This window comes from Ensifer sp. LC163 (assembly GCF_001695855.1).
In the GTDB taxonomy this organism is placed as follows: domain Bacteria; phylum Pseudomonadota; class Alphaproteobacteria; order Rhizobiales; family Rhizobiaceae; genus Ensifer.
Genome location: NZ_MBSS01000023.1, coordinates 230,687 through 287,203, shown reverse-complemented (window position 1 = coordinate 287,203; position 56,517 = coordinate 230,687). Strand labels below are relative to the sequence as shown.

The following is a 56,517-nucleotide window of genomic DNA, read 5'->3' as shown; positions in this document are numbered from 1 at the left end:
AAGCCCGCCTGCGAGAAGCGGCAGGTGCTTGTTAACCATTTGTTAACCATCCGTCGCCTAGATCCTGGCAACGAAAAATTAACGAAGATGATCAAAGTGCTAACAGACGCTCGTTCGATCCGTATCAAGGGCCGCTCGTTCCTGAGCCTCGCGCTGTCGCCGGAGCTACCGCTCGATTCGTGGCTGACGCGGCTTGACGACCTGGCCGCACGCTCGGCGGGCTTCTTTCTCGGCCGGCCGGTGGTGCTCGACATCGTCGATCTCGAAATCGACCGGCCACAGTTGAAGGGCCTGCTCGACGAACTCGCCAAGAGGAATGTCCGGGTCCTGGGCATTGAGGGCGGGCGTCCCTCCTTGTTCGAGCCGGGCATGCCGCCATCGATGAGAGGCGGCCGACCGGCGCCGGATTTCGAGGCAGCGGCAGGCGAATTGATCGCCGGAGAGCCAAAGGCACCTGAGGCTGTCTCCGTCGTCGGCCAGGAAACGCCGGCGGCCAGAGCGACAGCTTCGATCATCGTCAGGGAACCCGTTCGCTCCGGACAATCGGTGATCTTTCCGGAAGGCGATGTCACCGTGATCGGGTCGGTCGCATCCGGTGCGGAAATTATCGCCGGCGGTTCGATCCATATCTACGGAGCGCTCAGGGGGCGGGCGCTGGCGGGGTCGGTGGGCAACACTTCGGCGCGCATCTTCTGCCGCCGGCTCGAGGCGGAACTGCTGGCCATCGATGGTGTCTACAAGACCGCCGACGACATGGCGGCCGAGCTTCGCGGACAATCGGTGCAGCTTTGGCTCGAAGACGACTCGATCATGGCAGAGAGACTTAACTGAGCCGGCTGCCGGCCAGGAAACAGGAGCGGAAGATGGCGAAAGTAGTTGTTGTTACATCGGGCAAAGGCGGCGTCGGCAAGACGACGTCGACCGCTGCTCTCGGCGCGGCGCTCGCGCAGCGCAACGAGAAGACCGTCGTCGTCGATTTCGATGTCGGCCTGCGCAATCTCGACCTCGTCATGGGTGCCGAGCGCCGGGTCGTCTATGACATGGTCAACGTCATTCAGGGCGACGCCAAGCTGCCGCAGGCGCTGATCCGCGACAAGCGCCTGGACACGCTCTTCCTGTTGCCGGCATCGCAGACCCGTGACAAGGACAGCTTGACGCCGGAAGGCGTCGAGCGTGTCATCAACGATCTGAAGAAGCATTTCGACTGGATCATCTGCGATAGCCCGGCCGGGATCGAGCGCGGCGCCACGCTTGCCATGCGCCATGCCGACATGGCCGTCATCGTGACCAATCCGGAAGTCTCCTCGGTCCGCGACTCCGACCGGATCATCGGCCTGCTCGACGCCAAGACGGAGAAGGCGGAGCGGGGAGAACGGGTCGAGAAACACCTGCTGCTGACCCGCTACGACGCCCTGCGCGCGGAGCGCGGCGACATGCTGAAGGTCGACGATGTCCTGGAGATCCTGTCTATCCCGCTGCTCGGCATCGTTCCCGAGAGCATGGACGTGCTCAAGGCATCCAACATCGGCGCTCCGGTGACGCTCGCCGACAGCAAGTCCGCCCCGGCGCTCGCCTATCTCGACGCAGCCCGCCGGCTTGCGGGCGAAACCGTGCCGATGACCATTCCGGGCGAAAAGCGCGGTCTGTTCGGCAAGATCTTCGGACGGAGGGCAGCATGAGCATTTTCCGTTTCTTCAAAAAGCAGAGTTCGGCCCCGACGGCGCGCGAGCGACTGCAGGTCCTTTTGGCGCATGAGCGGGCCTCCGTCGGTCAATCGGATCTCGTGGCGCTGCTGCGCGAAGAGATCCTTGCGGTCATCTCCAAGCACGTTCAGATCGACGACGACAAGGTCACGGTCAAGATGGACCGGGGCGAACACGTGACGACGCTGGAAGTCGATATTGAAATCCCGATCGCCGCAGGCGCTCGGGCGGCCTGATAACTGGCCCCAGTGTGATATCGGGCAGCGGGGGGGTATTGATCGATTGGATCAGCTTGCCCTGCTGCCTGACGCATCCCGCCATCCTGTGCTACTGCATGATTTTACAGCGTCGGTAGCGCGTCATATTCGGCGCGCGGCACTGTAGGGCTCCGCCATGTCTCTTGAGCAAGTGGACTGTATTGTCGCGGGAGCCGGCGTTATCGGGCTTGCTGTCGCGCGCGCGCTTGCACAGGCGGGCCGCGAGGTGATCATTGTCGAAGCGGCTGACCGCATCGGCAGCGAAACCTCATCCCGCAACAGCGAAGTCATCCACGCCGGGATCTATTATCCGGCGGGCAGCCTGATGGCACGTTTGTGCGTCGAGGGCCGGACATTGCTTTACGCCTATTGCCGGGAACGCGGCATCCCCCACCGGCAGTGCGGAAAGCTGATCGTGGCGACCTCGGTGTGCGAACTTGAGCAACTGCCTGATATCGCGGCCCGGGCGGCAAGGAATGGTGTGCCGGATCTCCGGCAAATCTCGGCCGCGGATGCCCGCATCCTCGAACCGGCGCTTGCCACGACCGGCGCCCTCCTGTCGCCGGCGACCGGCATCATCGACAGCCACGCCTACATGATGTCGCTGCTCGGCGACGCCGAGAATGCCGGTGCGGTTCTCGCGCTCAACAGTCCCGTCGAGCGGGGCAAAGTGGCCGATAGCGGTATCGTCGTCGATGTCGGCGGCGCCGAACCGGTGAGCCTTGCTTGCCGCCTGTTCGTGAACGCCGCCGGCCTCGCCGCACCGAAGCTGGCGCGCCGACTTGAGGGCATGCCTCTCGCGCTGGTGCCGAAGGAATACTATGCCAAGGGCGATTATTTCTCGCATGTCGGCAAAGTGCCGTTCTCGCGATTGATCTACCCCGTGCCGGTCAAGGGCGGCCTCGGGATCCATCTGACGGTCGACATGGCCGGCCAGGCGCGCTTCGGCCCCGATATCGAGTGGGTCGACGCATTGAATTATGACGTCGATCCGGCGAAGGCTGCATCGTTCTACGCCGGTGTCCGTCGCTATTTTCCTGACCTGAAGGACGGCGCGCTCGTGCCAGCCTATTCCGGTATTCGCCCGAAGATCGTGCCGCCCGAAGTGGCGAGCCAGGATTTCGTCGTTCAGGGGCCAAGCGTGCACGGCGTACCCGGACTGATAAATCTGTTCGGCATCGAGTCACCCGGCCTGACCGCATCTCTGGCGTTGGCGAAGCTTGTCGCAGAAATCTAGGGTCAGGGCCCTAGCCCCGGCCGCAGCTCAGCCGTCGCTTGAGTTGCAAGAGAACGCGGCAAGGCTTGAATGGCCGATGCCAGCCATTCTGTTCCCCCGCGCAGTGCGGCTGGGGTAAGCGCCGCATAGCCAAGGACCATGCCGGCCAGGTCCGGCTTGCGTTCGAGATAGAGCGGCGACACGGGGTAGATGCCAATCCCCGCAGCCGTGGCGGTCTCGATCAGCCGCGCCTCATGCTGCGCGCCGATCTCACGAAACCAGACGACGACATGCAGCCCGGCCGATGTGCCGACGATTTCTATCCGTTCGCCAAAGGATGATTTCAGTGCCCCAATCAGGGCGGCACGACGCTCGGCATTGGACCGACGCATCTTGCGGACGTGTCGCTCGTATGAGCCGGCTTCCAGCAGGATGGCGAGCGCCTCCTGCTCGAGGCTGGGGCTATGACGATCGGCGAGCTGCTTGCATCGGGTGAAGAGGTCGATCAACGGCCTGGGAACGACGAGATAGCCCAATCTGAGGGCAGGTGAGAGCGTCTTCGAAACCGTGCCGACATAAATGACTCGATCCTGATCCGATTGGAACAACGGCGGTATCGGCTTCACGTCGTAGCGGTACTCGCCATCGTAGTCGTCCTCGATGATATACGCTCCGACGGCATAGGCCCATTGCAGCAGCGCATCCCGCCTGTTCTGCGGCAAGACGCCGCCGAGCGGGAACTGGTGGCTCGGCGTGACATAGGCGAGAGCTGATTTTCCGTGGTGCGGCAGGTCCTGCACGAGAAGGCCGGCATTGTCGCAGGAAACAGCAACGATTTCAGCGCCGGCGGCGGCCAGAACATTGCGTGCCATGGCATAACACGGCTCCTCCACGATGACGCGATCGCCGATATCGACGAGTGCGCGGGTGCAAAGATCCAGCGCTTGCTGCGAACCGGAAACGACGACGATCTGATCGGCATCGCAGCGGATGCCGCGTACGCGCCAGAGATAGCCCTGGAGTTGCTGCCTCAGGACGGCGGAGCCTGCCGGATGTTCATAGGAAAGGCTGTCGCGGCGGCGCAGTAGCGCCGCATTCATCGCCCGCCGCCATAGCAGCGTCGGAAAGTCGGCAGCCGCAATGTCGCCGTAGCGGAAATCGAACTCCAGTGCCGGCCGGCTCTCCGGATAATGGATCGGAAGCTGCATCAGTCGGGCAGCATAATCGGACATCGGCCATTCCAGGCGATCCTCAGCTGGTCGCCCATGCCGTGTTCCTGGCGCGGCCATATCCGAGACGATCGACGCTGAGCCCTGGTGGCTGGTCACGTATCCCTCGGAGACGAGTTGATCAAAAGCCGAGGTCACTGTCGTGCGTGACACGCCCAATTCTTCGGCGAGCGCGCGGCTCGATGGCAGTCTGTCACCGGGCGCATAGACACCGGCGCCGATCTGCTCGCGCAGATCGAGGTAAATGCGGCGGGCAGCGCCCGTACGTCTTGATTTCGTGCTATCCAGCTGGCCCAATGAAAATCTCCGTAACTGGATATTTATTTTGTGCCAGTTAACGCCGATGCTGTGCCGAGTTCAAGGAGAGTTCGATGTACACGCCGCCAGCTTTTGTGGTCGACGACACCAGCGAAATCCACGCTATGATGCGGGCGTGCCGTATCGCCAACTTCATCACCGCGACGGCGGAGGGACCAGTCGCGACACCGCTCCCCATGCTTCTGGACGCAGAGGAAGGGGAAAGGGGTACGCTTTATGCCCATCTCGCCCGCCCCAATCCGCAGTGGCAAACGCCCGTGATCGGCGATGCTCTCGCTGTCTTCATGGGTCCAGACGCCTACATCACCCCGGCCTGGTATGCCGCGAAATCCGAGCATGGAAAGGTGGTTCCGACATGGAACTACACCACCGTCCAGGCAAGGGGCCCGGTCGAATTCTTCGATGATCCGGCTCGGCTGCTCGATATCGTCAAGCGGCTGACCGACCTCCATGAGCGGACAGCCGCGAAACCGTGGGCCGTCAGCGATGCGCCCGCGGCGTATATCGCAGCGCAATTGCGTGGCATCGTCGGAATTCGAATGCCGATCACGCTGTTGGCAGGCAAACGCAAGTTGAGCCAGAACCGCCCCGAACCGGACAGAGTGGGCGTCAAGAACGGCCTTTCGGAAAGTTCTCGCGACTTTGACCGCGCCATCGCGGACATGATCCCCGTTCCATCCCCGTTATCGTGAGACAAAAGCATGTTCAGGCATGACTTCGATCCACAGCCGGCACTGAGCGGCGAGGCCATTCTCCTCAGGCCCTTGCGGCCGAACGACCTCGAGGGACTGTATTCTGCAGCAGGCCATCCTGATGTCTGGGCGGGTCACCCGGCAACGGACCGCTACAAGCGGGAAAAGTTCGAGCCTTACTTCTCACTGCTGCTCGAAAGCGGGGCGACGCTTGTGGCTGTCGATCGGCAGACCGAAGAGATCATCGGATGCTCCCGCTATTACGTCGCCCCTGACATGCCGGACAGCATCTCGATCGGCTTCACTTTCCTCAGCAACGCCTATTGGGGCGGCGGCACCAATTTTGAGCTGAAACGGCTGATGCTCGGTCATGCCTTTCGCGCCTATCCCGATGTCTGGTTTCATATCGCGCCCACGAACATTCGTTCGCAAAAGGCAACCGCCAAGCTCGGTGCGACACATGTCTATGATGCAACGCTGGACCTGTCGGGTTCGCCGTCACCATGGATGTGCTTCCGCCTGCGGCAGGACGATTGGGACCGTGTCGTCGAGAGCAAGGCGGGGCGGCTTGATCCTTCGCAGGGCCCCCGGAGGCGTAGCAGTTACTCTTCCTTGAAACCCAATGACGTGCCGGGAAGGTAGAGCGAAATCGGCCGGATTTCATAGGTTGCCGTCGGGTTGGCCCGACGCAATTCGCGGGCTGCCGCCACCGCTGCCTCCAGCGTTGGAAAATCCACGACGTAGAAGCCGAGCAGTTGCTCCTTGGTTTCGGCAAAGGGGCCATCGATGACCGTGCCCTCGCCTTTGCCTCTCAGCGTCACCGCGCCTTGGGTTGGGCCAAGCCGTGCTGCGGGCCCTAAGGATTTTTCTTGCACGAGGCGATCGTTGACCTTGAGCAGGTCGGTCATCAACGCGGCGTCCTCCTCCTCCGTCCAGGATTCGACCACTCCCTCTTCGTGATAGGCGAGGATGGCGTAATACATGAAGCATCTCCCTTGCGCGTCTTTGGTTTTCGCCCGGCCAAGCAAGCGTCGAAAGCGTGCCGGATGAGCCTCGCCGCGACTATATGGCCGGATCGGCGCGCAGACTACGGGCGTGCAGGTTTCAGTTGACGCGAGGATTCGAGACTTTCGACAAACTGGGCAAGAAGCTCTCGGTCGAAATGGCCCTTCGATCCGAACATCATTTGAACTGTCTCGGCCGGACAAGGGCAGTCTCCCAGTGGAAGGCGCTCACGGCTTCAACAAACTGTCGCACAGGGAGCGTATCGGAGACGGCAAAGCAATCTTGATGTCCGCGCCACGTGTGGCGGCGCCGACGTTTGGTGGGTATGGCATGCGCACGTCTCGAATACTGGCCGGACTGATCGAACGGCACGACGAACTGGAGCTCAAGCTCGATTTTCTCGAGTGCACCAGCACCGCTCTGAGCGATGATGGCACACTCACCGAGTTGCGACACACGCTCAAGGAGATCAGACGAGACATCGCCCGCAGCAGGGCCCGTTCCCGCTGAAGCCTGTCGGCGTCAACGGCATCGTTGGCGCGCGCCTGGCTACTTCTTCGCCGCCAACCAATGGCGGCACGCAGCGCCTGTTATCAGCCCTGCCTGCTTCAATGCGGATACCGCGACGTCGGGATGCGGACGCTTCCTATTCCGTGTGCCTGACGATGGCTGGGACGATCGTGCCCCAGTCCTGCCGGTGCAACTCATGGCCGCCGCCCTCAATCGGAAGGAATTCGGAACCGGGCACAGCATCGGCAATCGCCATCCCGTGCCCGACCGAAAAGATCGGGTCGCTGGTGCCATGGATCACCAGAAGTGGCGCTTCGAGCGATTTGAGCTTGCCTTTGACGGTGTCGCCACCCTGCAGCATGAAGTGGTTCGTGGCGGAGAGGAAGCCGCCCGAGCGATCATAGTCCTCCTCGATGAAGGCGCGGATCCGGTCCGCGTCGTGGGGATGCGCGGTGCTCGCGATCATGCGGGCATCCCTGACCATGAGATCGATCACCTGGCCGCGATCCGACCAGTCAAGGCTTTCGCCCGTTGCAGCGTTGCCCTGCCGCCCAGGTTGACCGTGTCCGGGGCGACGGGCAAGTTGCGTTTGTCATAGCTTACGAAGCGGATGGATTCCGATAGCCTCTCTGAGCCATGAACCGAAATCTTCAGGCCGGCTGGTGTCGGCAAAAACATGATTGGAACTGTTATGCCTCAACTGACCCTTGATCTCGCCAACGGCATCATCGACGGCGCATTCGGCGCGGCGGCAAAAGCCCGGCTGAAGCCGCTTTCGGTGGCCGTGCTCGATGCCGGCGGCCACCTCGTCGCCTTCCAGAAACAGGACGGATCCTCGATGCTGCGTTTCGAGATCGCGTCGGGAAAAGCCTATGGCGCGCTCGCCGTCGGCATGGGCTCGCGGTGGCTGAACAACACCGCGATCGAGCGGCCGCACTTCATGCAAGGCCTCTCGGCCGTCTCCGGCGGCCGCATCGTGCCGGTGCCCGGCGGTGTCCTGGTGCGCACGACCGATGGCGATCTGCTCGGCGCGGTCGGCATCACGGGGGATACGTCTGACAATGATGAGGCCTGTGCCATCGCCGGCATCGAGGCCGTCGGCTTCTTGGCCGACGCCGGATAACAGGCACTTAGTCGACAACCGCTTGACGGTCAAATCGATCGCTGTGCGCTTGCGGCAGTCCCGTGCTTATCGTCGGCAAGCGACCAAGGCACCCGATCGATTGTCTTTCTGCGCTCACGCGCAGGCGCGTCGCGGCCTAGTCGACCAGGCTGCAGCCCAGCCGCTGCAACTCGCGATCAACCCAGGACCTGTCGGTCGTGCCCGACAGCGTCGCCGTCATCTGCTTCGCCTCGGCGTCGTGTTTGGCCTGGGTCGCCTTCAGAACCGCCTCGGCATCCGCCTTCGGAACGCAGACAACGCCATCGATGTCGCCAAGCATCAGGTCGCCCGGATTGATGACCATGCCGGCGATGGAAACCTGGAAGCCGATTTCGCCTGGGCCGGTGCGGTAAGGGCCGCGATGTGTGACGCCAAGCGCGTAGAGCGGCAAGTTCTGGGCGCGGATGGCCTCGGCGTCCCGGATCGCGCCGTTGAGGACGAAACCGGCGACGCCGCGCTTGACTGCGTGCGCCAGCATCAGTTCGCCCATCAGCGCATTGGTGGTGTCACCGCCGGCATCGACGACGATCACGTCACCCGGTGCCGCCATGTCGATCGCCTTGTGCAACATCAGATTGTCGCCCGGGCAGGTCTTGACCGTTAGCGCCGGACCGGCAAGCACGCCGCCACTATGCATCGGGCGCAGCCGGTCACCGCCGGCGACGAGCCGCGACATGCTGTCGGACACGTTGGCGACCGGCAGGACGCGGAATGCCTCGACATAGGAGGCGTCGACGCGTTCCATGCTGTTCTTCACTCTGAAACCGATGGGCATATCTTCTTTCCTTCTGGAGCTCCAGAGCGTTTCCGTTTCAAACGGAGTCGCGGAAACGCTCTATCTCATTGTTTCTACGCATTTCCTGACGGAAAGCCGCTTGGCACTTTTCCTGGAAAAGCTTCAGGCGATCGCCTTGCGCAGGCCAAGGCTCTGCGGTGTCGCAAGGCTGAAAGCGTCCGGCGCTTGGCCGTTGAGGACGCTGATGATGTGGCGCGCGGCAATCTCGGCCATCGCTTTCGACGAACCGTGCGTGACACCACCGATGTGTGGCGTCGCCAGCACCAGCGGCGAGGCCCATAGCGGGTTGTCGGCGGCCGGCGGTTCGGCGGCGAAGCTGTCAAGCGCCGCGCCCGCCAGACGCCTGTCGCGCAGGGCGTCGGCGAGCGCCGTCTCGTCGATGATGCCGCCGCGTGCAGTGTTGACGATGAAAGACGTCGGCTTCATCAGCGCCAGACGACGGGCATCGATCAGGTGGTGCGTCTCTACCGTCAAAGGGCAATGCAGGCTGACGATGTCGGCGCGGCGGACAAGCTCGTCGACGTCGTCGATGGCGGCAATGTTTTCCTGTGCGAGCGTGGCTACGGCATGGGGATCGTAGACAATCACGTCCATGCCGAGTGCGCGCGCCATAGCGGCGGTTTCGCGGCCGATCGAACCATAGCCGATGAGGCCCATGAGCGTGCCGGCGATGTCGCGTCCCATGAAGGTCGGCTTCGGCCATTGGCCGCCTTTCACCGCCGCGGTCAACGGTCCGATCTCCTTGATCAGCGCCAGCGAAAGCGCGATCGTGTGTTCGGCGACGGCGCGCGCGTTCGAACCCATCGAGCGCAGCACCGGTATGCCGCGATCGGCTGCTGCCTGGATGTCGACATTGTCGACGCCGACGCCATGCTTGACGATGACCTTCAGCTTCGGCGATGCGGTAATGACGGCCTCGTTGATCTGGCCCTGCCGGACCATGATCGCGTCGACGCCGAGATCGGCCGCGCGTGCGGCGACCACATCCGAGGCGTCGTAGGGCGGAGAAAAGAAGACGTCGCAGTCATGGGCGTTGAGCAGCTCGACGGCACTCTCGGCAATCCTGTTGTGGGTGACGAGGACGCGCCATTTTCGGTCCGTATGTCTCTCGGCGGTGGGAAAGTCTGACACTCTGTTCTCCAGGATAGATGCGGGGACGTCGGGCGAGCGGATCAGCCCGTGGACCGCGCCAGCAATGCGCGGGCGCGCGTCACGATCGGCAGATCGACGAACTTGCCCTCAAAGGTGAAGGCGCCGATCCCGGCCTGCGCGGCGTCATCGGCAGCAGTGATCAGGCGGCGGGCACGGTCGAGTTCTTCTTCGGACGGTGAAAAGCCGTCGTTCAGCAGGGGAACGACACTCGGATGAATGCAGGTGGCGCCGTCGAAGCCGAAATCCTTGGCTTCTCTGATCGCCGCGGAAAGGGCCGCCTTGTCGGCATAGTCGGCGGTGCTGCGCAGCAGCCCGAAGGATAAAACGCCGGCCGCTTTCGCGGCGTAGTGGATCATCAGTTTCGGCACGCGCAGAACTTCGGGTGTCGGCTGGGCGCCCATGGAGGTCGCAAGGTCTTCGCCGCCGGCGGAGAGGGCAAACACCCGCGGACCTGCGGCGATCGAAGTGGCGTTCAACAGCCCGGCCGGATCCTCGATCAGCGGTGCAAACCACGTCCGTGACCGGTTCGCGGCCGCTTCCAACGGTTGGAGATGCCTGTCGAGCCTGTGGAGAATTTCGGGCGACGATACCTTGGGGATGTAGAGCGCCCGCGCGCCCGCCTCGCAGGCGGCGCTGGCGTCGGCCAGCATCGTCATCTCGTCATGGGTGTTGATGCGGACGATCACCTGAGCGCCGCCTCGCCCAACCATCGGCACCGTTCGAGCAAGTGCTGCCCTTGCCGCGTCCTTTTCGTTGACCGCGACCGCGTCCTCAAGGTCGATGATGATGGCGTCGGCCCCGCGTTGGTGGGCCTTTTCCAGAAAACGGGGCGAGCTGCCGGGAACATAGAGTAGCGAGCGCAGCATCATTCGGTTCGGCCTCCCATGATCAGGTCGATTTCGTCGGCCGACAGGCCGACTTCGTTGAGCACGTCGCGGGTGTTTTCACCAAGCGCCGGCGCCGGGTTGCGCCAGACGCCCGGCGTCGCCGACATTCGCGGCAGGATGTTGTGCATCGGCAGCGAGCCGTGCTCGCGGTCCTCCACTTCGGTGAAGACCTCACGCTCGATGAAATGCGCGTCGCTGAAGGCATCGGCGATGTTGTAGACCGGCCCGACCGTCGCGCCGGCCCGGCGCATGACGTCGAGTGCGTCGTCGCGCCCCCTTGTCGCAAACCAGGCGCCGACAGCCTCATCGACCAGCGGCCGGTTGCGAACCCGGTCGGTATTGGTGGCGAACCGCGGATCGGCGATCATTTCGGGGCGACCGATGATCTCGAAGATGCGCTTGGCGACCGCCTGGGTGGAGCCGGAAAGGGCGACATATTTGCCGTCGGCGCATCGGTAGACGTTGCGCGGCGATGTCGTGTTGGAGCCGCTGCCAACCCGTTCCTTGATCTTGCCGGTTGTCTTGTAGATCGCGGCCTCGGGCCCGAGCACCGAGAACATCGGCTCCAGCAGCGACAGGTCGATCACTTGCCCGCGTGCGATGCCGCGCTGACGCGCCAAAAGCGCCATGCTGACGGCCGAAGATCCGTAGATGCCGGCGATCATGTCGGCGAGCGCCAGCGGCGGTAGCACCGGCTCGCGATCGGCAAATCCGGTGCGGGCGGCAAAACCACTCATCGCTTCCACCAGCGTGCCGAACCCGGGCAGGGTTGCGTAAGGGCCGGTTTGGCCGAAGCCGGAAATGCGCACGATGATCAGGTCGGGATTGCGGGCAAGCAGTGTCTCCGGCGCCATGCCCATCTCTTCGAGTGTCCCGGGGCGGAAGTTCTCGATGAAGACATCTGCCGTATCGAGCAGCTTCAGCATGGCATCCATTGCCGCCGGTTCGCGAAGGTTGAGCATGACCGAACGCTTGTTGCGGCCGTAGGTCTTCCAGTAGAGCGAGCTTCCGCCGTCGCGCCAGTCGCGCAAGGGATCGCCGACTGGCGGCTCGACCTTGATCACGTCGGCGCCGAAATCGCCGAGCTGCAGCGACAACATGTTGCCGGCGACCAGGCGCGACAGATCGACGACGCGAATGCCGTCAAGCGGCCCTTTCGCGTCAGTGTCGAAGCTTTTGGGTTTACTGGTCATGGGGTGCTCCGCATTCACGGGCTCAGGCCTGCGGCCGGGATTGTGCGGCAAACAGCGTCGAGGCTTCCGGCGGCACATAGACGAAGACATGTTTGTCGGCGACCTCACGCGCGGTCTGGACGCGGAAGGTGCTGCCGGCGCCCGTCAGCTCGTACTGATAGACGGAGCCGAGATAGGAGCCGCCCTGGACGGTCGCCTGGACGACGTTCTCGCCGGCGCTGCCGACGATCTGCAGCCGTTCGGGACGCACGGCAATCACGACTTTTTCGTCCGCGCCGTTCCTGCCCGTATTCGCCTTGATCACCGTTCCGTCATCGAGGCGGACATTGGCGGTGCCAGCGGCGCGATTGACCACGGTGCCCGTCAGGAAGTTCGAGGAGCCGATGAAGTCGGCGACGAAGGCATCGGCCGGCGTTTCATAGATCTCCTTTGGCGTGCCGAGCTGGCGGATGCGGCCGGTGTCCATCACCGCGATGCGGTCGGAAACCGCCAGCGCTTCGGCCTGATCGTGCGTCACGTAAACGGTCGTGACGCCGAGCCGCTCCTGAAGTTCGCGCAACCAGACGCGGGCGCGTTCGCGCAGCTTCGCATCCAGATTGGACAGCGGTTCGTCGAGCAAAAGCAGGCTCGGACGATAGACGAGTGCCCGGGCGAGCGCCACGCGCTGCTGCTGGCCGCCGGAAAGCTCGAAAGGATAACGCTCCGCAAACTTTGCCATCTCGACCAGCTCAAGCGCTTCCTTGATGCGCTTGTCCTGCTCGGCGCGGCCGATCTTGCGCAGTTTCAGCGGGAAGGCGAGGTTTTCCGCCACCGACATATGCGGCCAAAGCGCGTAGCTTTGAAAGACGAGCCCGATGTTGCGCTGTTCCGGCGGCACCACCGTTCCGGTCTTGCCGTCGAAGAGCACGCGGTCGCCCATGCGGATTGCACCCGACGTCGCGTGGTTGAGCCCGGAGATCGCAAAAAGCGTCGTCGACTTGCCGCAGCCGGAGGGGCCGAGCAGCGTCAGGAATTCACCCTTCGGAATGGTGAGCGAGACCTCGCTGACGGCCTTGTAGGAACCGTAGTTGATGGAGAGATTGTCGAGGATGAGATCAGCCATAGATCTTGGCTCCCAGCAGACGGCGCGCCATGAAGACGAACAAGGCCGTGATGATGACTTGGATGGTTGCAAGGGCGGAGACGGGACCGTTGTCGCCCTGCGCATAGAGCTGCAGCATGGTCGAGCCGATGATTTCGGATCCCGGCTGGTAGAGGAAGACTGCCGTCACATACTCCTTGAAGAAGTGGATGAAGAGCAGCGCGAAGCTTGAAAACAGCGCCGGTTTCAAGAGCGGCAGGACGATGCGGGTCACCGTCGTCCACCAGTCGGCGCCGGAAATGCGCGAGGCGCGGTCAAGTTCTTCGCCGATCTGCGACAGCGCTGGCGCGATGGCGCCGAAACCGATCGGAATGTAGCGCACGACAAAGGCGGCGATCAGGATCCAGATCGTTCCGCGGATCATGTCGAGGCCCGGGATCCAGACGACGGCATAGAAGAAGCCGAGGCCGGCAATGATGCCGGGCAGCGAGCGCGGGAACAGGGCGACATATTCCAGCGCACGACGGAAGCGGAATTCGGAGCGCTTGGCGACGAGCGCGATGAGCACGACACAGGCAGTTCCGATGATGCCGCCGAGGAAGGAGATGATCACGGAATTGAGGATGGCTCTGACATAGCCCGGCTGATTGAAGATCAGCTCGAAGTTGGCAAAGGTCAAAAGTTTCCAGAAAGGAACCAACGGCGTCAGGAAGCTGACGCTGGCGCGCATGAAGATGCCGGCAAAGACGGCGACGATGGTGAAGAGCACATAGGCTGTGACGGCGGCGAATGCGACCCAGCGCCAGTGTCCGAGATCGACGAGCGAGGGACGGGAGGCCTTGCCGCGCACCGTCACGAAGCGACCGCTGTCCTTCATCAGCCGGCCCTGCAGCCAGACGAGCAGACCGACGATGACAAGCAGCATGACCGCGCCGGCGCCGACGATGCCGTAGTCGGATTGCACTGCGGCATTGATGCCCTGGTCGTAGAGGAAGGTTGTCACCGTATGGATGCCGCTCGGGCCGCCGAAGACCAGGGGGATCGCCAGCATCTCGATACCGATCACGAAGTTCAGCACCGCGGAATAGACCATCGCCGGCCGCATCATCGGAACGGTAATGCTGATCAGCGCCCGCATGGGGCTGGCTCCGGCCGAGCGGGCGGCGTCCTCGAGCTGGGCGTCGGCCTTGGTGACGGCGCCGATGCACATGAGGTAGGCGAGCGGCGCCTGGCTAAGCCCGGCGACGATGCTCATGCCGGTCAGGCTATAGAGGTTCCATGGGCTGAGCCCGGTGCTCGCCTTGAAAGCGAGGGTGATGTAACCCGACGGGCCGTACATGGTGAACCAGCCGAAGGCCATGACGAGGTTGCTGACGAACAGCGGCCAGATCAGGATCTCGCCGATCCATTTGCGCCCGGGCAGATTGGTGCGGCCGACGATAACGGCCATGACCGAGCCGAAGAGCTGGGCGACGACCATGGTGACGACGGCGAAAAAGAGCGTGTTGAGCACGATCTTGCCCATGCCCGCCTCCGTAAACAGGCGAACGAAATTGCCGGCGGTGACGACGGCGTCGGGCTTGTAGAGCGGCCGGTCGAGAAAGGCCTGGAGAATGATGGGTGCGATCGGTCCGATGACCAGGATCGTCGTCAGGATGCTTACGGCCCAGAAGGTGATGGTCGACCGGTCACGCGTGGCGCTCGGTGCCGACCCTGCTGAGAGCTCGGTCATGGCAATAGTCCTCGAAAGCCGTCCGCAAGCGCGAAAAAGACGGTCGCCAGGCTTCGTAGAGTTGACAATGAGGGCAGAGGAACCGCCGGCCGACCGTGTCGCGGCCGGCGCTCCCCAAGCCGGGGCCGGATAGGGCGTTTCCGATACATACGGAATCGCGGAAACGCTCTATCCCTTTGTTTTTACGCAATTGCGGACGCAAGACCGCTTCGCACTGGTGCTGGAATTGCTCTAGTTACCGGCCATCGCGGCGGTCCACTTGGTGGCAAAGCCCGCAGCGTCGTCGATGAGCGCCTTGTCGAAGCCGACGGCGATCAGGTTTTCCATGCCGACCTTGGCGGCGATCGCCTGATAGGTGTAGCGCACCTGGGCTTCGTCGACATCTTCGCGGTAAGGGGTCAATCCGCCCTTGCCGACCTGGGTCTGGCCCTTCTGGCTGAGCAGGTAGTCGACGAACAGCTTGGCCGAGTTCGGGTTGGCCGCCTCGCTCGGGATGCCGAGGCCGCGAAGCATGACCGGGGTGCCGTCATCGGGGAAGGCAAAGCCGAGAATCTCGCCGCCGGGTTGCTCCAGGCGCGGGAAGATGGTGATGCCGGAGACGGCGATGCCGACGAGATATTCGCCGGTGGCGATCTTTTCGTTCATCGGGCCGCCGGAGACTTCGCCACGGATCATCGGACCGATTTCGCGCAGGCCCTTCCAGCCGTCGTCACCCTTGACCTGCAGGGTCTTCCACCAGGCAGCCAGCCCGAAGGAATTGCGGGCGGCGTCATAGGTGGTGATCTTGCCGTCGAATGTCGCCTTGTCGGCCGCGGCCGCCTTGACCAGCGAGGCGAAACCGGTCGGGCGCTGGCCCTCCGGCAGCAGGGCTGCATTATAGGTGATGACGAGCGGGTCCGCCGACATCACATAGATGCCGGGGTAGGGATTGGCGAAGCCCGGCAGGCGTTCGGTTTCCGGGCTCGGATAGTCGAGCATGCGCGCTTCGCTGCCATAACGTGCCCAGCGGTCGTTTGCGCCCGAGACCAGGACATCGGCGGTTCGGGCACCGCTGCCGGCTTCCGCCTCCCAGCGGGTGTGCACGGTGCCGGAACCGAGGTCGAGCGTTTCGATCTTGATCCAGGGATAGAGTTCGTTGAAGCCCTTGATCACCGGCTGCCAGTTGTTGTCGGCCATGTTGGAGTAGACGACGAGGCCGGCCTCCTTGCGCGACGCTTCGACGATCTGGCCGTAGTCGGCCGGATAGTAATCGGGCAGCTTCGGCTCCTGGGCAAAGGCGCTGGTCGAGAGCGTGGCCGATGTGGCCAACAGCCAACCGGCAAGCTCCCTTTTCAAATAGGACATCAATTCCTCCCGTGGGTTTTCCCATTTTTGAAGATGCGCCGCGAAAGCTCCTCACTTGCGCGACGCGCGGCCTCGACCGTCGCCTCGGTGACGCGATCGAGATTGTTGGCGATCCGCTCGCGCGGACCGGAGATGTTGACAACGGCGACAATGCGGCCGTCGGGGTCGCGGATGGGTGCCGCGACGCCGGCAGCGCCCTCGACCCGGCCGTAGAGATTGGCGACATAGCCTTCTCGGCGCCCGGCGCTGACGCGCTCGGCAATGGCTTCGGGGTCGTCCTCATCAGGGACGGAGCGCCGCAGATAGGCCTCGAGATCCTGATCCGAGAGGCCGGAAAGCAGCATCAGTCCGCTTGCCACATAGTGGGCAACACGCTGCGTGGCGATGTCCCGGTCATAGCGGATCTCGCGTATGGGCAGGATCTTGTTGAGATAGCGGACCTGCCGGTCATCCGTCAGCACGGCAATGAAACCGGTCTCCTCGACCGCCGCAACTGTTTCACGAAGGATCGGCTCCGCGACCCTCAGGATCGTGCCCCAGCCGCTGTTTGCCTCCGACGGCTCGCCGGGCAGCCGGATCAGCAGATAGCGCCCGTCCGTTTGGCGGACCACATATCGGGCATCAACCAGGGTGCGCAGGAGAAGCAGGGTGCTGCTCTTCGGCAGAGCAAGGGCCTGCACGACGTCGGCGAGCGCGACGGCTTCGCTACGTGACGCCAGCCACTCGATCAGGTCCAAAATTCTTTCCGCGCCGCGGCCGCTCATTGCTGATTTTCCCTTGTTCAATATATTGAACGCGTGCTATATAGTGAACTTACCGAGCGCGACCGCCCTTGTCAAGGTGCGGTCCTTATTGTCGTTTCGAGTGGCATTCGCCGTGCGCTAGCGCGCGCCGGCGGGCAGATGACACGTTCCTGCTTCTTTGCGTGGTTCGGGATAAATGAAGCTCTGGTTCATCTCATCGGACCGAGGCGTCATTTCAGACCGCAACAAATCTTGAAAAACCTCATCAAACGCTTGCCTGCATTGGCAGGCACGCTCCCTCCGTGCCCGGTCTCGATCACACCTGCCGATATGCAGGTGCGAACGGGCCAAGGTTCGAATGAGGAGTGAACATATGCGTAAGCCCAAGCTTGACTCGACAGCCCTTCCCGTAACCGAGCCCGGCTACAAGCCGGTAGCACTGCCGGCGGTGCGTGCCGCCCACCTGATGCTGACAAGCAAACGCGATGCCGAGCTGCGCCACGCGCAGCGGAAGACCGCCATGCGCATCGTCAACCAGTTCGATCGCGACACTGACTGACGAGCTGTCGCCCGCGTCGGAAGGACGTCTCCTGAATTGCACTCAGGCGCGAGCGCGATGGGTGGCCACATCCCACGGGCGGGGTGGCGTGGATGCGATGTCGCCGTTCAGCGAAGGCGGCTGCTCAATTCGCGGAATCGGGCGAGACCACCTGCCACTTTCCAAACAGCGTCAAGCCCGCTGCCTTCGCCAGCGCTCCGGACGCCTGATTGTCGAGCTGGCATCGATACTGGGGTTCGAGGCCCTGTTCGTAGGCATATCGGCTGATTGCGCGGACGACGTTACGCGCATGACCCTTGCCCCTGAAGGCTGGGAGCGTCAGGACGCCGGTGTCGGCGATCGGGGCATCCTCCCAGGGGTACATGCTGGCTGCACAGACAAGGCGACCCTGCTCGAAGGCGCCAAACACCGCCCAGTGGTCCAATTCCACATAGGCGTCGTCCAGATCCTGCTTCGACGCGGCATCTTCGAAGGCGCCAAAGACTGCTTCATCTCGCGCTGTCAGCTGGCGCAAGTCGCCCGTCACTTTATCTCGCAACAGCGAATTCCTGCAGGCTTCAGGGAAATAGAACAGATAGTCGGCGCCATTCAGAGTGACCGATGCTTCGGCAAGTATCCGACGAAAGCCCGGCTCGCTGAGGTCCGGTCGTTGTGCGAGGTCCAGGCGATCGGCGAGTGCGGGCGTCAGCACCGCCATCGCCTGGCCGTCGATGGCTTCCAGCACCATCACCCTGTTTTCATCGCTCAAATCGGGGTTCACCGAGACAATAAAGCCGTCATCGCGGCGAAGCACATCGCCGCTCAGGAAGGTTCTCCGCCAGAACTCGGTTATCTCTCGTGCAAACACAGACATAAGTCACCTCAATTTGGTTGGCCAATGCCGACACGAACCGTGTCGTTCGGGTGAGGTCAGGGCCCCGCTTGACGGCAGAAATAGCATGTGCAAATAATAGATCAAGTAGTCGATTAATTATATCTAACAATTCGATCCCCCGGCCCAGCGCAATCCCCCGTCCTCCAACACCAACTGTGATCCGATGTTCGCCCCTGTCAGGCAATTCCGATGCTGTTTCCGCCCGATGGCCTGCCCATGATGCACTGTTCCATTCGCATCCGGCGGCGGCTGTCGGTGCTGGGCAGCGTCATGGCAGGCGCATTCTCGACGCTTGGAAATGCGGTCGCCATGGTGGCGCTGCCGTGGTTTGTGCTGGAGTTGACGGGAAGCCCGCTGTGGACCGGTATTGCCGCTGCCGCAGGCGTGCTGCCCATGATCGCCGGCTCGCTGTTCGGCGGCGGCCTTGTCGATCGCTTCGGCCGGCGCTGGATCGCGTTTGCCGGCGATTTCACAAGCGCGCTGGCGGTGGCGGCCGTACCGCTTCTCTACCACCTTGATATGCTCGGGATCGGCACGCTCGTGGTGCTGATTGCCGTCGGCGTCGCAATGGACGGTCCTGCGTCCATCGCCGCCGAAAGCCGCCATCCGGAACTGGCGCGTCTTGCCGGGTTCCGGCTGGAACGGGTCAAGGCCGTCGATGAGTTGATCGAGAGTGCCGGCGTTCTGGTCGGGCCCGCGCTTGCCGGCGTGATGATCGCGCTGGTCGGTGTCGAAGACACGTTGTGGCTGACCGCCGGCTGTTCGCTTGCCGCGGCAGTGCTCGACGTCGTCTCGCTGCCGACGCGCCGTAAATCCGATGGTGCGAAACAGGTCGCGATCGGCATTGCGGGAGCAATGGAAGCCATTCGGTTCCTGCTGCGCGATCCGCTGCTACGCAGCCTCATCATGCTCGGGACGCTGTTCGGCATAATCTTCGGTGCGCTGGAAGCCGTCGTCATGCCGGCTTTCTTCAAGGCAACGGGGCAAAGTGCCATGAGCCTGGGCCTGTTCCTGTCGGCAACCGGCGGCGGCGCGATTGTCGGCACGCTTGCCTATGCCGCCTGGGGGCATCGGCTTTCCGGGCGCGGCATCCTCATGTTCGGCTGCGCCGTCGAGGCGCTGGCGATCCTCGCGCTCGCGTTCGCGCCACCGGTTTCGGTGCTAATCGCGGCCGGCGCCGTGGCCGGGTTCGCAACGGGCCCGATCGGGCCGATCGTCGCCACGGCCGCACTTCGCCGGGTGCCGGTCAAGCTGCGCGGGCGCGTCCTGGGTGCGGCGGATGCGTTAGAACTGTCGGCGATCCCCTTGGCCATTGTTCTCGCCGGTGGCGCCGTCGAAATTTTTGGGGCGCAGCGGCTGCTTTTTGGCTGCGCCGCAGCTCTGGCCGCCACCACGCTGCTTGCCGTGTTTCTGCCTGGCCTGAGGCAACTGGACATCCGGCGAACCGGGATTGCGGCAAGCTCTTCGGCCGGCGACGATGTTGTCAGTGCGAAAGAGCAAGCACCCGGAAGAGCGCCTTGCGCCGAGCCGCAGTGAATGGGTCGGCGGTCTTGCTGTGTCCTGGCAGCGACGGTGATCAAACCTGCCGGGCGCACCGTCGCGCCCGGCAGAGCCTTGGGAGGCTATCTCGTAGCTGAACCGCCGGGCGCTTAGCCTGCGACCGCCTCGACGATCCGGCGGCTGGCCGAAACGATGTCCGTGTCCTGCAGCAACGCACCGCCGATCAGGTACATCACGTTGTTGCCATAGGCTTCGCGCATCTCCGGCACGCGGCCGAGATTCATGCCGCCGCCGGGGGCCGGCACGATCGCCTTCGGGCCACCCATGTCGTCGGCGCAGGCGGCAGCGATCGACTGGCATTCCTCGCGGGTAAAGCCGAAACGTCCGCCGAAATTGGGATAGATCGCCGCATCGGCGCCCATCAGCCGCTGCAAGGCGCCGTAGAAGCAGCGATGCGAAAAGCCGGTATCCGGCGACACGACGTTGGCGCCGGAAAACGCCGGATGCGAAACGATCGGCAGGCTGAAGTCCGGATCGGACGCCAGCGTGTGGATCGCGTCATAGCCGGCAAGCGCCGGGGAAATCATGACGCCGCCGGCGCCGGCCTCCTGCGCCATCATCGCCCGCTCGAACAGGTCTTTGGCGGACGCGGTGATATTCGGCACAAAACTCGCCCGCCCGCCGCTCTTGGCATTGGCTTCGCCGACGGCGTCGACGCAGGCCGCCAGCCGCTCGGCAAATGGCGACGTTCTTTGATCGACCAGCCCATGGTCATCCTTGACGTAGTGCATGCCGCCGAGCGCGAAATCATGCGCGCGGCGCGCGAGTTCGGATGAGGACAGCCCGACCGGCTTGATGGCGGACATCAACAGCGGCTGAGCCCCGATGCCGGCCCTTTGCCGCAGCCCGGCAATGCCATGCCGCGGGCCCGGGCAAAGCGCGAGGGTGCCCGGCGACAGGCCGATGTCCTCGACCTTCAATCCCGGCTTGATCGAGCTGTTGCCGAAGACGATGTTGAGAAACTGCAGGAAGTCGCCACCGACATCGTCCTCGCTATAGGAGATCGTTGCGAGATAGCCGGGACGGCCGCTGGGATCCCGCTCGAGGGTTTCAAGTTTGCCGAGGATTTCATCCTCGACATAGCCCTTGGGCACGACGTCGCGCGGGATCTCGACTGTCTGTTCGAGAGCGATGTCCAGCGCCCGTGCGCGCGCCTCGGCCTCGTCGGCGGCCCTGACGTAATAGCTGACGGTGAACCGTGGGGCCATCAGAGCGCCTCCGCCTTCTGCGCCGAATGCACATGATCGAGACGAACCTCGGTCAGCTCGTCCTCGCCGATCCCGAGCGTCTTGCCGGTCAGTTCCTCGATCGCCGACACCAGCGCGCCGGCGTCCAGGCCATACTTCTTCATCAGGTACGGCTTCGAGGCGCCATGAGCGAAAGTGTCCTTCAGGCCGAGGCGCCTCAGGCGGACGCCAAGCCCCTCTTCGGCGATGATCTCGGCCACCAGCGAACCAAGCCCACCGACGATGGTGTGGTTTTCCAGCGTGACGACGCCCTTCTTGCCGCGCGCTGCCTTGATCAGCCCGTCGCGGTCGAACGGTTTCAGCGTCGAGGCGTGCAGATGATGAAGCCCGATGCCGCGTGCTTCGATCGGCCGGGTGGCCCGCAAGGCCTCCTCGGTGCAGACCCCGGAACTGACGATGAGGATGTCGTCACCTTCCGAAAGGGTGCGCAGTTTGTTGAACGTGAACGGCGTCGAGAAGAGCCGGGGGACTTCGCCGCGAAGGATGCGGACATAGACCGGCCCATCGATCGCATCGGCAACCTCGAGCACGGTTTCGACCTCGGTTGCGTCGCCGGTTTCCAGAATGGTCATGTTCGGCACGGCACGCATGACGGCGATGTCCTCGATCGCCTGATGGGTGATGCCGCCGGGCGTGGTGATCCCCGGCAGGAAGCCCATCAGACGCACCCTGCGATTGGAATAGGCGATCGAATTGATCAGCTGATCGTAGGGGCGCCGGTAGAGGAAGACCGAGAAGGTGTGGATGAAGGGCCGGTAACCCTGCATCGCAAGCCCGCCGGCGAAGGAGAGCATGTTCTGCTCGGCCATCCCCAGCGACAGGAACTGCTCCGGATGCCGATCGCGGAAGCCGTCGACCTCACAGGAGGAGGTCAGGTCGGCCGAAAGGCAAAGCACTTCCGGACGGGCCGCAGCGAAAGCCTCGAAAGCTTTGGCATAAGGGCGGTTGACGATTTCGACCATGGTCAGGCCCCTTCCATTTCGTTCGGGCTCACGCCCAGTTCGACAGCAAGTGCTGCCTGCATTTCAAGCCTCTCCTCGGCGCTCTTGAAGCGCACGTAATGAAGGCGCGGGAAGCGCTTCTGGAGAAAGTTCATTCCCTGGAAGGGCGAGGTGTTGGCGAGGATGATCAGCGGCTTGCCCGGTTCGGCGCTGTTGGCAGCATTGCGCAGGGCTTGCAGATCGTGGCCGTCGATCGAGCGGCAGGTGGCCCCAAAGGCTTCGACCCTGCCGGCAAGGTCGCCGAGATCGAGAACCGAGGACATGGCGCCATCGCATTGCTGGCGGTTGACGTCGACGACGACACGGATGTTGTCGATCCGGTGGTGGGCCATGGCGGCTAGGCACTCCCAGGTCTGGCCTTCCTGGAATTCGCCATCGGACATGTAGACCCAGACCTTGCCCGGCTCGTTCTGCTTCTGCCGTGCGAAGGCGACGCCGGAGGCCATGGAAAGCCCCTGCGCCAATGAGCCCGTCGTTACCTCCATGCCCGGACTGTGCTCGGCGCCGATCATCTCGACGGAGCTGCCATCCTTGTTGAAGTGGTCGAGCGCACCATCGTCCATGCGGTCGACCTCGATCAGCGCGCAGTAGATCACCAGCGCATAGTGCGCCGGCGAGATGAAGAAGCGGTCGTATTCGGGTGCGGCCGGGCCGTGATAACCGGCGCCGGTGAAGGCATCGGGATTGTCGGCGGAAGGCACGCCGCGAAACGGCAGCGGCACCTTCGGCAAGGTCGGTTCACCCAGCTTCAGGATCTCATTGTAGAGCAAGGCGAGACTTTCGGCGGCCGAGCAGGCCTGGCTCAGATAGCCGCCATTGTTCTTCATCGTGTGGAAGAAGACGCGGCGGCGGATGCCGAGCGCGATCTCTTCGGTCGTCTTGTGGTTTGTAAGGTTCATCGGTCAGCTCCTTTCCGGAAACAGCGCTTTGAGGCCTTCGGGTGAAGGCACGGCCACGCCGCGTTCGGTGATTAGGCCGGTGATGAGCCGCGCCGGCGTCACGTCGAAGGCCGGGTTCGCCGAAGGGCTACCTTCGGGCGAGACGCGAACCGAGATGATCGAGCCATCGGGGCCGCGCCCCTGGACGAAGCTCACCTCGTCGCCAGTGCGCTCCTCGATCGGGATTTCCTTGACGCCGTCCTTGACGGTCCAGTCGATGGTCGGAGAGGGGAGTGCGACATAGAAGGGAACGTCGTTGTCGCTGGCGGCAAGCGCCTTCAGGTAGGTGCCGATCTTGTTGCAGACATCGCCGTTCGCGGTAGTGCGGTCCGTGCCGACGATCACCATGTCGACGGCGCCGTGCTGCATCAGGTGGCCGCCGGCATTGTCGACGATCAGTGTGTGCGGCACGCCGTGACCGTTCAATTCCCAGGCCGTCAGCTGCGCACCCTGGTTGCGCGGCCGGGTCTCGTCGACATAGACATGGACGGGGATGCCCGCCTCGGTCGCCATGTAGATCGGCGCTGTCGCGGTTCCATAGTCGACGGTTGCCAGCCAGCCGGCATTGCAATGGGTCAGGATGTTGACCGGCTCGCCGGGCTTCTTGCTTGCCGCGATCTCGCGGATGATCTTCAGGCCATTGGCGCCGATCGCCCGATTGAGCTGGACGTCTTCCTCGGCGATTTCGGCGGCGCGTCGATAGGCGGCGTCTGCACGGTCTTCGACCGAAAGCGGACGCAGGAACTGCCGCATGGCCTCAAGCGCCCAGCGCAGGTTGATCGCCGTCGGCCGCGTCTCGTTGAGCTCCTCCCAGACCGCGTCGAGGTGGCGGTCGGAGGGATCGTCCGCCATGGCGATGGCAATGCCGTAGGCGGCGGTGACGCCGATCAGCGGTGCGCCGCGCACCCACATGTCGCGGATCGCAACGGCGACATCGGCGACCGTCTTCAGCGTGACGATCCGGAACTCGTGTGGTAGCCAGCGCTGGTCGATGATGTCGACCGAGCGGCCGTCGGCGTTGAGCCAGATCGTATGGTAGTGCTTTTCTCCGACTTTCACGAAAGTGTCTCCTGCTGAAGCCGTTGCGCGGTGGCGCGAATGTCCCTGAGGCTCGCAATGCGATCCCGGTTGACGGCAAGATGACGCCCGAGCTTCAGCGCCTTGCTTTCGCATGCGGCGCGGCGGCTGAGGTCGCCGATGGTTTCGAAATCGGCATTGTGGGCAAGGCCGAGGATGCGGCGCAGGATCTCGACCCCGGCAAAGCCGAGCATCTCGCGGTAGATCTCATCGAGAACGATGGTCAGCGCCTGCTCTGAGCCGAACGGGTCGTCACCGTCTTCGAAAAGGCTCGCCTGATAGAGGATGCCCTTGCGCTCGCTGCGCCAGAGCGTCGAAAACTCGTCGCAGAAGGTTTCCCAGATCGTATCGACGGTATCCAGGAGGTAGGCGCGCATCTGGTCGCGTTCGCCGGCAGCGCTCTCATGGCCTCCTTGCGAGAAGTAGCTCATCCAGAAATTGGCGAGCAGCATGCCGACATCGAAGCTGATCGGCCCGTAGAAGGCGAATTCCGGGTCGATGACGCGTGTCTCGTCGTCGGTGACCATGACCGAGCCGGTGTGCAGGTCGCCGTGGCAGAGCGTCTCGGCCTTGGCGGAGAAGATGTGTTTCAGCCGCTGGGCCTCGACCTTCAGGTCACGGTCGCGGCGCAATTCCCCGACGAGACCGTCGAGGTGCGGTGTCGTGTGGCGGTTCATCTCCGCCTCGAAGTAAGGATCTGAGAAGACCAGGTTTTCGGTGATGTCGCAGAGCTCGACATTGTCGGCGAAAAGGGCGAGATCGGCCTTCTTGTCGCGCGTCGGCATCGCAAGATCCGAGCCGCGGAAAAGCGTGCGGGCGGCGAAAAGCCCGAGATCGCGGCCGATCTTCGGCAGCGCGCGCCCCTCGATCAGCGCACGACGCAGGATCACGTGCGGCGCCAGGTATTCCATGATGATCATCGCCTGCTCGGCGTCGAAAAACAGGATCTCCGGCACCATGCCCGGGTCGCGCGCCGCTTGGCGAATGAGGGCGTGGTACTCGAAGAACGAGCGCTTCAGGGGCAAGGGCCAGCGCTCGCCGACGAGCCTGACATAGGGGAGCGCCTGCTTGACGATCGCTGCACCCTTCTCGCCCGTGACGATGAAGACGAGATTGAGGTTGCCGTCGCCGACCTCCTTGACCTGCCAGCGGCCATGATCGCCACCGATCCTGTCGCAAAGTGCTGAGTTGCCGCTCAGCCTTGATGGCAGCGTTTCGGCGCTGAGCGCCTCGAAAACGTGCTTGTCCATATGGTCCTCCTTGTCGGCATGACCGGCCTCGGCCGCTCCTCGTCATGCTGTCATGGGCCATAGGTAATTCGCCATTCTGTCAAATGTCAATCGCCTTGACATTTGATGGATAGCCATCCTAACCTGCCTTCATTGGGAGGAGAGCATGAGCGAACAAGCAGTGTTTCGCATCGAGGGCGTGCGCAAATCCTTCGGGCCGATACCGGTCCTGAAGGGTGTCGATCTCGAATTGCGCAAGGGTGCCGTCACGGTGCTGATGGGGGCCAACGGCGCTGGAAAGTCGACACTGGTGCGCATCCTCAGCGGCGTCTACGTCAGCGATGCCGGGGATATGCGGCTGGACGACCTCCCTTTCGCGCCGGCAACGCCGGCGGAAGCGATCCGGGCCGGCGTGGTGACAGTCCATCAAAACATCAATGACGGCGTCGTCGCCGATCTCGACGTCGCGACCAATCTGACGCTCGATCGCCTGAACGGCAGCGGTGCGCGCCTTTTCTTCAATCCTCGCCGGGTAAGGCGCGAGGCCGCCGTCGTCGCTGCCCGCATGGGCCTGGCCATCGATCTTTCCGCCGATATCAACGACCTGACGCTCGCCGACCGGCAGATGGTCGCCATCGCCCGCGCCATGGCGCATGAACCGCAGGTGCTGATCCTCGATGAGCCGACCTCGTCGCTGTCGAGTGCTGAGGCCGATCGCCTGTTCGAGCTCATCGACCGGCTGAAAGCCCGCGGTGTGGCGATCCTCTATATCTCGCACCGAATGTCCGACATCCGCAGGCTCGCCGACAGCATTGTCACGCTGCGCGACGGGCGCATCACCGGCCGCTTCGAGGGGGCGGATCTGGATTACGAAGGTGCTGTCAACGCGATGCTCGGGCAAAAGGTCTCGGCAGGTGCGGTCAGCGTGCGGGAGGCCCATGGAGCGGTCTTTTCGGTCAAGGGCCTGCGGCTGACGGAGACGTCGCGACCGTTCGATCTTGAGCTGGGCGATGGCGAAATCGTCGCCGTCACCGGTCTCGTCGGCGTCGGCAAGACGGCGCTGGCCGAGACGCTTTTCGGGGCTCGGTCGGCAGCGGCCGGCCGGATGACGCTCGACGGCGCGCCCTACCGTCCGCAGAGCACCGGTCAGGCGATTGCCAAGGGCGTGTTTCTGGTCGCCAAGGATCGAGCCGACAGCGGCATCGTTCCCGATTTCAACATCTACGAGAATATCAGCCTGCCGTTCCTCACGCGGCTGTCGCGCTTCGGCATATCGAACCGCCGGGCCGAACGGGCGAAATCGCGAGCGCAGATCGCCGCGCTTAGCGTCGTCTGCCGCAGCGAGCGCGACGAGATGCAGACGCTTTCCGGCGGCAATCAGCAGAAGGTAATGGTCGGACGCTGGCTTTCCGAGCCCTCGCGCCTCCTGATTCTCGACGAGCCCTTCCAGGGCGTCGACATTGCCGCGCGCCGCGATATCGGCGCCAAGCTGCGCGCCTCGGCCTCCGGCCGCGCAACCATCGTTTTCCTGACCGAGCTCGACGAAGCCTTCGAGATCGCCGACCGCATTCTCGTGATGTCGGAACATACGATCGTCGGCGAGCATCGCAACGCCGCGGTCGACGTCGAGCGCCTCCTCCAGGAGATCGCCGGTCAACATCATCAGCAGGTACAGCCTCATGAGCAGTGAACAGATGAAACCCGCGCCGCCCGCCGCTTCGGTGCTGTCGGCGCCGCCGCCAAGTCCCATGGTCAGCCTGCGCGACATCGCGATCAAATACGGCTTCCTCGCCCTTCTGGCCGGACTGGTTGTCTATTTCTCGCTGGTGACGAACGGGTTTTCCTCGCCGCAGAGCGCCGTCTTCATCCTGCAATCCGTATCGATCACCGGCATCCTGGCGCTCGGCGTCACGGCCACGCTCGTCGTCGGCGGCTTCGACCTGTCGATCGGCTCGGTCGCGACCACGGCGATGATGGCGTCATCCTATGTGATGGTGGTGATGGGCGGAGACGCGCTGACGGCAACGCTCGTCTGCCTGGCGATCGGCGTCCTCGTCGGGCTGATCAACGGCGTCATCATCGTCTATATGCGCGTGCCGGACCTTTTGGCGACGCTCGGCATGATGTTCCTGCTACTCGGCCTGCAGCGCATACCGACCGAGGGCCGATCGATTGCCGCCGGCATGACGCTTCCCGACGGCTCGGTGGCCACAGGCGCTTTCAGCCCCGCCTTCCTGGCGCTCGGGCGCCATCGCTTCGATCTGATCCTGCCGAACCTCGTGCCCGTGGCCGTCGTGGTGCTGATCGTGCTGGCGGTGCTGATCTGGTTCTTCCTCGAATACACCCGCTTCGGACGCATGATGTATGCGGTCGGCTCCAACGAGCGTGCCGCCGGCCTGGCGGGCGCCCCGGTCAATGCCTACAAAATCTCGGCCTATGTCATCTCGGGCGTCTTCGCCTCGATCGGCGGCATTCTGCTCGCCGCGCGCCTCGGCCGCGGCGACATCGCCTCGGGCAACAATCTGTTGCTCGATGCCGTCGCCGCCGCTCTGATCGGCTTCGCGGTCCTAGGCGCCGCCAAGCCGAATGCCTTCGGCACCGCCATCGGCGCGCTCTTCGTCGGCATCCTGCTTCAGGGCCTGACGATGATGAACGCGCCCTATTACACGCAGGATTTCATCAAGGGCGCGGTTCTCGTCATCGCCCTGATCTTCACCTTTGCGCTCTCGAAAAGAGGCAAACGCTGACGGGAAAGCCCTGTCGGCGGAAAACAAACGTTCACCAGTGGAGGAGACTGAAATGGACATTACACGCAGAGCAATGGGCAAGCTGGCGCTTGGCCTTGCGGGAACCGTGGCTTTCGCCACCGCTTCCTTCGCCGCCGACATGCCGAAGCCGTTCGACAAGCCGGGCGACGTCAAGATCGCGCTGGTGCGCTATCTCTCGACCGGCGACTTCTTCCAGTCCTATCTTGCCGGCGTGGAGGCGCAGGCAAAGGCACTCGGCGTTCAGCTTCAGGTGCTCGACAGCCGGCAGGATGCAGCGCTTCAGGCCGACATGGTCGACCAGGCGATCGCGCTCGGCGTGCAGGGGATCATCATCCAGCACGGCCTGACGGAATCGATGAAGGAAGCGGCCCAGCGCGCCGTCGATGCCGGCATCAAGGTCGTGGCCTTCGACGTGAACGTCGAAAACGAGAAGATCCCACAGGTCGAGCAATCCGACCGCGATCTCGCCCGTCTCGCCCTGGAGCAGGCGATCAAGGACAACGGCGAGAGCTTCAAGGCTGGCTACGTCTACGTCGCCGGCATCGCGCCGCTCGACCGTCGCGACGAAACCTGGAAGGAATTCAAGGGCAAGTATTCGGGTATCAACGAGATCTCGCAGTTCGGCACGATGGACAACCCGATCGCCAACTCGGTCGCCAACCAGGCGCGTTCCGTCATCTCCGCCAACCCCGATATCACCGTGATGTTCGCGCCCTATGACGAGTTCGCCAAGGGCGTCAAGATTGCGGTCGACGAAGCCGGCCTTTCGTCCAGCGTGAAGATCTATTCCGCCGATATCTCGACCTCCGATATCGCGGCGATGCGCGAGCCGGATTCCGCCTGGGCGGCCACGGCGGCGACCAATCCGGCCGTGGTCGGACAGGTCTCCGTCAGAACACTTGCCATGCTGCTTGCCGGCGAGGATCCGGGCCGCAGCGTCATCGTCCCGCCGACGCTGATCACACAGAAGGACCTGAACGATCAGGACATCAAGAACATGGAAGAACTCGGCACGAAGCTGCCGCAATTTGCCCATGCGGATGTCGCCATGCCGGCGTGGATGCCGAAGCCCTGATTTCGGGGCTATTTTGAAGGAGAGCGGGGCGGCCGAAAGGTCGCCCCGCTTGTGTACTGCCACCCTTGTGCGTCAGGGCGCGTTTCCACATTTGCTTAGGTGGTCGCGGCATGCACCTTGTCGAGACCGTCCCGCTGCCAGCGTTCCATCACCCGGCGCGCCATCGATGTCGTGACGACGAGATGCGAGGCGAAACCGCCTTTCAGCGCGGCCATCAGCGGCTCGAACTTGCTCTCTTCCTGGACGACCAGCATGCGTTTCCCGATGGCGCGGATCGAATCGAGGTCGGCTGAGATGCAGCGTCGATTGTGGGCGCAGTTCACCCATTGGCCATCCCCGTCGATCAACTGTCCGGCAATGACGCCGACGGCACCTTCCTCGCCCATGCGGTGCATCTCGCTGGCGCTGAGCGCGCCGCACTTGACGAGGTGGCTGTCGTCTTCGATGCCGCCGACGGAATAAAGCGCCAGATGACAGTCGGCGATCGTCGACAGCTGCTCGCGGATCACCGGCTCGCCGCGAAGCTCCTCGGCCAGCCGCTCGGACGACAGCACCAGTGGCGCATAGAAATTGATGCCTTCGGCGTTGAGCCGGCGTGCGATCTCCGTCGTGCACTGGTCCGGCCGATAGGAATAGGGCGCACCGAGATTGCCACAAAGCTGCACCACCGTCACGCCCCGCAGGTCGGCAAAGGGCATGACATCGGCGATATGGTAGACCGTGCGTCCCCAGGCGACGCCGACGCGGTCGCCCTTGTTGATGAGTTCGAGGAAGACGGATGCGGCCAGCACCGGCATTTCCGCGGCAGGGTCCATGGCCTGCCGATCCTCCGGCACGATCCAGGCCGCAGTCACGCCGGTCGCGTCCTCGAGTTCGCGCGCCAGAACATCGTCGGTAAAGAGCTCCGTCGACGTGCTGATATTGACGATTCCGGTCTCGCGTGCCCGCCTGAGATAGGTGGCAACCGAGGCGCGAGAGATCCCCAGCTTCTGCGCGACTTCGTCCTGCCGCAACCCATGACTGTAGTAGAGCCACGCGGCCTTATGCATGATCTGGTCGGTGTTGCGGACAGGCATAGGAATCCTTCAATGGTCGATTTCTGACATTATTCACCGCTAGTGACATAAGTCAAATTGTAGCTCAAGAACCGAAGGAGGGAGAGGCCTTGCCTGTTCGGTTGGCACCCGACGATCGCCGCCTCTGCGCCCTTCCCGTCAAACAGGCAGCAGAAAAGGCAGGCCGTTCGGCCGCCTCGCGCCAGCGTTAGCCGCACCCGCTCGGCCAGGGCGATCAAGGGTGACAGCCAGTTGGCCGTCTGCAATTTTCTACAATGCTTAAATATACCGGGCAAGCGCAATGGTCTGCCGGCGATGGCCGGTGCAAGCAGAAAGGTGTTGTCCGTGGCTACGGCGCGTTCGCTATGCCCGCCCCCCCATGGCTGCGTCGGTCAATAGCTGAGTTTCGGATACCAGTCCGCACCGCGGCCCTCCGGCGTCAGGTCCAGGATCGACCAGAGCGAGGCGATGTCAGGTGCATCCCTCGGGTCCTGGCCGGGGTCGGCCATTTCCATCGTCATTTCGCTTGACCAGAAAAGCCTGACGGTATTGCCGTCGCGCTTGAAGACGGAAAGCGCCGGGTTTTCGCTCCCGTCGGCATTGATGAGGCCGAGGTCGTTGGCGTAGTCGTCGCCGACGGTCTGGACGAAATCGAGGTCTCGCCAGTCACGTTCCTGCGCAAATGCCAGCTGACGCTCGACGGGGCTGCGGCCAAGGATCTTCAGCGCTACGCGCTGCTTGATATCGGCGGCATTGCCGTTGACGGCGCCGAGCCAGTTCGTGCACATCGGGCAGGGGCGCGGGCGCTGTGGCCCGTACATCCAGAAATAGGTGACGAGCGTTTGCTTGTCGCCGAAGAGGTCAAGCAGGCCGATGTCGTTGCCGTTGGCGTCCTTGAAGCGATAGTCCTTTTCGATTGCCGGCCCATCCGGCAAAGATCGCCGCAGCTCAACCAGCCGCGTCATCTGCCGTCTGAACTCGATTTCTTCGCGCAGCAGTGCCTGTCGCGCCCGCCTGTATTCGGCCGTTTCGCCGGGAAAGGGCGACTTGCCCTTGGCTGCGAGATCCGATGCCGGAACGAGTTGATCGATGCTCATGTCCTTGCCCTCGCTTTGTCGATCCCAACTAACGGCCTGGAGGCGTTCGGGTTCCCAAACAGGTGAAGGAACGCCGACGCCAGTGGCGCCGAGTCGGGACCGGCTCAATGGATGGCGGCCACCGATGCCCTTGAACGTCGGCTGCCGCTCATCGACCTACTGGCCGAGCTGTTTGGCCGCCTTTTCGATGACGTCGGCAACCATCTCCGGTTGGGAGGCAAAGACCGCATGGCTCGCCTTGATCTCCGTCACGTCGCTGCTCGCCCGCTTCGCCATGTCCCGCTCGAGATCGGGATTGATGGAACGATCTTCCGTCGCCACGATCGACCAGCTCTTCTTGGTCCGCCATGCCGGATCGCCGACCTTGGCCGAAAAAGCCTCCTTGGCGGCAAACACCTGCGATTTCGCGAGAAATGCGGCTTCGTCCTTCGGAAGGTCCGCGGCGAAATCGGCGGCAAAGGCGCTCGGTTCGAGATAGAGGTATTTCCCGTCCTTGGTCTCCCTGATGTTCATGCCCCCGGACGGTTTGGAGGTGGCAAGGCTCAGCAGGCTTTCGCCCCTGTCGGGCTGAAAGGCTGCGACATAGACGAGACCTGCGACATCGGCACGATTGCCGGCCTCGGTGATCACGATGCCGCCATAGCTGTGTCCGACGAGCAAGGTCGGGCCATCCTGTAGATCGAGCACGCGGTTCGTGGCGGCAATGTCATCGGCCAGCGAGGTGATGGGCTGCTGGACGATCGTGACGGCATAGCCTCGTTTCTCGAGAATTTCCGTTGCCTGGCGCCAGCCGGAGCCGTCGGCCAATGCGCCGTGAACGATGACGATGTTCTTGACGTCGGCGGCCTGGGCGGCAAAGGCGATCACGCTGGTGAAGAAAGCGAGCGCGAGGGTGGAGAGACGGCGGTTCATGGATTTCACTCCTTGGGTTGATGTCGGTGGGTGGGCTTGAAGATGGCTTGAAGTCTCAGCCGAAGGTGAAGGCATAGGCCTGGACGCCGGGATCGAGGAACCGGATGTTGAAGGTCCGCGCCGACACGTCGCCGGACTGGCGCACCAGCTGGTAGAGCCTGGTTGCCGTAATCGTGCCGTTTCCGTCGGCGTCGATATCGGCGCCGTGATCCTTGCCCGGCGCCTTGCCGTCGATGGTCACCTGAAAGCGGACCGGCTTTCCGCTGGCGCTCGGTCCGAGAACGAGATGCAGGTCGCGGGCGCTGAAGCGCGTGGCGATGCCGCCGTCCGGCTCATTGAGCGTCGCCTGTTCCGGGCCGACGGTCCAGGTTCCGGACAGGCCCCATTCGTTGAGACCCGGTTCGGCGACCGTATATGTGCGCGCCGCATCGGCGCTCAGGCTCTCGTTGGAGGCGAAGTTCGCTGCGCGCTGGTACCCGATATAGCTCTCGCTGGAGCGGATATTGCGGAGGTCGGCGCCGAGGTCAGCGCCCTTGGCATCGGGCGCTATCGGCGCGCTTGCATCCATGTCGCTGCCGGCTTCGCGCAAGAGGTCCTGAATGGCCTTCTCTGTCTGTGCGTGATTGCCCTCGCCGAAATGGTGATAACGAAGCTGCCCCTTGGCATCGATCAGGTAATGCGCCGGCCAATAGCTGTTTTCGAAGGCGCGCCAGATGCGGTAGTCGTTGTCGATGGCGACGGGATAGCCGATGTTGAAATCACCGACGGCCTTGCGGACGTTGTCGATCTTCTTTTCGAAGGCGAACTCCGGCGCGTGCACGCCAATGACGACAAGGCCTTGATCCCGGTATTTTTCCGCCCAGGCGCGGACATAGGGCACGGTGCGAATGCAGTTGATGCAGGAATAGGTCCAGAAGTCGACAAGCACGACCTTCCCGCGCAAGGCTTCCGCGGTGAGCGGCTGCGAGTTCAGCCACTCAACCGCTCCATCAAGCGATGGCGCAACGCCTTCCACGGGCAGGTCGCTTTGAAAGGCGCGGTTCGTGTCGGACGATGCGACGACCACGCCCTTGACGGCAGCCTCGGAGAGTGGTCCACCGGCGGCTTTCGTATCAAGCCTTTGGAGCACGCTCTGCTCGAACGACGAAGTGCTGGCATAGGAAAGCCGGGCCAGCAGGCCGGTGTCGAGGCCGAGCGCGATTGCCGCCACGCCGGCCAGAACCGCGGCGCCGAGGACCTGGCGAATGCGCTCGCTGATGCCGAGCGAACGCTTCATGGCAGCAAAAACCTTTCCGCCGACAAGCATCGCGACAGCAAGCGAGGTGGTCGCGCCGGCGGCATAGGTAAGCAGCAGGAATGTCGTGGCAAGGTTGGCGCCCTGCAGCGCCGCACCGGTCAGGACAAGGCCGAGGATCGGCCCGGCGCAAGGAGCCCAGAGCAGGCCGGTCGCGACGCCGAGAACAAACGAGCCGGCCGCATCGGGGCTCGCGCGTGCATGGCCGGTCGCCTTCATCAGCCGATTGCCGAAATCGACGACCGGCTGCGAGAGCGCGCTGGCGATCCGCGGCGAGAGCAGGCTAACGCCGAACGCCGCGAGTAAGGCGATCGCGGCAATGCGGCCATATTCATTGGCCTGGATGGCCCAGCTGCCGCCGATCGCCGCAAGCGTGGCGACAAGCGCAAAGGTGATCGCTATGCCCGCCAGCATCGGCAGCGTGCTTCGAACGAAGGATTTCTCGGCGCGGGCGAAGACGAAGGGCAGGATGGGCAGGATGCAGGGGCTGAGGATCGTCAGCGCGCCTCCGAGATAGGCTATGATAAGAAGCGTCATCATCGTTTCCTCTGAACCGATTGATCGGGCTCTGGACGGCGATGTGCCTTGACCAGCATGGACCGGCATCTGGTCGGCGCGACGTATCCCGCATGTGTCCTGTCAGGTGGGAAATTGTACCGGGATGTAGGCGCAGCCGGCCGCGCTACAGAAGGATACAAATCGGCTTGCGGCGGTCTGCCGTCGAATGCGCATCGGCCGCTCGCGGAGGATTGCCTGCAAGGCGTATTGTATCAGACTGTATCCGGGCGGGTGGGCGCTACATTGGTATTCAAGATCGAGCGGTCGCGGCACACGCAGGATACATGCGGGCTGTCCTTCTCAAATCGTGCTCAGTTTACAAGGAGAGACCGATGTTTGACGAAATCAACCATGAACGCCGCAGGTTTTTCGGTGTGGCCGCCATGACCATCGCTGCAGTCGAACTCGGCATGACGGCGCGCGCACTGGCCCAGTCGGCGCAAGCATCCGCCGCACCCTTGCCGGACATCAGGCCCGGCACGCATACGTCCTTTGCAGCGTTGAAACAGATCCGGGCTGGTGCGCTCGATATCGGTTACGCGGAGGCAGGTCCCGCCGATGGACCGGCGGTTCTGTTGCTGCACGGCTGGCCCTATGACATCCACACCTATGTCGACGTCGCGCCATTGCTCGCTCAAGCCGGCTACCGCGTGATCGTGCCCTACCTGCGCGGTTACGGAACGACGCGGTTCCTTTCGCCGGACACGCCGCGCAACGGCCAGCAATCAGCCATTGCCGCGGATATTATCGCGCTGATGGATGCGCTGGGTATCGAAAAGGCGGTGCTTGGCGGTTGCGACTGGGGTGCGCGCACGGTCAACATCATGGCGGCACTTTGGCCGGAGCGCTGCAAGGCGATGGTGTCGGTGAGCGGCTATCTCATCGGAAGCCAGGAAATCAACAGGAAGCCGCTATCGCCCAGCGCCGAGCTTGCCTGGTGGTATCAGTTCTATTTCGCCACCGAGCGCGGTCGGCTGGGCTATGAAGAGAACCGGCGCGCCTTTGCAAAGCTGATCTGGCAGACCGCTTCGCCCACCTGGAAATTTGACGACGCGACCTTCGATCGTTCGGCTGAAGCCTTCGACAATCCCGACCATGTCGCCGTTGTCATCGACAATTATCGCTGGCGGCTGAGTCTGGCCGAAGGTGAGCGTAAGTACGACGCCTATGAAAAGCGGCTCGCCGAGCGACCGACGATCTCGGTTCCCACCATCACGCTGGAAGGCGATGCCAACGGCGCGCCGCATCCGCAGCCCGCCGCCTATGCCGGCAGGTTTTCGGGGAAATACGAACACCGCACCATCACCGGCGGCATCGGGCACAACCTGCCGCAGGAAGCGCCGCAGGCATTCGCACAGGCGGTTATGGACGTCGATCGGTTTTAGACCGACGATGGGCCGGCAACAGGGTGCGCGGATGCGTGCCTCGCGCAAGCGGGCTTGGGTCTAAAGGCATCAGGCGGCGTTGCCGCTGAAGACACAGGGGAGTGGGAAGTCGGATATGGAGCATGTCGATCACATCCTGATCGTCGACGACGATCGCGAAATTCGCGAACTGGTGTCGGGCTATCTCAGGAAGAACGGGCTGCGCACGGCCGTTGCCGCCGATGGCCGCCAGATGCGCGCCTTCCTGGAGACCAACACCGTCGACCTGATCGTGCTCGATGTGATGATGCCCGGCGACGACGGGTTGGTCCTGTGCCGGGAACTGCGCGCCGGCAAGCACAAGGCAACGCCGATCCTGATGCTGACGGCCCGCAGCGATGAGATGGACAGGATCATCGGGCTGGAAATGGGAGCGGACGACTACCTGCCGAAGCCGTTTGCCGCGCGCGAACTGCTGGCACGCATCAAGGCGGTGCTGCGCCGAACCCGAATGCTGCCTCCGAACCTGCAGATCAGCGAGGCTGGCCAATTGCTGACCTTCGGCGACTGGCAGCTCGACACGGTCGGCCGCCGCCTTCTCGACCGGCAAGGCACCGAGATTGCCTTGAGCGGTGCCGAATACCGGCTGCTGCGCGTCTTCATCGATCATCCGCAACGGGTGCCCAACCGGGACCAGCTTCTCAACCTGACCCAGGGGCGCGATGCCGAGCTGTTCGACCGCTCGATCGATCTTCTCGTCAGCCGTCTTCGCCAGCGGCTCGGCGACGATGCCCGCGAACCGACCTATATCAAGACGCTGCGCAGCGAAGGTTATGTCTTCTCCGTTCCGGTCGAGATCTCGGAGCCCAGGCAATGAGCCTGGATGTTGCACCGAACGCCAGTTGGTATTGGCCAAGCACGTTGCGGGCCCGGCTTTTCCTCGTTTTGCTCGCAGGGCTGGCAATCGCCTACGGCCTTTCCTTCAGCATTCTCTTTCTTGAACGCTACATGTCCGCCAAGGCGGTCATGCTCGGCACGCTGGAAACCGACATTGCAACATCGATCGCCATTCTCGATCGGCTGCCGGCGGAGGAGAGGGCGGGTTGGCTCGATCGCCTCAGCCGCGGAAGCTACCGTTTCGTACTGGGACCGGGCCTTCCCGGCGTGCCGGATCTGTCCAGCCGCGGCGCGGAGGTCGCTGCTAAGATCGAGGAGGCGGCAGGGCATCGTTTTCCGCTGCGGGTGGAGGCGATCCCCGGTGACGACAAGCGATTGCAGGCGCATCTGACGCTGAGCGACGGCGCGCCCCTGACCATAGACGTGACGCCAAGGGGCGTCATGCCGATCGCCGAATGGCTGCCCTATGTGCTGGCGATCCAGATGGCGCTTTTGCTCCTCTGCGTCTGGTTTGCCGTGCGCCAGGTCATCCGCCCCTTAAGCGACCTTGCCGCCGCCGCCGATGCGCTGGACCCGAACAGGAAGGCCGCGCCCTTGAGCGAGACGGGCCCACGCGAAGTCGCCTATGCCGCCCGAGCCTTCAACGCCATGCGCGATCGGATCGCCCACTATCTCGAGGAACGCGTACAGATCCTTGCCGCCATTTCCCACGATCTCCAGACGCCGATCACGCGCATGCGGCTTCGCGCCGACATGGCGGATGACACGCCCGAGAGGGACAAGCTGGTGCAGGACCTCGGCGAGATCGAACGCCTGGTTCGGGACGGCATCGCCTATGCCAGGAGCGCGCACGGCAATGTCGAGAAGACCTCCCGCATCGATCTCGCCTCGTTCATCGACAGCCTGGCCTACGATTATCAGGACACCGGAAAGTCCGTGAGCGTCGTCAGCGCCGTTGAAGGCACCATATCCACCAAGCCGCATGCGTTGCGCCGGATCCTGTCCAACTTCATCGACAACGCGCTGAAATTCGCCGGGGCTGCCGAGATCAGCGTTGAGCGAAGCGAAGAGGGAGCGGTCGCCATCACGGTGATGGACCGCGGCCCTAGCATTCCGGACGATATGCCCGAGGCTGCGATGCAGCCGTTCTTCAGGCTCGAGCAATCCCGCAATCGGGAAACAGGCGGCACCGGGCTCGGCCTTGCGATCGCCCAGCAACTGGCCACGGCGATCGGCGGTTCGGTCCGGCTCTACAATCGCGCCGGCGGCGGTTTGGCGGCGGAAGTCGTCATCCGCTGACATCGCGGGCAGCAAGTTTAAAGTGTTACAGCGCCGCGCGTCATGTTTGACGCGCGGCGCTGTAAGCGGTTTGTACCGCCAGGTGTCAGGCGTGGCCACCGCTACGCTTTGGTACATTTCCGGCGATTTCGGAAACATGCCGGATACCTCGACAGGTCAAATCTTTCTCCGTCAACGCAGTCGCCAGGAGCGACACAGAAACGGAGTGTTCCATGACACAGGTCGACAAGGTTCTATACACCGGCAGGACGCACACCAGCGGCGGTCGCGATGGCGCCTCGCGCAGCGACGATGGTCGGCTGGACGTCAAGCTGTCGCCACCGGGAAGCGCGCACCCCGGGACCAATCCCGAGCAGCTCTTCGCGGCCGGATGGTCCGCCTGTTTCATCGGCGCCATTGGCAAGGCGGCGGGAAAGCGCGACGTCAAGCTTCCGACCGATCTCTCCGTGGCTGCCGAGGTTGATCTCGCAACCACCGACGGCGCCTATCTGCTGCAGGCGCGGCTGAAGGTGAACATGCCGGGTATCGAGCGGGCGCTGGCACATGCGCTCGTCGAAGAGGCGCACCGGACCTGCCCCTATTCGAAGGCGACGCGCGGCAACATCAATGTCGAGCTGACGATCGCTTAACCAATGAGCGTTGCTCGCCGCTCAACGGTTTCGCGTCGCGGCGGGCAATGTTTGCGACCGGAGCTGAAACAGGAAACGGCAGAAGCTCTTGCTTCGCCACCGGAGGGACCAATGAAGCTGATGATCATCATCGCGCTCGGCGCCGCCGTCTTTGCGGCACCCTGCATTTACGACGTGAGCTCGCAGGAGCCTTCGCCCTTGATAGGTCTTGTAGCTGCCGCCTCCGCCATTGACGGTGCAGCGGCTGACTTCGCGCCGGTCAGGCACTGGCCTTTCGAAGGCCGACCAGCCGGCTGCCGCTGATGGCAGCCGGCTGGTCGGGGCGCCGATCCCTTGGATCGTCAGTGGATAGCCTCCTCCTGGCGTTCGGGCAGAAGCCAGTTGAGGAAGACCGCGCAGATGCCGCCGGTTGCCACACCCGATTCCAGCACGTCCGCCAGAGCCTGTGGCATATGGGTGACGAACTCGGGAACCTGCGAGACGCCGAGGCCCAAGGCCAGTGAGATGGCGATAATCAGAAGCGCGCGACGGTCCAGGTGGACGCCGGCAAGGATGTTGATGCCGGAGGCTGCCACCGCGCCGAACATGACGATGACGGCGCCGCCAAGCACCGGTTCGGGCACGGCCTGTATGACGCCGGCAACCGTCGGGAACAGCCCCAGCAGCACCAGGACCGCGGCGATGTAGATCCCGACGTGACGGCTGGCCACCCCGGTCAGCTGGATGATGCCGTTGTTCTGCGCAAACACCGAGCTTGGGAAGGTGTTGAAGATACCCGCCAGCAGCGAGTTCACGCCGTTGACGAGAACGCCGCCCTTGATCCTTTCCATCCACAGCGGACCTTCGACCGGCTGGCGCGAGATCTTGCTGGTTGCGGTGATGTCGCCGATCGCCTCCAGCGATGTGACGAGATAGATGACCACCATCGGCGCAAACAGCGACCACGAGAAGTTCAGGCCGAAGTGAAACGGTACCGGTGCCTGGAACCAGGCTGCCTGATGCACGCCGGCAAAATCGAGGCGACCCAGCCATGCCGCCAGCAGATAGCCGGCGCCGAGCGCGAGCATGATGGCGCTGCTGCGGACCCAGACGATCGGAATGCGGTTGAGCGCAATGATAAGGCCCAGCACGACACCCGAGAGCAGCAGGTTTTCGCCGTTGGCAAAGGTGCCCTGCGACATCGCGGCGAAGCCCCCGCCCATGCTGATCAGGCCGACCTTGATCAAGGTGAGGCCAATCATCAGGACGACGATGCCGGTGACGAGAGGGGTGATCAGCCGTTTGACGAAGGGCAGCACGCGCGAAAGGCCCATCTCGATGAACGATCCGGCGATGACGACGCCGAATATGCATGCCATCACGGTTTCGACCGGCGTGCCCTGCTTGACCATCAACACGCCGCCGGCGATCAGCGGGCCGACGAAGTTGAAGCTTGTTCCCTGAACGATCAGCAGTCCCGCGCCGAGCGGGCCGAAGCGGCGACATTGCACGAAGGTCGCGATCCCCGAGATGACCAATGACATCGACACGATCATGTTCGTGTCGCGAAGGGAGACGCCGAGTGCCTGGCAGATCAGCAGACCGGGCGTGACGATCGGTACGATGATCGCCAGCAAATGCTGCAATGCTGCTAGAAAGGCGATCGGCGGCGAGGGGCGATCTTCAAGGCCGAGGACGAGTTCGGTCGGCCGTATCGGCGCGGCGGTGGGATTGTGTATGTTCATGCGCGTCGGCCCTGGGTCGGGGTGCCGAGCAGGTTCGGTGTGCGCGATTCCGACGTCCGGTGATCCGCTGAAAGTTTGGACATTGTTCCTCCTTGTCGATCGCCGAATGTCTCGAAACATTCGGTGCGACGCCCGCCGTCCTCCAACGTTGGGTGCGCGGCGAAAAGCTAGCTGAATTCCGCGTTCCTCATTCACAAGAAATACGTGAAGCTGTTTCGTTGGTGGTGGCGCAATCATGCGGAGTACCGGCTGCGTGTCGTTGCGCGCGTGATCCCTACCGAATGGGTGAGGGAACGTTGGGGAGAGACAGCCGTCAGCTGCGCGATCGGGTGGCGGACGTGCGCGCCGTGGCGCTGACAAGCCTTGCGAAAAGGACCTGCAGCGCGTGAACGCGCAGGAAGAGTGCCGGCACGAAAAGCAACGAAAGGGCCGTCGAAGCGAGCAGGCCGCCGATGACGACGATCGCCATCGGTGCGCGGAACGCACCGCCGTCGCCAATGCCGAGGGATACGGGGATCATCCCGGCTATCATCGCCGCCGTGGTCATGACCACGGGGCGTGCGCGCTGTTCGGCCGCAGAAACCACAGCCTCGCGGGAGGCGCGGCCCTCCCTGATCAGCCGGCCCGCGAGATCGACGATCAGGATGGCGTTCTTGGCGACGATGCCCATCAACATCAGCGCGCCGATCAAAACCGGCATTGTCACGCCGTTTCCGGTGACGGCAAGCGCCAGGATCCCGCCGGACAGGGCCAGCGGCAGAGACAAGAGGATTGTCAGCGGTTGGAAGGGATTGCCGAAGAGCACCAGCAGGATTGCGAACACCGCGGCGAGCCCAAGCATCGCCGCCCGGACGAAGCTTGAAAAGAAGTCCTGCATCGAGAGGGTCTCTCCCGTTGGCTGCAGATTGACGCCCTCCGGCAAGGGGTTCTTTTCGATCCAGGTCATCACTGCCGATAGGGCAGTGCCTGACGAAGCCGATCCGTTCAGGTCAGCCACAAGATCGATGCGCCGCAACCCGTCGCGCCGTGTGATCTCGTCTGGGCCGAAACCTGCTACGATCTCCGCGACTGCGGCCAGCGGCACGATGTTTCCGTCGGCCGTCCTGAGCGGCATGCTTTCTAGCAGCGAAATGTCGCCTCCATCTCCAGCCTCCACCTGAACCCGAACGGGGACCCGGCGGCCCTGCAGATCGATATGTGCAAGTTCGCGGCTGATATCTCCGACGGTGGCGACGCGCACTGCGTCCGACAGCACGTCGAGACTGATGCCGAGCTCGGAAACGAGGTCCCGGTCGGGCATGATCTGCAGTTCCGGCCGAAGGGCGGGGCGAAGAGACGTCACCGTTCGAAATGCAGGCATCTGCGCGATCGCCGACATTAGGCTGTCACTTGCCTGCTCCAGGCTGCCGGGCTCGTTTCCCAGGAGCGTCAGCGAAAACTGGCGGCTGCCGGTCAACCCCACTTCGCTGCCGCGGATATCGGCAATGCTTGCGAGCCGCCGGGCGACGTCCTCCGCCACGTCCTGGCGGGTTCGAATACGCTCACCGGGCGGGGTCAGCATCAACTGGATGACGAACGACTGCCGGCTTGCCTGACCGGCACTGGAGCCATCACGGTAGGCGTAGACGTGCCGAATGTCGGGGTCGCTCTTCAGCGAGCGTGCGACCTCCAGGGACTTCTGCATCATCGACGTTGCGCTGGCACCGTCCGCCATGTCGATTGCAAAAGTCAGGCGCGCGCCGTCTTCCGTGGGGATGAACCCGCGCGGCAAGGCCGGCAGCACCGTCAGGAACGGTATCGCGACCGAAAGCAGGCCGAGCGCGATGGTCACATGCGTCATGTCGACATGGATGCCGCGCCGCCCGAATGGGATGATCTGCCGGCGGGTCGATAGCCGCAGCAGCCGCGAATAGAGCCTATGGAGGTTTCCCGGTTCGCCGTGCTTGCCGGGCGGCACAGTCTTCAGGAGCGTCACCGCCAGCAAGGGCGTGATCAGTCGTGCGACCAGCAACGAGAGAAGCGTCGCAACGGCAACGGTCATTCCGAACTCCCGGAAGTATCGACCGGGCAAGCCCTCGATCAGCGCAAGCGGCAGGAAAACCGCGACAACCGTCAGCGATATGGCGATGACCGAGCCGCCGATCTCTTCCGTCGCATCGATGACCGCGCGCCAGATTGTCTTTCCCATCTCACGGTGGCGCGACACGTTCTCGATCTCGACGATGGTGTCGTCGACCAGAAGACCGATCGCCAGCGTCAGGCCGAGCAGCGAAACGAGATTGAGAGAGAAGCCGAGCGCTTCCATGGCAAGAAAGGTCGGGATCACGGTCAGTGGCAGACCGATGGCTGCTATGAGCGTCGAGCGACGATCTCGCAGGAACAGAAAGACGACCGCGATGGTGCACAGTGCGCCTTCAGCCATGGTTCGCATCGTGCCGGTAAAATTGTTGTTGATGTAGCTGGCGTTCTCGTCGAGCAGCGTCAGCTGCACCATGGTGTCGGCATCGTCGATACGCTGAACTGCGTCTTTGATCCGCTCGAACGTCTCCACCTCGTTGGCCCGCTTTTCGGCAAAGATCAACAGGGCGACGATCGGATCGGCATCGAGCGTGGCGAAACCCGAAGGCTCGCTCCAGGCATCTTCGATCCTGGCTATGTCCGAGAGCCGGTCGCTGGAGCCGGTGCTGTTTCTGACAGGAAACGTCCCGAGATCCTCGATTGAAACCGGTGCCGACAGGGTGCGGACCGGCTCATCGAAACCGGCGGTCTTCACCGTACCGGCCGCCTGGTTGTCGCTCACCGCGCGCAGCGCCCGACTGACGTCCTGGGGCGCCAGGCCACGGGCGACCATTTCGTCTCGCTGCAGCCAGACCCTGATCTCGCGTTCGCTGCCGCCCACCCGGGCAATCCTGCCGACACCCGGTACTTTCTCCAGAGCGGGGCGGATGCGGTCATCGACGCGCCTGGAGATTGCCGGCGGCGACAACTGGTCGGAGCGCACAGCATAGGTCGCTATTGCCAGCCTGCGTATGCTGGAAAGCTCGATCGAAGGCTCGTCCAGTGTCGCCGGCAGCTGGCTCCGGATCGCCAGCATCGCGGCCTGTATCCGGTCCAGGGCGACATCGGGCGAAACATGGGCGGCGAATTCTGCATTCAACATGACGCTGCCGTCGCCGATCGTGGCATCCAGCCGCTCAAGCCCTTCGATGTCCTCGAAGGCGTCTTCGACCTTTTGCGCCACCTGCATTTCGAGGTCGCTCGGCGATGCCGCCTGCTGGTGCAACTGGACGGTGACGACAGAAAGCTCCATGTCCGGGAAGCGGTTGATCGGCAGCGAGGTCAGAGACAGCCACCCCATCGCCGTCAACACGAGAAACAGCGCGATACCGACGGCGGGACGCTCGATCGACCATTTCGAGACGTTGATCGCCATCGGATGCCTCACAGTCTGGAGGCGATGACGGCGGCGGGCAGAACTGCCGTGACACGCATGCCGGCGCGCGCCAGACCGCCCGGCCGCAGGATGACCTGCTCGCCAGCGGACACCCCGGACACGATCTGAACAGCCTCGGCTGTTCTGCGACCGGTGACGACAGTGCGCGTTTCGACGGTTCCGTTTGCAACCAACAGCACCTGACTGCCATCGGTGGTGGATTGGACGGCGCTGAGCGGCAGGACGATCTGCATCTGCTCCGTCGTCCGGATTTCCGCGCGCGCAAAGGCGCCGAGCCTGGGCGTGGCGGCCGCTGGAAGCGCAATGCGGACCCGCGCCATTCTGGTCGTCTGCTCGATCCGCGGCGATAGATGCCGGACGGTGCCGGCGAGGGGCTCTTCTATGCCGGAGATTGAAACGGACGCCGCCGTGGCAGGCCCGACCCGATCCACCATGCGCATGGGCACCAATGCCTCAAGCTCGAAAAGCCCATCCTTGGCGATGCGAAACAGTGGCGCCTTGCCCGTGGCAATGTCGCCCACACGCGCGAACCGCTCGACGATGATGCCTGCAGTGGGCGCGCGCACGCGCGTTCTCTCGAGATGGGTGGTCAGTTCGCGGTGTTTGACCAGCGCGATGGCCCGCTCCGCCAGGGCTACGCGTTTTGCCTGTTGCGCGGTTGCGAGCTTGGCCTCGGCGACAAGCACATCTGCCTCGCGCTGCTCCAGAACGTCGAGGGGCGTCACCCCGGATTTTGACAGCGGGTGGGCGCGCGCCAGTGCCTTGCTGGCGAGATCGAGATTCGTTTGCGCAAGCGCGATGGCGCTGTCGCTTTGGGTCAACAGGGCGTTGGCGCGCTCGATCTCGACGTCATTCATCGACAGGGCGATCTCATCCAGATCGGACGTCAGGAGGGCCAGCACCTGGCCCTCCTGTACGGTATCGCCTTCTTCGACCAAGATGGACCGAATGCCGGCGCCCTCGCTTTCCGTTCCCACGAGCACGTCTTCTCGGGCCACGATCGAGCCGGAAACGGTGCTTGTCGTCGTGAGGGCACCGGGTGAAGCATTGACGACCGATACGCTCATGACCGCGGCGCCGGCGCCATCGAGGGCCGAGGCCGGTCCGGTTGATCCCGTGGCGACTGCCACTGCCGAGCCTGCGGTCGAGGAGAGGTTGCCGACAACCATCGGGCATACCGCCGCAAGCAGGGTCGCAAAGGCGACGAATGCGACATAGCTGGCCCTTCGGCGCCGCCCGCGTTCCGCCCCCGGCGCCACTCCGGGCTTTCCGGCTGACGGTGATGCATCGAAACGTGTTGGTCGTCTGCGGATCATGACGACACCTCTTGCGCCTATGGGTGCATCTCGTGGACGGCCACTTCTTCGGTCACCGTTGCGGGCATCAGCGCCATCACCTTTCGACAGCCCTGGCATGGTGCGGGGTCGGGCAGAGGCTGCCGGCTTGCAATCCGCCAGCGGGGTATAGTCGGTCCGATCGGCCGGGTGCGGGCGAGATGATGCTCCGACCAGACCGCATCCAGCGCGTCGACGAGATAGTCGATGTCCTCGTAACTGTGCAGCGGCGAAGGGGTGATCCTCAGCCTTTCGGTGCCGCGCGGGACGGTTGGGTAGTTGATCGGCTGTATGTAGATGTCGAAGCCATCGAGCAACCGATCGGAAACGGCCCGGCATTTCGCCGCGTCGCCGACGACGACCGGAACGATATGGCTCGGATTGTGCATATGCGGGATACCGGCTGCGTCGAGCTTGTCGCGCAGCACACGCACCCTGTCCTGCTGCGCCCTGCGCTCGCTCTGGCTGTTTTTCAGATGTTGCACCGAAGCCAGGGCGCCGGCTGCCAGCATCGGCGGCAGCGCGGTCGTGAAGATGAAACCGGAGGCGAAAGAGCGCACGAAATCGACGATCGGTCCCGTGGAGGCAATGTAGCCTCCGACGACCCCGAACGCCTTTCCAAGCGTGCCTTGAATGATCGTCAGGCGATCCATGACGCCGTCGCGTTCGGCGACGCCGGCACCGTGGCGGCCATAGAGCCCCACCGCATGGACTTCGTCCAGATAGGTCATGGCATTGTAGTCGTCGGCAACGTCGCAAAGCTCCTTGATGGGGGCGATGTCACCGTCCATCGAGTAGACGGATTCGAACGCGACCAACTTGGGCCGATCCGGCTCCACTTGCCCCAGGCAGCGGGCGAGATCGTCCGGATTGTTGTGCTTGAAAATCCGGTAGTCCGCCCGCGAATGGCGGATGCCTTCGATCATCGAAGCGTGATTTCCGGCATCGGACAGAACGACGCAATTGGGCAGCTTGGCCGCGAGCGTCGATAGCGCCGCCCAGTTCGAGACATAGCCGGACGTAAACAGCAGTGCGGCCTCCTTGCCGTGAAGGTCCGCCAGTTCGCGCTCGAGCAAGACGTGCGCGTGGTTTGTGCCTGCGATGTTGCGCGTGCCGCCGGCGCCGGCACCGGAGAGGTCCAGCGACTGGTGCATGGCGCGACGGACATTTTCGTGCTGTCCCATCCCGAGGTAATCGTTCGAACACCAGACGATCACCTCGCGCGCACGGTCTCCCTCGTGGAGCCTTGCATGCGGAAACGCGCCGGCCATACGTTCAATATCGGCAAAGATGCGATATCGCCCTTCCTGGCGCAGTCCCTCCAGGGCGTTGGTAAAAAAGACACCGTAGTCCATTGCCCCCTCCTCAGCCTGGTTGCCCGTTGCTGTCGGCTCGATCCGTCCAGGATGGTCGATTTCGAACTCTCGTATGGTAGGGTTTTCAGAGGCGGCAGGACACAGACTTAGGTTCCGCGAGGTTTTCGACGTAGGTGCCCGCCCTGCAAGACCAAAGTCTATGCGAGATCTTGCCGTCGACGGATCGACCTCAACTATACCTCAGCTTCTATAGGGCACTCCGTACAGCGATATGGAAGGGGTGCCGGTTTCTCACGCATGTCTTTAGCGGGGGCATCCCGGCGCTGTCGGGCGTGTCCGGTCGCATCCGCCAGTCGTTGCCGCGCGACCGCCGGTTCTCGCCGCCGAACCGCCGAGGTGGCCGGCATAGTTGTCGCGGGTGTTCTGATCGACGACGGCCACTGGCGCTGCAAGAACCAGGCCTGCCGCGTTGCCGACGGCCGCGGCCGTTCCGGTCGTGGCCACCAGGATCTGGTCGCCGAGGCCGACCCGACTGTCGGTCAAAGTCTGGCCGTCGGAGATACGCGAACCGATGAGGCGAACGATCTCCGGTGATTCCGCGAACTTGCCGTGGTTGAGGCGGTCGCCCGCCTTGATCTTCGTCAGGTCGATCACCATGATCTTGTTGTCCTCGAGCTCCTTCTTGTACGGCTCCTGCTCCGGGTCGATGGCCCCCAGCCGGGATACGTCGCCCCAGACCCGGCGCGAGACCGCCAGCGCACGGTCGTCGCGGGAGACGAACAGCGTGAAGTTCGGGTGTTTCTTGCCCATGTCGTCGATCTGCTGGCGGAAGACGTCGACGTCCACATCGGGTGCCGCCAGCATGACGTTCTTGAATTTTGCGGGCAGCTCGCCGTTGCGGATCGCCATCTGGCGCAGCGCCTCCAGCGCCAGCCAGTTGCCCATGGAGTGCGCAAGGATCGAGACCTCTTTCACTTCTGGGTCGCGGTAAAGGTATTGGAACAGGTTTTCCAGCGCATTGCGCGTGTAGTTGGTGCTTTCGCGATCGTAGCCGTAGGCAAGCAGGCTGCCGCGCGACGGCCAGGTCACGAGAATGGGGGCGCTGCGGACGCCGGAATCATGGACGATCTGGGCGAAGCGATAGACCGAATCTTCGAAGCGGTTGTTGAAGCCGTGCACGAACACCAAGACGCTTCTGTCAGGAGTTTTGCGAACGCTTGCGCTCAACCATGATTTGGCACCGGCCATGTCCAGATCATCCGCCTTCAGCGTCGCAAAATCGGTTGCCGGATTGGGCGGCATCCGTTTCGGCCAGGCAACCTCGCCTGCCTTGCGCACCGTGTCTGGTGGAATGGAGACGGTCATGTCGGCGAAGGTGGCCGCTTGGGCGCGTTCGCCGCTATACATCTCTCCAGGATTTGCCGACCGGCTTCGTGTCGTCGTGATCAGCATGTTGACCCGGCTCGAATCCGGTGCGGTGTCCGCGACCGGCGTCAGCACGCCCTTCGGATGTCCGCCGCATGCGGCCAGCACAAAGACGAGTATGCCGAGCATTGCGCCGGTTCGAACTCGTTCAAGAGGCGCATTGCACCTCACGCCGCCAGTTTTCCTGCTCATCACATCCCCCAGTCACAGTGCAGTGCAAGCAGTCCCCAGCCGGCGTCCTGTCTTGTTCTCGGGATGCTAGTGCACGGAGCAGTTACAATGCAAGTGCGCCATGTCCGTTCGGGCGAGCCGTGACCGGGTTTACAGACGTGTTCCCGTCGACATAGGCTCGGCCAGGTGCGATCAGAGCAACAACCCGAGGACAACGGCTGCGATGGCGGAGGTCAATATGCCATTGAGCGCCATCGCGAGGCCCGAGAACGTGCCGGCAATCTCGTTGACCTGAAAGGCGCGCGCGGTGCCGATGCCGTGCGATGTCAGGCCTGCCGCGAACCCACGTGCCGCGTAGTTGCGGATGCGAAGAAGGTTCATCAGCGGCGTGACGATGATCGCCCCTAGCACGCCGGTGAAGATGACGAAAAGTGCGGTCAGGGCCGGGTCGCCGCCGAGCTGCTGCGAGATGCCGACGGCGATGCCTGCCGTTGCCGACTTCGGCGCCAGGGATATGGCAACGCTGTCGGGTGCGCCGAGCAGGAGGGCGACACCCGTGGCGCAAACGATCGCCGTCAGGCTGCCTGCGATAAGCGCGACGATCACGGGCACGAAGTTCTGCCTGATCAGTGTCCGGTTCCGGTAAAGAGGAACGGCAAGCGCCACCGTCGCCGGCCCCAGTGCGAAATGCACGAACTGCGCCCCGTCGAAATAGGTCGAATAGGATGTTCCGGTTGCCGCCAGTATCGAGATCACCAGGACGACGGAAATCAGGACGGGATTGACGATGGGGTTGAAACCGCTGAGCGCCGCAAGCCGTTGAGCGGCGATATAGGCTCCGATCGTCACGGTCAGCCACGTAAGGGGGCTGGTCGAGAGGTAGACCCAAAGCTCGAACACGCGACCGCTAGTGTCCATCGCCAGTCCCTTCCGCGCCGAACAACCTGCTGGCGAGCAGGAACGCTCCCACCGTCACCATCAATGTGACAATGGTGGACACGACGACGGCGATAACGATCGTGCCGGCATAGTCGTAGATCAACCGATAGTTCTGCATCACCCCGACGCCGAGGGGCACGAACAGCACGCCGAGGTTCTTGAGGAGAGTGTCGGCTACGCCGCTGACGCGGATGTCGGCCACGCCATCGCCCGACCCCGCTCTCCTGTCGGCAAGCCAGAGATAGACAAGCAGAAGCACGATGCCGAGTGCGGGAGCTGGCATGCTCAGGTCAAGCGTTCTGACAACGATCTCGCCGATCAGTTGACAGACCAGTATGACGAACAGTCCTTCCATCGCCCTCTCCCGCATGGTCCATGGGGTGCCGCCCATGGCGCATTCCGCAACGCAACCGCATCAATCGATGCTTCGTAGCCGAAATTTCTCGGCGGCGCCTACTGGATAATTCGCGGCGACCTAAAGCGTGTCGAAAACGCAAGCCTCGAACTATAGGCCGTGATCGGCAGCATCATTGCATGCGGGTGATTTGAAGTTGTTTTCGGTTTGGGAACGGTAATGACGTTCGGCCCGATCGCCGCCGATGCGGCCATCAGGCGGGTTCGACAGCACCTTTATTGCGACGCGGCCTGGACCACGGTGACGGCGATCATGTGGAAGACGTCATCGGCCGTGCAGCCGCGCGAAAGATCGTTGGCGGGCTTGGCGAGCCCCTGAAGCACCGGGCCGATGGCGGTCGCGCCGCCGATGCGCTGGGCGATCTTGTAGCCGATATTGGCGGCGTCGAGATTGGGAAAGATGAAGACGTTCGCCTGCCCGTGCAGTGTCGAGTTGGGCGCCTTGGACGACGATACGGCCTCGACGAAGGCGCTGTCGAACTGCAATTCGCCGTCGATCAGCAGGTCGGGATTGGCGGCGCGGGCAATGTGCGTCGCCTCGACCACATTGGAGACGCGATCGTGCGCGGCACTGCCATTGGTTGAGAAGGAGAGCATCGCGACCTTGGCCCGATCCCCCAGCAACGACGTGTAGGACTGCGCCGACATGCGGGCGATATCGGCGAGCCCGGCGGCGTCGGGATCGACGACGAGGCCGCAGTCGGAAAAGACGAAGGCGCCCTTCTTGGCGTGATGCGGCTGACACAGCATCATCAGAAAGAAACTGGAGACGAGGCTGGCGCCAGGCGCGCGGCCGATGATCTGCAGGGCGGTGCGTACGGTATCGGCCGTGGTCGCCACCGCTCCGCCGATGGTGCCGTCCGCTTCGTTCTCGCGAACCATCATGGCGGCAAAGACCAGGTCTTCGCGCACCGCCTTTTCGGCCGCTTCCCGATCGATCCCCTTGCTCCGGCGCAGTTCATGATACCGGGATGCGAACCGCTCCGTCAGCACTGACGTCGCCGGGTTTTCGATCCGGAAGGCATGCTCATCGGCCCCGTGATCGCGCAGGCGCTCGGCGATGATCTCGCGCCGGCCGACGAGCGTGATTTCGGCAAGGCCCTCGGCGCGGGCACGCACGGCTGCAGCGACGACCCGCGTGTCCTCACCTTCGGCAAGGACGATGTGGCGCGGTGTTTTTCTTGCGGTTTCGATGATGCGATCGAGTGGTTTCATTAGAGATGCCCCAGATAATGCATGCCGCCGAGGATGAAGACGCCGAGGAAGATCGTTTCGGCGACGATGAGCGCGACCGCATCGCCGCCGACATCGAGCACACGCCGCAGGGATGTCTTCATGCCGACGGCGACAATGCCCGCCAGCAGCGCCCAGCGCGACGTCTCCATGCCGAGTTCGGCGACTGCGGCCGGGACGATCCCGCCGGAGTTCATGGCGGCAAGGATCAGGAAGGCGACGACGAAACCGGGCAGCAATGGCGGTCGCTTTCCGGCCTCCCCCCCCTCCTGCGGAACGTTCCTGAGCGCGATCGAGAAGATAAGCACAACCGGCGCCAGCATCGTCACGCGGATGAGCTTGACGAGCGTCGCCGTTTCGCCGGCTTCCGGCGACACCGAAAAGCCGGCACCGACCACTTGCGCCACGTCATGGATGGTGCCGCCGAAGAAGATGCCGGTGGCGCGTGCGTCCAATCCGAGCGACTGGGCGAGGATCGGATAGCCGATCATTGCGAGCGTGCTGAGAACGGTCACCGAAAGCACGGTGAAGATCAGATTGCGCTCGGAAAACTCGTTCTTCGGCAGGACAGCGGCAATCGCCATGGCGGCGGAGGCACCGCAAATCGCGACCGCGCCGCTGGTGAGAAGGGCAAGCCGCCAGCCTCTTCCAAGGATGCGGGCAGCGGCCAGCCCGAACAGGATCGTCGCTGCGATCGCTGCGACCAGCAGGAGGATGGTGCCGCTCCCGAGCCCGATCAAGAGGTCGACGCTGATGCGCATGCCGAGCAAAGCGACGCCGATCCTGAGGATCTTCTTCGCCGAAAGCTCGATACCGGCAACGCACCGGCCTTCTTCGGACAGGAAGTGGAACGCGATTCCGAGCAGCAGTGCCATCAGCATGGCGGGGGCGCCATAATGATCCGACAGGAACTGCGCGGCCATGGCAACGGCAGCCGTCACCAGCAGGCCAGGACCATAGGTCGACAGGGTCGAGGGCAGCCATTGAAACCGCCGTGTCGTTTCGGATACCGCATTCATGTCAAATTTCCCGTCTGAGAACGCCAAGTCAGAGGCCCATGCCCGGCGACACCAGCCGCCGGGCATGGGCTGCACGTCAGATGTGCCGCTGCGGTCGCATGTCGGAGCGCTGGATGCCTGCCACCTGCACAGGCTTCTTCATCGCGTCGCGGCGGAAGGGCTCTCCCAGTTCCTGGTTGAGGATGACTTCGACGAAAGTGGTCACGCCCTGTGACTGGTCCTCAAGTGCCTGCTGCAGGGCGGCCGTCAGGTCCGCCTGGGTGTCGACCGTCACGCCCTTGAGGCCGCAGCCGTCGGCCACCTTCGCGTAGCTGAGGTTGGGGTTGAGCTCGGTTCCGACGAAGTTGTTGTCGTACCAGAGCGTCGTGTTGCGCTTCTCGGCTCCCCACTGGAAGTTGCGGAAGATCACCATGGTGATCGGCGGCCAGCCGGCACGGCCGATGGAGGTCATCTCGTTCATCGAGATGCCGAAGGCGCCATCGCCGGCAAAGCCGACCACCGGCACATCCGGGCAGCCGATCTTGGCGCCGACGATCGACGGGAAGCCGTAGCCGCAGGGCCCGAACATGCCGGGGGCGAGGTATTTCCGGCCCTGTTCGAAGCTCGGATAGGCGTTGCCGATGGCGCAATTGTTGCCGATGTCGGTCGAGATGATGGCGTCCTTCGGCAAGGCCGCCTGGATCGCGCGCCATGCCTGGCGCGGCGACATGCGGTCGGATTCCCGGCGGCGCGCCGCAGCGTTCCATTCGGTGCCCGGATCGTCGTCCTCATGGTCCATCGACGACAGCTGCTGCAGCCAGGCCGAGCGGGTCGTGTGGATCAGCGCCTTCCGCTCTTCGCGCCCGATATCGCCGGCCGACGGCGACAGTTGCTCGAGGATCTGGCTTGCCACCTGCTTGGCATCGCCGCAGATGCCGACCGACACCTTCTTGGTCAGGCCGATGCGATCGGAGTTGATGTCGACCTGGATGATCGCGGCATTCTTCGGCCAGTAGTCGATGCCATAGCCCGGGAGCGTCGAGAACGGGTTGAGGCGGGTGCCGAGCGCCAGCACCACGTCGGCCTTGGCGATCAGTTCCATGGCCGCCTTGGAACCGTTGTAGCCAAGCGGGCCTGCCGCCAGGCGATGGCCGCCGGGGAAGGCATCGTTATGCTGGTATCCGCAGCAGACCGGGGCGTCGAGACGCTCGGCAAGCGCGATGGATTCACCGATCGCGCCGCCGATGACGACACCGGCGCCGTTGAGGATCACCGGGAATTTCGCTTCGGACAGCAATCTTGCTGCTTCGGAAATCGCCTGCTTGCCGCCGGACGGGCGCTCCAGGCGAACGATGCTCGGCAACTCGACGTCGATGACCTGGGTCCAGTAATCGCGCGGGATGTTGATTTGCGCCGGGGCGCAGCCGCGCCAGGCTTTCTCGATGACCCGGTTGAGCACTTCGGGAACGCGGCTCGCGTCGCGCACCTCTTCCTGATAGCAGACCATCTCCTCGAACAGCGCCATCTGGTCGACTTCCTGGAAGCCGCCCTGGCCGATCGTCTTGTTTGCCGCCTGCGGCGTGACGAGAAGCATCGGCGTATGGTTCCAGTAGGCGGTCTTGACCGCCGTCACGAAGCCGGTGACGCCGGGGCCGTTCTGGGCGATTGCCATCGACATGTTGCCGGTGACGCGGGTGTACCCGTCGGCAATCAGTGCGGCGTTGGTTTCATGGGCGCAGTCCCAGAAGGTGATGCCGGCTCTTGGAAAGAGGTCGGACACCGGCATCATCGCCGAGCCGATAATCCCGAAGGCATGTTCGATGCCGTGCATCTGGAGGACTTTTACGAAAGCCTCTTCGGTCGTCATTTTCATTGTCTGGTTCCTTTCATGTTGGTTTTGGGGCCGACCGAGCGGCTAGAGGATCTCGTCCTTGAGGTAGTACCAGCGGTACATCCCCCACTGGCCGATGCGCCGGAACGGCGTCAGCAGCCCATGGCTGGGGAGAGGGGAGGTGAAGATCGGCAGGTCGAGGGTGCCGCCCTTGCCGGCGACCATCTGCGCCATGCGCCGTCCGGCCTGGGCCGAATACATGACGCCGTTGCCGCCATAGCCCATGGCGTAGAACAGCGCCTGTTTCGGATCGGGGCGAAAGATCCGCGGCATCATGTCGTGGCTGACATCGACCCAGCCCCACCAGGAGTAGTCGACCTTGATGCCGGTGAGCACCGGGAACTTGCGGTAGAGGCCCTCGAGCAGGCGGTCGAGGTGTTTGGGGTTGACCGCGTCCGTGCCGGTGATCGCGCTGCGGCTGCCGATCTGCACGCGTCCGTCCGGCATCAGCCGGTAGTAGTGGCGCAGCGTGCGCGTGTCGGTGAGCGGGATGTGCGTCTGAAAATTCAGCGCCGCCCGCTCTTCGTCGGTGAGCACGCGGGTGACGATCGAGTTGGAGAGGATCGGCATCAGCCGATGCTTCGTCAGCGCATGCAGGCCGGGTGAGGTGTAGCCGGCGGTCGCAAAACACACCGCCCTTGCCCGCACTGTCCCGCCGGGGGTGCGAAGGTGAAAGACGCCGCCTTTTTGATCACAGCCAAGAACCGGGCTGGAGGTATGAACGCGGGCGCCGAGCTTGCGCGCCAAAGTGAGATAGCCGAAGGCGAGCTTGGCCGCATGGATGCCCATGCCGTCCGGCTCGTAGAGGGCGCCCACCGCCTCGCTGTCTCGGACGAAGTCGCGATGGATTTCGTCTCGGCCAAGGATGCGCGTGCGGTAGCCGAACACGTCGTTGAGCACGCGGGACTCCGCCTCCAGCGACGGCATCACCTTGTTGCGATGGGCAATGTAAAGGTGTCCACCATCCTGCGGGTCGCAGGCGATCTCCGGCGAGGCGATGAGATCGCGGAAGAGATCGAAGGCTTCGCTGATTTCGACGTGCAGCTTCTTGGCGACATCGACGCCCCAGCGCTCGATCCACTGCGAGCGCTTGAGCCGGCCGGCGGAAATCTGCGCCTGGCCGCCGTTGCGGGTGCTGCAGCCCCAGGCGACGCCGTTGGCTTCAAGCACGGTCGCCTTGATGCCGTGCTCCCTGGCAAGATGGATGGCGCAGGAGAGGCCGGTGTATCCCGAGCCGACGATCGCGACGTCGACGTCGACATCCCCAAGGATAGGGCCATCGTCGGCGGGTGGCGGTCCGGCCGTTGCGATCCAGTAGGTCGGCGCATAATCCTTGCCGTCGCCGGGATTGGCGGCGCGATTGGGATCGTATGCCGGATCGAAGGGCTTGCTCGGCCGTGCTGTTCTGACAAGCTGTTCCATGTCGGTTTCCTGACCTGGCTCGAGCTCAGTAGCGGAAGGGAGCCGCAATCAGCGGCCGGTTCTTGCGAAAGGCCTGCTTGCGGACGATCTTGCCGTCGCGGAGCGTGAAGAGGTCACAACCTTCCGCCTCGACGCGGCTGCCGTCGGCGTTCGTGCCGGAGAAGGTCCATTCCGACACGGCCCGGTCTCCATGGACGAAGTGGCCGTGGTGGGCCCAGTGGGCATCCGGCATCGTCTGCCAGACGCCGCTGAAGGCGGTGGCGATCTGCTCGGTTCCCTCGACGCGGGTGCCGTGCGCTTCGCTGCCCGCCACCGTGTTGAAGACGCAGTCCTTGGCGAAGAAGGACATGACGCCGTCGATGTCGTGCCGGTTGAAGGCGTCGAAGAGGTTGGAGAGGTCGTTGGCGGTCATCGGGGCGGTCATGGCTTATGTTCCCTAAGTGTTGCAGGCGATGTTTCGGGCATGGCTTCGCCGTGGCCGGGCGAACCGGCCAGATCGGCTTGTTTGTGCGGTACGGGATCCTGTTAGGACCGGGCGGCCATCAGCTCGGTGGCCGCGGTCTTGGCGAACGGCGTATCGTCACACCTTGCCCTTCCAGGGAATGAGCGCCTTCTCGAGGTGGCGGATCAGGAGATCGAAGGCGAAGGCGAAGACGCCGATGACGATGATACCCATGATCACGGTGTCACTGGCCAGGAACTCGGCGGCGTTCAGGACCATGAAGCCGAGGCCCCTGTGGGCCGCGACCATTTCGGCCGCGACAAGCGTCGTCCAGCCGACGCCGATGCCGATGCGCATCCCGGTGAAGATCTCGGGCAGCGCCGCCTTGAGAATGACGTGGCTGATGACCTGGCGGCGGCTTGCGCCCATCGCATAGGCCGCATGGATCTGCTCGATCGAGACGGACCGGACGCCGGCACGGGCGGCAATCGCCATCGGCGCGAAGATCGCGAGGTAGATCAGGAACACCTTCGGGAACTCGCCGATGCCGAGCCAGATGATGATCAGCGGCAGGTAGGCGAGCGGCGGCAAGGGACGGTAGAACTCGATGATCGGATCGAACAGCCCGCGCATCACCCGGTTCACGCCCATGAGGATGCCGATCGGAACGGCGGTGACGAGGGCGAGCGCAAAGGCACCGAGCACGCGGCCAAGGCTTGCCAGCGTGTGTCGGGCGAGCGTCGAGTTGGAGACGCCCTCCGTCAGCGCGATCACGAACTTGTCCCAGACCGCCAGCGGCGATGGCAGGAAAAGCGGCCGGACCCATTGCATCTCGGTGACCAGCAGCCAGAGCGCCACCAGGGTTAGCGCGGTCAAGAGGCTGATATGCCCGCTCATGCCTTCGCCGGGTGCGCCGTAGATCCGGCCCGGCCGTACCGGCTTGGCTTTCGTCACGCGCTCAAGCATGGAGGAGCTCCGGGTTTCCGGACTGGCGTTCGTCGCCGTAGATGATGCTGAGGATCTGTTCACGCATGTCGATGAAGTCGCGACTGGATTTGATTGCACGGGCATTGCCTTCTTCCAGGAACCGTTTGTTGAAATCGAGCTCGTAGGTGTGGGTGATCCGTCCCGGTCGCGGTGACATGACGATCAGGCGCGACCCCAGGAACAACGCCTCTTCGACGCTGTGAGTGATGAAAAAGAACATCTTGTTGGTCAGTTGCCAGACCTTCAGCAGCAGCTCCTGGATGGTCTCGCGGGTCAGCGCGTCGAGGGCTGCCATCGGCTCGTCCATCAGCAGC

54 protein-coding genes (2 of these 54 only partly in view) are annotated in these 56,517 nt (G+C 63.5%); 18 read left to right on the top strand and 36 right to left on the bottom strand.

Features of this window, described 5'->3' with window-relative positions; translation table 11 throughout:
• Positions 1-39, bottom strand: partial view of a hypothetical protein gene (locus tag BC360_RS32985; protein WP_274533935.1) — the beginning only. The gene continues 93 nt to the left of window position 1, outside the view; 39 of the gene's 132 nt are visible here — the first part of the coding sequence; it begins with the start codon at positions 37-39; its stop codon lies off the left edge, out of view.
• A 48-nt stretch (positions 40-87) separates the two neighbouring features.
• Here BC360_RS32985 and minC point away from each other — a divergent pair, with 48 nt between their 5' ends.
• The 4 genes from minC to BC360_RS19485 all read left to right on the top strand — a co-directional run bounded on the left by minC (position 88) and on the right by BC360_RS19485 (position 3,197).
• Positions 88-831 carry a septum site-determining protein MinC gene (gene minC / locus BC360_RS19500; protein WP_065785066.1) on the top strand — a complete coding sequence of 248 codons (744 nt, stop codon included), beginning with the start codon at positions 88-90 and terminating at the stop codon, positions 829-831.
• A 32-nt stretch (positions 832-863) separates the two neighbouring features.
• Positions 864-1,679, top strand: a complete 816-nt coding sequence (minD, locus tag BC360_RS19495; RefSeq protein ID WP_065785065.1) for a septum site-determining protein MinD — start codon at positions 864-866, stop codon at positions 1,677-1,679.
• Positions 1,676-1,939 carry a cell division topological specificity factor MinE gene (minE, locus tag BC360_RS19490; protein ID WP_065785064.1) on the top strand — a complete coding sequence of 88 codons (264 nt, stop codon included), beginning with the start codon at positions 1,676-1,678 and terminating at the stop codon, positions 1,937-1,939. Before minD ends, minE begins: the two co-directional genes overlap by 4 nt.
• A 157-nt stretch (positions 1,940-2,096) precedes the next feature.
• Positions 2,097-3,197, top strand: a complete 1,101-nt coding sequence (locus BC360_RS19485; protein WP_065796570.1) for an NAD(P)/FAD-dependent oxidoreductase — start codon at positions 2,097-2,099, stop codon at positions 3,195-3,197.
• Between the two features lie 2 nt (positions 3,198-3,199).
• Here BC360_RS19485 and BC360_RS19480 read toward each other — a convergent pair whose 3' ends face one another.
• Positions 3,200-4,702: a PLP-dependent aminotransferase family protein gene (locus BC360_RS19480; protein WP_065796569.1), complete on the bottom strand. Its 1,503-nt coding sequence runs from the start codon at positions 4,700-4,702 to the stop codon at positions 3,200-3,202.
• 74 nt (positions 4,703-4,776) lie between these two features.
• On the opposite strand from BC360_RS19480, the gene BC360_RS19475 reads away from it, so the two are divergent.
• Positions 4,777-5,415: an FMN-binding negative transcriptional regulator gene (locus BC360_RS19475; RefSeq protein ID WP_065796568.1), complete on the top strand. Its 639-nt coding sequence runs from the start codon at positions 4,777-4,779 to the stop codon at positions 5,413-5,415.
• A 9-nt stretch (positions 5,416-5,424) separates the two neighbouring features.
• The gene (locus BC360_RS19470; protein ID WP_065796567.1) at positions 5,425-6,057 is read left to right on the top strand and encodes a GNAT family N-acetyltransferase; all 633 of its coding nucleotides are present in this window, start codon (positions 5,425-5,427) and stop codon (positions 6,055-6,057) included.
• On the opposite strand, the gene BC360_RS19465 is transcribed toward BC360_RS19470, so the two are convergent.
• On the bottom strand, positions 6,018-6,398 hold the full coding sequence (locus tag BC360_RS19465; RefSeq protein ID WP_065796566.1) for a YciI family protein: 381 nt from the start codon (positions 6,396-6,398) through the stop codon (positions 6,018-6,020). The genes BC360_RS19470 and BC360_RS19465 overlap by 40 nt on opposite strands.
• A 352-nt stretch (positions 6,399-6,750) precedes the next feature.
• Here BC360_RS19465 and BC360_RS31730 point away from each other — a divergent pair, with 352 nt between their 5' ends.
• On the top strand, positions 6,751-6,930 hold the full coding sequence (locus tag BC360_RS31730) for a hypothetical protein (protein WP_139110111.1): 180 nt from the start codon (positions 6,751-6,753) through the stop codon (positions 6,928-6,930).
• Between the two features lie 136 nt (positions 6,931-7,066).
• On the opposite strand, the gene BC360_RS19455 is transcribed toward BC360_RS31730, so the two are convergent.
• The gene (locus BC360_RS19455) at positions 7,067-7,396 is read right to left on the bottom strand and encodes an alpha/beta fold hydrolase (protein WP_244512782.1); all 330 of its coding nucleotides are present in this window, start codon (positions 7,394-7,396) and stop codon (positions 7,067-7,069) included.
• Positions 7,397-7,621: 225 nt separating this feature from the next.
• Here BC360_RS19455 and BC360_RS19450 point away from each other — a divergent pair, with 225 nt between their 5' ends.
• Positions 7,622-8,053, top strand: a complete 432-nt coding sequence (locus tag BC360_RS19450; RefSeq protein WP_065785052.1) for a GlcG/HbpS family heme-binding protein — start codon at positions 7,622-7,624, stop codon at positions 8,051-8,053.
• A 136-nt stretch (positions 8,054-8,189) separates the two neighbouring features.
• Here the strand turns inward: BC360_RS19450 and BC360_RS19445 are convergent, their stop codons facing one another.
• The 8 genes from BC360_RS19445 to BC360_RS19410 form a co-directional block, all read right to left on the bottom strand.
• Positions 8,190-8,867: an RraA family protein gene (locus tag BC360_RS19445; protein WP_065796563.1), complete on the bottom strand. Its 678-nt coding sequence runs from the start codon at positions 8,865-8,867 to the stop codon at positions 8,190-8,192.
• A 123-nt stretch (positions 8,868-8,990) separates the two neighbouring features.
• Positions 8,991-10,019: a hydroxyacid dehydrogenase gene (locus BC360_RS19440; protein ID WP_065796562.1), complete on the bottom strand. Its 1,029-nt coding sequence runs from the start codon at positions 10,017-10,019 to the stop codon at positions 8,991-8,993.
• Positions 10,020-10,060: 41 nt separating this feature from the next.
• Entirely contained in the window at positions 10,061-10,909 is an 849-nt protein-coding gene (locus BC360_RS19435) for an HpcH/HpaI aldolase/citrate lyase family protein (protein ID WP_065785044.1), read from the bottom strand.
• Positions 10,906-12,120: a CaiB/BaiF CoA transferase family protein gene (locus tag BC360_RS19430; RefSeq protein WP_065785043.1), complete on the bottom strand. Its 1,215-nt coding sequence runs from the start codon at positions 12,118-12,120 to the stop codon at positions 10,906-10,908. The genes BC360_RS19435 and BC360_RS19430 overlap by 4 nt, the downstream gene beginning before the upstream one ends.
• Before the next feature lie 22 nt (positions 12,121-12,142).
• Positions 12,143-13,222 (bottom strand): ABC transporter ATP-binding protein, encoded by a 1,080-nt coding sequence (locus BC360_RS19425; RefSeq protein ID WP_065796561.1) that lies wholly within the window; start codon positions 13,220-13,222, stop codon positions 12,143-12,145.
• Positions 13,215-14,933 (bottom strand): ABC transporter permease, encoded by a 1,719-nt coding sequence (locus BC360_RS19420; protein WP_065796560.1) that lies wholly within the window; start codon positions 14,931-14,933, stop codon positions 13,215-13,217. Before BC360_RS19420 ends, BC360_RS19425 begins: the two co-directional genes overlap by 8 nt.
• 231 nt (positions 14,934-15,164) lie before the next feature.
• A complete protein-coding gene (locus BC360_RS19415) occupies positions 15,165-16,277 on the bottom strand; it encodes an ABC transporter substrate-binding protein (RefSeq protein WP_065796559.1) in 1,113 nt (370 codons plus the stop codon).
• Positions 16,277-17,041: an IclR family transcriptional regulator gene (locus BC360_RS19410; RefSeq protein ID WP_065785033.1), complete on the bottom strand. Its 765-nt coding sequence runs from the start codon at positions 17,039-17,041 to the stop codon at positions 16,277-16,279. Before BC360_RS19410 ends, BC360_RS19415 begins: the two co-directional genes overlap by 1 nt.
• 352 nt (positions 17,042-17,393) lie before the next feature.
• On the opposite strand from BC360_RS19410, the gene BC360_RS19405 reads away from it, so the two are divergent.
• A complete protein-coding gene (locus BC360_RS19405; protein ID WP_065796558.1) occupies positions 17,394-17,579 on the top strand; it encodes a hypothetical protein in 186 nt (61 codons plus the stop codon).
• A 124-nt stretch (positions 17,580-17,703) separates the two neighbouring features.
• Here BC360_RS19405 and BC360_RS19400 read toward each other — a convergent pair whose 3' ends face one another.
• Entirely contained in the window at positions 17,704-18,372 is a 669-nt protein-coding gene (locus tag BC360_RS19400; RefSeq protein WP_208858199.1) for a GNAT family N-acetyltransferase, read from the bottom strand.
• A gap of 270 nt (positions 18,373-18,642) precedes the next feature.
• Here BC360_RS19400 and BC360_RS19395 point away from each other — a divergent pair, with 270 nt between their 5' ends.
• Entirely contained in the window at positions 18,643-19,989 is a 1,347-nt protein-coding gene (locus tag BC360_RS19395) for an MFS transporter (RefSeq protein ID WP_065796556.1), read from the top strand.
• Positions 19,990-20,102: 113 nt separating this feature from the next.
• Here the strand turns inward: BC360_RS19395 and BC360_RS19390 are convergent, their stop codons facing one another.
• Genes BC360_RS19390 through mtnK form a run of 5 tightly spaced genes read right to left on the bottom strand, consistent with a single transcriptional unit; the run spans position 20,103 to position 25,526 of the window.
• The gene (locus BC360_RS19390) at positions 20,103-21,221 is read right to left on the bottom strand and encodes a RuBisCO large subunit C-terminal-like domain-containing protein (RefSeq protein ID WP_065796555.1); all 1,119 of its coding nucleotides are present in this window, start codon (positions 21,219-21,221) and stop codon (positions 20,103-20,105) included.
• Entirely contained in the window at positions 21,221-22,222 is a 1,002-nt protein-coding gene (locus tag BC360_RS19385; RefSeq protein ID WP_065796554.1) for a transketolase family protein, read from the bottom strand. Before BC360_RS19385 ends, BC360_RS19390 begins: the two co-directional genes overlap by 1 nt.
• 2 nt (positions 22,223-22,224) lie before the next feature.
• On the bottom strand, positions 22,225-23,160 hold the full coding sequence (locus BC360_RS19380) for a transketolase (RefSeq protein WP_065796553.1): 936 nt from the start codon (positions 23,158-23,160) through the stop codon (positions 22,225-22,227).
• A 3-nt stretch (positions 23,161-23,163) separates the two neighbouring features.
• A complete protein-coding gene (gene mtnA / locus BC360_RS19375; RefSeq protein WP_065796552.1) occupies positions 23,164-24,258 on the bottom strand; it encodes an S-methyl-5-thioribose-1-phosphate isomerase in 1,095 nt (364 codons plus the stop codon).
• A complete protein-coding gene (mtnK, locus tag BC360_RS19370; RefSeq protein ID WP_065796551.1) occupies positions 24,255-25,526 on the bottom strand; it encodes an S-methyl-5-thioribose kinase in 1,272 nt (423 codons plus the stop codon). The genes mtnA and mtnK overlap by 4 nt, the downstream gene beginning before the upstream one ends.
• Positions 25,527-25,671: 145 nt before the next feature.
• Here mtnK and BC360_RS19365 point away from each other — a divergent pair, with 145 nt between their 5' ends.
• The 3 genes from BC360_RS19365 to BC360_RS19355 are packed head-to-tail and all read left to right on the top strand — an operon-like array spanning position 25,672 to position 29,348.
• Positions 25,672-27,195, top strand: coding sequence for a sugar ABC transporter ATP-binding protein (locus tag BC360_RS19365; RefSeq protein WP_065796550.1), 1,524 nt, complete (start codon positions 25,672-25,674; stop codon positions 27,193-27,195).
• Positions 27,185-28,252 (top strand): ABC transporter permease, encoded by a 1,068-nt coding sequence (locus tag BC360_RS19360; RefSeq protein ID WP_413813751.1) that lies wholly within the window; start codon positions 27,185-27,187, stop codon positions 28,250-28,252. Before BC360_RS19365 ends, BC360_RS19360 begins: the two co-directional genes overlap by 11 nt.
• 52 nt (positions 28,253-28,304) lie before the next feature.
• The gene (locus BC360_RS19355) at positions 28,305-29,348 is read left to right on the top strand and encodes a substrate-binding domain-containing protein (protein ID WP_065796549.1); all 1,044 of its coding nucleotides are present in this window, start codon (positions 28,305-28,307) and stop codon (positions 29,346-29,348) included.
• Positions 29,349-29,443: 95 nt separating this feature from the next.
• Here the strand turns inward: BC360_RS19355 and BC360_RS19350 are convergent, their stop codons facing one another.
• From BC360_RS19350 to BC360_RS19335, 4 genes are all read right to left on the bottom strand, one after another.
• Entirely contained in the window at positions 29,444-30,424 is a 981-nt protein-coding gene (locus tag BC360_RS19350) for a sugar-binding transcriptional regulator (protein WP_065796548.1), read from the bottom strand.
• A 371-nt stretch (positions 30,425-30,795) separates the two neighbouring features.
• Positions 30,796-31,500 (bottom strand): DUF899 family protein, encoded by a 705-nt coding sequence (locus BC360_RS19345; RefSeq protein ID WP_065796547.1) that lies wholly within the window; start codon positions 31,498-31,500, stop codon positions 30,796-30,798.
• Between the two features lie 156 nt (positions 31,501-31,656).
• Positions 31,657-32,412, bottom strand: coding sequence for an alpha/beta hydrolase (locus BC360_RS19340; protein WP_065796546.1), 756 nt, complete (start codon positions 32,410-32,412; stop codon positions 31,657-31,659).
• A gap of 55 nt (positions 32,413-32,467) precedes the next feature.
• Positions 32,468-34,243: a cytochrome c biogenesis protein DipZ gene (locus BC360_RS19335; protein ID WP_065796545.1), complete on the bottom strand. Its 1,776-nt coding sequence runs from the start codon at positions 34,241-34,243 to the stop codon at positions 32,468-32,470.
• Positions 34,244-34,596: 353 nt separating this feature from the next.
• Here BC360_RS19335 and BC360_RS19330 point away from each other — a divergent pair, with 353 nt between their 5' ends.
• The 5 genes from BC360_RS19330 to BC360_RS19310 all read left to right on the top strand — a co-directional run bounded on the left by BC360_RS19330 (position 34,597) and on the right by BC360_RS19310 (position 38,756).
• On the top strand, positions 34,597-35,649 hold the full coding sequence (locus BC360_RS19330; protein WP_065796544.1) for an alpha/beta fold hydrolase: 1,053 nt from the start codon (positions 34,597-34,599) through the stop codon (positions 35,647-35,649).
• A gap of 115 nt (positions 35,650-35,764) precedes the next feature.
• Positions 35,765-36,505: a response regulator gene (locus tag BC360_RS19325; RefSeq protein ID WP_065796543.1), complete on the top strand. Its 741-nt coding sequence runs from the start codon at positions 35,765-35,767 to the stop codon at positions 36,503-36,505.
• A complete protein-coding gene (locus BC360_RS19320) occupies positions 36,502-37,824 on the top strand; it encodes a sensor histidine kinase (protein WP_065796542.1) in 1,323 nt (440 codons plus the stop codon). The genes BC360_RS19325 and BC360_RS19320 overlap by 4 nt, the downstream gene beginning before the upstream one ends.
• Positions 37,825-38,036: 212 nt before the next feature.
• The gene (locus BC360_RS19315) at positions 38,037-38,453 is read left to right on the top strand and encodes an organic hydroperoxide resistance protein (protein WP_065796541.1); all 417 of its coding nucleotides are present in this window, start codon (positions 38,037-38,039) and stop codon (positions 38,451-38,453) included.
• A 111-nt stretch (positions 38,454-38,564) separates the two neighbouring features.
• On the top strand, positions 38,565-38,756 hold the full coding sequence (locus BC360_RS19310; protein WP_065796540.1) for a hypothetical protein: 192 nt from the start codon (positions 38,565-38,567) through the stop codon (positions 38,754-38,756).
• A gap of 38 nt (positions 38,757-38,794) precedes the next feature.
• Here BC360_RS19310 and BC360_RS19305 read toward each other — a convergent pair whose 3' ends face one another.
• The 14 genes from BC360_RS19305 to BC360_RS19240 all read right to left on the bottom strand — a co-directional run.
• On the bottom strand, positions 38,795-40,177 hold the full coding sequence (locus BC360_RS19305) for a nucleobase:cation symporter-2 family protein (RefSeq protein WP_065796539.1): 1,383 nt from the start codon (positions 40,175-40,177) through the stop codon (positions 38,795-38,797).
• 313 nt (positions 40,178-40,490) lie between these two features.
• Complete coding sequence (locus tag BC360_RS19300) at positions 40,491-43,610, bottom strand: efflux RND transporter permease subunit (RefSeq protein ID WP_065796538.1); 3,120 nt, start codon at positions 43,608-43,610, stop codon at positions 40,491-40,493.
• An 8-nt stretch (positions 43,611-43,618) separates the two neighbouring features.
• Positions 43,619-44,890, bottom strand: coding sequence for an efflux RND transporter periplasmic adaptor subunit (locus BC360_RS19295; RefSeq protein WP_065796537.1), 1,272 nt, complete (start codon positions 44,888-44,890; stop codon positions 43,619-43,621).
• 74 nt (positions 44,891-44,964) lie between these two features.
• A complete protein-coding gene (hemA, locus tag BC360_RS19290) occupies positions 44,965-46,320 on the bottom strand; it encodes a 5-aminolevulinate synthase (protein WP_065796536.1) in 1,356 nt (451 codons plus the stop codon).
• Between the two features lie 264 nt (positions 46,321-46,584).
• Positions 46,585-47,835 carry an alpha/beta hydrolase gene (locus tag BC360_RS19285; protein WP_065796535.1) on the bottom strand — a complete coding sequence of 417 codons (1,251 nt, stop codon included), beginning with the start codon at positions 47,833-47,835 and terminating at the stop codon, positions 46,585-46,587.
• A gap of 234 nt (positions 47,836-48,069) precedes the next feature.
• On the bottom strand, positions 48,070-48,795 hold the full coding sequence (locus BC360_RS19280; RefSeq protein WP_065796534.1) for an LrgB family protein: 726 nt from the start codon (positions 48,793-48,795) through the stop codon (positions 48,070-48,072).
• On the bottom strand, positions 48,785-49,171 hold the full coding sequence (locus BC360_RS19275; RefSeq protein ID WP_065796533.1) for a CidA/LrgA family protein: 387 nt from the start codon (positions 49,169-49,171) through the stop codon (positions 48,785-48,787). Before BC360_RS19275 ends, BC360_RS19280 begins: the two co-directional genes overlap by 11 nt.
• Before the next feature lie 275 nt (positions 49,172-49,446).
• Positions 49,447-50,445 (bottom strand): phosphate acetyltransferase, encoded by a 999-nt coding sequence (gene pta, locus BC360_RS19270; protein WP_065796532.1) that lies wholly within the window; start codon positions 50,443-50,445, stop codon positions 49,447-49,449.
• Positions 50,445-51,482: a YeiH family protein gene (locus BC360_RS19265; protein WP_065796531.1), complete on the bottom strand. Its 1,038-nt coding sequence runs from the start codon at positions 51,480-51,482 to the stop codon at positions 50,445-50,447. Before BC360_RS19265 ends, pta begins: the two co-directional genes overlap by 1 nt.
• A gap of 76 nt (positions 51,483-51,558) precedes the next feature.
• Positions 51,559-53,334, bottom strand: coding sequence for a sulfoacetaldehyde acetyltransferase (gene xsc / locus BC360_RS19260; RefSeq protein WP_065786192.1), 1,776 nt, complete (start codon positions 53,332-53,334; stop codon positions 51,559-51,561).
• A 42-nt stretch (positions 53,335-53,376) separates the two neighbouring features.
• Complete coding sequence (locus tag BC360_RS19255; protein ID WP_065796530.1) at positions 53,377-54,774, bottom strand: NAD(P)/FAD-dependent oxidoreductase; 1,398 nt, start codon at positions 54,772-54,774, stop codon at positions 53,377-53,379.
• A gap of 25 nt (positions 54,775-54,799) precedes the next feature.
• Positions 54,800-55,186 (bottom strand): nuclear transport factor 2 family protein, encoded by a 387-nt coding sequence (locus tag BC360_RS19250; protein ID WP_139110128.1) that lies wholly within the window; start codon positions 55,184-55,186, stop codon positions 54,800-54,802.
• A gap of 168 nt (positions 55,187-55,354) precedes the next feature.
• The gene (locus BC360_RS19245; RefSeq protein WP_065796528.1) at positions 55,355-56,182 is read right to left on the bottom strand and encodes an ABC transporter permease subunit; all 828 of its coding nucleotides are present in this window, start codon (positions 56,180-56,182) and stop codon (positions 55,355-55,357) included.
• Positions 56,175-56,517, bottom strand: the end of a protein-coding gene (locus BC360_RS19240; protein WP_065796527.1) for a taurine ABC transporter ATP-binding protein. 470 nt of this gene lie beyond the right edge of the window; only the last 343 of its 813 coding nucleotides appear in the window; its start codon lies off the right edge, out of view — the gene reads right to left on this strand; it ends in the stop codon at positions 56,175-56,177. The genes BC360_RS19245 and BC360_RS19240 overlap by 8 nt, the downstream gene beginning before the upstream one ends.

Bases quoted from the DNA above. Each gene is read 5' to 3' on its own strand.
- BC360_RS19390 (WP_065796555.1), bottom strand. From the start codon at position 21,221: ATGGCCCCACGGTTCACCGTCAGCTATTACGTCAGGGCCGCCGACGAG.
- minC (WP_065785066.1), top strand. From the start codon at position 88: ATGATCAAAGTGCTAACAGACGCTCGTTCGATCCGTATCAAGGGCCGC.
- BC360_RS19415 (WP_065796559.1), bottom strand. From the start codon at position 16,277: ATGTCCTATTTGAAAAGGGAGCTTGCCGGTTGGCTGTTGGCCACATCG.
- BC360_RS19280 (WP_065796534.1), bottom strand. From the start codon at position 48,795: ATGGACACTAGCGGTCGCGTGTTCGAGCTTTGGGTCTACCTCTCGACC.
- pta (WP_065796532.1), bottom strand. From the start codon at position 50,445: ATGAAACCACTCGATCGCATCATCGAAACCGCAAGAAAAACACCGCGC.
- BC360_RS19425 (WP_065796561.1), bottom strand. From the start codon at position 13,222: ATGGCTGATCTCATCCTCGACAATCTCTCCATCAACTACGGTTCCTAC.
- BC360_RS19285 (WP_065796535.1), bottom strand. From the start codon at position 47,835: ATGCTCGGCATACTCGTCTTTGTGCTGGCCGCATGCGGCGGACATCCG.
- BC360_RS19485 (WP_065796570.1), top strand. From the start codon at position 2,097: ATGTCTCTTGAGCAAGTGGACTGTATTGTCGCGGGAGCCGGCGTTATC.
- BC360_RS19325 (WP_065796543.1), top strand. From the start codon at position 35,765: ATGGAGCATGTCGATCACATCCTGATCGTCGACGACGATCGCGAAATT.
- BC360_RS19300 (WP_065796538.1), bottom strand. From the start codon at position 43,610: ATGGCGATCAACGTCTCGAAATGGTCGATCGAGCGTCCCGCCGTCGGT.
- BC360_RS19245 (WP_065796528.1), bottom strand. From the start codon at position 56,182: ATGCTTGAGCGCGTGACGAAAGCCAAGCCGGTACGGCCGGGCCGGATC.
- BC360_RS19380 (WP_065796553.1), bottom strand. From the start codon at position 23,160: ATGAACCTTACAAACCACAAGACGACCGAAGAGATCGCGCTCGGCATC.
- mtnK (WP_065796551.1), bottom strand. From the start codon at position 25,526: ATGGACAAGCACGTTTTCGAGGCGCTCAGCGCCGAAACGCTGCCATCA.
- BC360_RS19315 (WP_065796541.1), top strand. From the start codon at position 38,037: ATGACACAGGTCGACAAGGTTCTATACACCGGCAGGACGCACACCAGC.
- BC360_RS19320 (WP_065796542.1), top strand. From the start codon at position 36,502: ATGAGCCTGGATGTTGCACCGAACGCCAGTTGGTATTGGCCAAGCACG.
- BC360_RS19265 (WP_065796531.1), bottom strand. From the start codon at position 51,482: ATGAATGCGGTATCCGAAACGACACGGCGGTTTCAATGGCTGCCCTCG.
- BC360_RS19455 (WP_244512782.1), bottom strand. From the start codon at position 7,396: ATGATCGCGAGCACCGCGCATCCCCACGACGCGGACCGGATCCGCGCC.
- minD (WP_065785065.1), top strand. From the start codon at position 864: ATGGCGAAAGTAGTTGTTGTTACATCGGGCAAAGGCGGCGTCGGCAAG.
- BC360_RS19450 (WP_065785052.1), top strand. From the start codon at position 7,622: ATGCCTCAACTGACCCTTGATCTCGCCAACGGCATCATCGACGGCGCA.
- BC360_RS19420 (WP_065796560.1), bottom strand. From the start codon at position 14,933: ATGACCGAGCTCTCAGCAGGGTCGGCACCGAGCGCCACGCGTGACCGG.
- hemA (WP_065796536.1), bottom strand. From the start codon at position 46,320: ATGGACTACGGTGTCTTTTTTACCAACGCCCTGGAGGGACTGCGCCAG.
- BC360_RS19335 (WP_065796545.1), bottom strand. From the start codon at position 34,243: ATGACGCTTCTTATCATAGCCTATCTCGGAGGCGCGCTGACGATCCTC.
- BC360_RS19275 (WP_065796533.1), bottom strand. From the start codon at position 49,171: ATGGAAGGACTGTTCGTCATACTGGTCTGTCAACTGATCGGCGAGATC.
- BC360_RS19385 (WP_065796554.1), bottom strand. From the start codon at position 22,222: ATGGTCGAAATCGTCAACCGCCCTTATGCCAAAGCTTTCGAGGCTTTC.
- BC360_RS19350 (WP_065796548.1), bottom strand. From the start codon at position 30,424: ATGCCTGTCCGCAACACCGACCAGATCATGCATAAGGCCGCGTGGCTC.
- BC360_RS19305 (WP_065796539.1), bottom strand. From the start codon at position 40,177: ATGAACATACACAATCCCACCGCCGCGCCGATACGGCCGACCGAACTC.
- xsc (WP_065786192.1), bottom strand. From the start codon at position 53,334: ATGAAAATGACGACCGAAGAGGCTTTCGTAAAAGTCCTCCAGATGCAC.
- BC360_RS19360 (WP_413813751.1), top strand. From the start codon at position 27,185: ATGAGCAGTGAACAGATGAAACCCGCGCCGCCCGCCGCTTCGGTGCTG.
- minE (WP_065785064.1), top strand. From the start codon at position 1,676: ATGAGCATTTTCCGTTTCTTCAAAAAGCAGAGTTCGGCCCCGACGGCG.
- BC360_RS19430 (WP_065785043.1), bottom strand. From the start codon at position 12,120: ATGACCAGTAAACCCAAAAGCTTCGACACTGACGCGAAAGGGCCGCTT.
- BC360_RS19470 (WP_065796567.1), top strand. From the start codon at position 5,425: ATGTTCAGGCATGACTTCGATCCACAGCCGGCACTGAGCGGCGAGGCC.
- BC360_RS19475 (WP_065796568.1), top strand. From the start codon at position 4,777: ATGTACACGCCGCCAGCTTTTGTGGTCGACGACACCAGCGAAATCCAC.
- BC360_RS19250 (WP_139110128.1), bottom strand. From the start codon at position 55,186: ATGACCGCCAACGACCTCTCCAACCTCTTCGACGCCTTCAACCGGCAC.
- BC360_RS19465 (WP_065796566.1), bottom strand. From the start codon at position 6,398: ATGTATTACGCCATCCTCGCCTATCACGAAGAGGGAGTGGTCGAATCC.
- BC360_RS19330 (WP_065796544.1), top strand. From the start codon at position 34,597: ATGTTTGACGAAATCAACCATGAACGCCGCAGGTTTTTCGGTGTGGCC.
- BC360_RS19435 (WP_065785044.1), bottom strand. From the start codon at position 10,909: ATGATGCTGCGCTCGCTACTCTATGTTCCCGGCAGCTCGCCCCGTTTT.
- BC360_RS19255 (WP_065796530.1), bottom strand. From the start codon at position 54,774: ATGGAACAGCTTGTCAGAACAGCACGGCCGAGCAAGCCCTTCGATCCG.
- BC360_RS19365 (WP_065796550.1), top strand. From the start codon at position 25,672: ATGAGCGAACAAGCAGTGTTTCGCATCGAGGGCGTGCGCAAATCCTTC.
- BC360_RS19405 (WP_065796558.1), top strand. From the start codon at position 17,394: ATGCGTAAGCCCAAGCTTGACTCGACAGCCCTTCCCGTAACCGAGCCC.
- BC360_RS19355 (WP_065796549.1), top strand. From the start codon at position 28,305: ATGGACATTACACGCAGAGCAATGGGCAAGCTGGCGCTTGGCCTTGCG.
- BC360_RS31730 (WP_139110111.1), top strand. From the start codon at position 6,751: ATGCGCACGTCTCGAATACTGGCCGGACTGATCGAACGGCACGACGAA.
- BC360_RS19340 (WP_065796546.1), bottom strand. From the start codon at position 32,412: ATGAACCGCCGTCTCTCCACCCTCGCGCTCGCTTTCTTCACCAGCGTG.
- BC360_RS19445 (WP_065796563.1), bottom strand. From the start codon at position 8,867: ATGCCCATCGGTTTCAGAGTGAAGAACAGCATGGAACGCGTCGACGCC.
- BC360_RS19395 (WP_065796556.1), top strand. From the start codon at position 18,643: ATGCTGTTTCCGCCCGATGGCCTGCCCATGATGCACTGTTCCATTCGC.
- BC360_RS19345 (WP_065796547.1), bottom strand. From the start codon at position 31,500: ATGAGCATCGATCAACTCGTTCCGGCATCGGATCTCGCAGCCAAGGGC.
- BC360_RS19410 (WP_065785033.1), bottom strand. From the start codon at position 17,041: ATGAGCGGCCGCGGCGCGGAAAGAATTTTGGACCTGATCGAGTGGCTG.
- BC360_RS19310 (WP_065796540.1), top strand. From the start codon at position 38,565: ATGAAGCTGATGATCATCATCGCGCTCGGCGCCGCCGTCTTTGCGGCA.